Genomic DNA, 57671 nt, shown 5'->3' with positions numbered 1-57671 from the left:
AGACCCACATCAACATTCCCTCCAGTAACATCGTGCATATTTAAGACTACATTTGCCACGGCCAAGGTGCCTGGTTCCAGCGCCAGCCCGTATCAATTGCTTGTTCTGACGGAATTGAATGCAAAGAAAGCGGTCCAAAACGCTTTTCATACACCTTTCTCAGCCTGGATGCTTCCTTAATAGCAAGCCGCCATTGGGTAAGGGCTTCCTGGTCATCAGGGTGCGTATCGGTATAGAGTGTCAGTTCGACTACCACGAAATCGGCTTCCTGCACTTTCTTCAACAGATCTCTTCGTTCAGCTGCTTCCATCAGGAGATCCCCTCCCTTTTTGAATAGCCGTCGACCAATGCAGGCCATAGCGACCCGTGCTGCAGAGCTTCGGCAGGTGAAAATTGCGGAAGTGACGCAGGCTGAAAGTTCATGAACAGCTGAGGCGGCAGGGAGAACGTCTTAACCTTGACAGGCGGACACGGATCCCACGGAGATATATACGGTTTATAACTCCCTCTGAATGTATAATCCATCAGTTATCAACTCCTCTACGCAAGATATGAAACTATTTCACGGCGTATGACTGATTGTGTCCTGTCCACACAACAAACGGTTTCAACGGCGGCTGAAAGTTGTTGTAATAGTATAGCTATAACTAATTATTATATTTCCTAATAACTTGCAATCTAGTACAATGGAAGGAGTGGAGAACGATCTGACTGTAATGATAACAATATTTGCAGATTCAGTAGTTCCCTAGTACGAATACATACATTGAAGGAGACGTTCAAATGAGACGCGGAGATGGAATGAATGGATGATTACTCCATATTTATCGGAAGGCAGCCGATTCTTAGCCGGTCAGGCGATATTTATGCATATGAGCTGCTGTACCGAAACAGCGAGGAAAATTACTTTCCTGATATAAATCCTGAACAGGCCACAATCAGTCTATTAATTAACACATTTCTATCTGTCGGGATTGATCAGGTGACGAGCGGCGCGCGTTCATTCATAAACTTTTCAGGGGAATTGCTGGCTCAGGATGTGTTCATGAGTCTGAATCCCGATCAAGTGGTAATTGAGATTCTGGAAGATGTTGAAATAACGCCCGCTTTGCTGCACCGGCTGAGGATGTTTAAAGAAGCTGGTTTCACGCTGGCGCTGGATGACTTCATTCTGCAGGAACAATATGTAACGTATTCTCAGTTATTTGAACTCGTAGATATTATTAAAGTGGATTTCATGCAGACAAGCATTGTGGAGAAACATCGTATCACGTCATTTTTGAAAAATTATCCTTCAATTATTTTGTTGGCTGAAAAGATTGAGACAGAGGCAGATTACCAGCTTGCATTAAAGAGCGGCTATGATTTGTTTCAAGGCTATTTTTTCGCCAAGCCTGATATCATTAAGAGCGCCGAAATTCCGTCCAATACACTAATCCATATGCAGATTATTGATTATTTCCAAAAGGGTTCCCAGTCTGTTAATCAGCTGTCCGATTTGATCATGCGGGATGTATCGATTTCCTATAAGTTATTGCGCTTTATAAACTCATTAGCATTCGATATACCGCGTCAAATCAGCTCCATTAAACAAGCGATAATGATGATCGGTTTACGGGATACAAAGAAGTGGCTCCAGGTGCTGATGCTGCACGATCTGGGGAAAGATCTTAAAGACGGACGGGTAAAAGCACTCATTGAATTATCGCTCCGGCGTGCAAGAGCCTGTGAACTGCTGGCAAAGTATAAAGGGAAAGCGAATAAGGACGAATACTTCCTGACGGGAATGTTTTCATTAATCGATGCGGTAATGCGCAGAAAGTGGGAAGATATCCTGCCCCTGCTATCACTGTCTGATATCATTATCGATACACTGAACGGCAGAAGAACAGAAATCACACCTTATTTACAGTTGATTAAAGCTGTGGAGAGCTTCGACTGGGAGCAGGTCGAACAATTGTCTGGCGAGTTGGCGATCCCGAAAAAAGAGCTGAGTTCCATCTTTCTTCAGGCAATGCGCTGGTCACAGGGAATTGAAGAAGAAATGGATTGAATATACATCAAAAAGGCATTTTCGCTTGAAGATGCCTTTTTTGATGTGTAATATAAACATTTATAATCTGTTTGGTAACTTTTAGTTCTGTAATACGCAGTGGCAGAAATACGTTATATCCGTTCAAATTAGGGTATGAAGTGTAGTAAGAGAGTTACCAAATGAACACTAGGAGTCGATAGGTGTGGACAAAAAATTCTGGAAAAACCCCGTATTTTCTATTTCTGCCGTATTCATTTTTATCCTTGTTGTATTAGGAGCGGTCATTCCAGGGCCGTTTGGAGTAGTTTCTGAAAGGCTTTATCATTACACAACAGATAATTTTGGCTGGTTTTACTTGCTGGCTGTGTTTGTCGTCGTCATATTCCTGTTCGGATTAGCGATCAGTAAGTTCGGGGCTATACGTCTGGGCGGCGATACGGAACGTCCGGAATATCCATTCTTCACTTGGATTGGCATGCTTTTCTCTGCCGGTTTTGGTGTGGGGCTGGTCTTTTGGGGTGTGGCAGAACCGATGAGCCATTACTTCAAGTCGCCGCTCCAGGGTATTGAAGCGCAGACAGAAGAAGCGGCGCGTGTAGCAATGGGCTATTCATTCTTCCACTGGGGCATTTCTCAGTGGGCGATCTTTGGAATTGTCGGGCTTGTAATTGGATTTCTTCAGTTCCGGAAGAAAAAAGACGGTCTGATTTCAACAGCATTGGAACCGTTAATCGGAAGCAATCGATACGTGAAGACCGGTATTGATTCATTTGCCGTAGTAGCAACGGTAATGGGTATCGCGACTTCTCTCGGGATGGGTGTTCTTCAGATGAGCGGCGGTATGGAATATGTCTTTGATCTAAAAAGCACATTCACTATCCAGCTCGTAATTATAGCAGTTGTATTCGTGGCGTATATGACCTCTGCTACAACAGGCTTGAGTAAGGGAATTGCCTATCTTGGGAACTTTAACTTAGGTATGGCAATCGCATTGCTCGTATTTTTCTTCATAGTAGGACCGAAAGTGTTTATTCTTGAAACCTTTACTTTGGCAATTGGAGATTATATTAATAACTTCATTACGTATAGCTTGCGTCTACAGCCATATCAGGGAGGCACCTGGGTAAAAGACTGGACAATCTTCTACTGGGCGTGGACGATTGCCTGGTCACCGTTCGTCGGTGCATTCGTCGCTCGTGTATCAAAAGGACGGACTATCCGCGAATTCATCATGGGTGTCTTAGTTATTCCGCCGGCATTTTCTTGTATGTGGATAGCGACACTTGGCGGAACGGCACTGTATAGTGATTTGCGCAATGGAACCCAAATTGCACAGGAAGTCGATAAAGATGTCACGTCTGCCATCTTTGCGACGCTCCAGCACTTGCCGATGACGAATGTCGTGTCATTTTTAGCGATTGTGCTGATCTTTACATTTTTGATCACATCTGCGGATTCCGCGACGTATATTTTAGCCAGCATGACCACGCGGGGCAGTTTATTCCCGCCGCTCGTAGTTAAATTCATCTGGGGCTTTCTGATGACTGCAATTGCAGCCGTCTTGCTGTATGCGGGCGGATTGGAGGCATTGCAGTCAGCTTCCCTTGTATCTGCACTGCCGTTTACTTTACTGATGGTATTGCTGATTTTCTCGCTGGCCAAGCTGCTTGTGAGGGAACCAATTACAGTCAGGCCGACTGACATACGTCAATTTGAGCATGTCGAAGGTGAAGTTAAAAAGAGACGCAGACGGAAAGAAAGCGAAAAAGAGAAAAGAGAGCGCAGAGAGAAAGAAAGAGCAAGAAGAGCAAGGGAAAAAAGCAATAGAAAGTATCAAGAGCTGGAAAAGAAAAAGTATCAGGAAGTAGAGAAAGAAAAAGAGAAAAAGAAATAAAAGAGTGCCGGTTCGCTGCGTGTAGCACGAACCGGTTTTTACCGCAGGAGGGAGAATATTTATGGCAGTTGTAAAAGTAGAAGATATACAGTTCAAAAGAGGAGACAATCAGATTCTGCAAGACGTGAATTGGGAAATTGAGCAAGGACAGCAATGGGGGATGCTCGGGTTAAACGGATCCGGCAAAACATCTTTATTGTCTATTATTTCCACTTATGAAATTCCTTCATCAGGTGAAGTGGAGGTTCTCGGAAAGAAGTTTGGCAGTGCGTACTTGCCTGAGCTGCGCAAGAAAATCGGCTATGTCAGCAGTTCTTTAGAGAAGTTCTCGGACTATTTCTGGAACGAAGCTATTGAGCGCATTATTATTAGCGGGAAGTTTGCGAGCTTCGGGATCTACGACAAAATTATGGATGAGGACTGGGCACGTGCAGAATACTTGGTGAAAGAATTCCGTCTCGATCATGTCAAAGGGTATACATTCAAAGTTTTGTCTGAAGGGGAGAAGCGCCGGGTGTTAATAGCACGTGCGCTGATGGGGAAACCGAATCTATTGATTTTAGACGAACCATGCTCAGGTCTCGATGTTTTGGCAAGAGAGCAGTTTCTTGAAGCGCTTGAGATTGCGGCAGAGAATGACACACACCTGGTGTATGTCACCCACCATATTGAAGAGCTGGTACCCGAAATTACACATGTATTATTATTGAAAGAAGGGAAAGTGATTGCGGCGGGGCCGAAAAAGGAAGTGCTTACTGACGAATTACTCTCAGAAACCTACCAAGTTCCCGTGGCAATTGAATGGCGTTCAGACCGCCCGTATCTTTCAGTTAAATAAAGTATACGGGCACAGTTTGCGGAGCGGTTTAAAGGGAATGTTATAGATTATAACGAATCGCGGAAGGAACGGAGCCGATACTAGCATAATTATTTGGTAACGTTCGATAAGGAGGAGAGGGCGGGTGGCGAAACAGAAGCGTAAGATGACCAAAAAGCGTATAGCTTCCTATGTGCTCCTGTTCTTTGCATTGCTTTACGCGGGGGTTATGCTATGGCAGACTTATAAGCCACTGCCGCCTGGAATCTCCTACAAAGGTGAACTTCATCAGGTGGAAGATGTGGAATTTATTTATGATTTGACGTACTCCAAAACGAAATCAAAAGATCACTACCAATCGGAATTGCGTATTTTTAAAGAAGTATTTCGGATGATTGAAGAAGCGAAGGAATTTGTCGTTCTGGACTTCTTTTTAATGGATGATTATTACGACGAAAATGAAGATTTTCCGCAGATAGCTGACCAGCTGACGGAAGTTCTCGTAAAGAAAAAACAGAGGAATCCGGATATGCCGATTGTGTACATAACTGATCCGGTGAACACTGGCTACGGGTCTTATGAATCTGAGTGGTTTAAGGCACTTGAGGCAGCTGGAGTACAAGTGGTCTATACGGATCTTGAGCCGTTGCGGGATTCGACGCCTCTTTATTCAGGAATCTACCGCATATTTCTTCAATGGTTTGATTTTGACGGGAACAATATTTTCCCGAACTTTCTGGCAAGCGATGCACCTGACGTGAAATTCACTTCCTATTTGAAGCTGCTGAATGTGAAAGCGAATCATCGTAAAACGCTTGTAACAGACCAGGCAGCGTTAGTTACATCTTCAAATCCTCATGCAGCAAGCGGGCGACACGGCAACGCAGCATTTAAAGTTAAAGGTCCGATTCAAAATGATATATTGGAGTCAGAAGAAGCGGTTCTTCAATATTCAGCGGGCGGAAAATTGCCCCGTGCAGAAAATACCGCAGAGCAAAAAGGTCCGTACCAGGTTCAGTACTTGACCGAGAGCAAAGTGCTGGACGCGTTGGTAAGTGATATCGGGAAAGCGAAAAAGGGTGACCGCATCCGAATGGGCATGTTTTACCTGTCTGAGCAGGAAGTGATTCAGCCGCTGGAAGACGCCGCCAATAGAGGCGTAAAAGTAGAGATCGTCCTGGATCCAAATGAAAATTCATTTGGCAGTAAAAAATCCGGTCTGCCGAATCGCCCGGTCGTTCAGGAAATCCGGGAAAATACAGACGATCAGATCAAAGTGCGCTGGTATAATACGGTCATCGGTCAGTATCATACGAAGCTGGTGACAGTACAGACTGCTGATCAGACGTTTATTACAAATGGTTCATCCAATATAACGGAACGCACATTGCGTGATTATAATTTGGAAGCGAATTTGCGCATCATTGCCCCGGCTGACAGCGAGCTGACCGAAGAAATTAATGCATACTTTGATCGGATCTGGAATAATGAAGATGCGCTGTATACGCTTGATGTAGAAGAGTATCAAAACAACCTGACGTTCTTCCAGCGAGGCATATACGCATTGCAGCGATGGGCTAAGCTGACAACTTATTGAGTATAGAAAAAGCGCCGTTTATTGCGAACGGCGCTTTTCTTTATATAGGGAGGGAATGAAAAGGGAGGTAAATAAGCCGGCATCTCTTTTTGCACTTCTATTAATCGGCCTCATTATTCTGCTGAATAGGTCATGACGATGTGATAAATGCTTGGAACAATTGCAAAAAACAAATGAATCAAAAGAGTTTGCTGAAACGGTCTGCGTAGAACAACAACAATATCTCATGTAAACTTAATTTATGGAGGGATAACAGATGAAAATTATAATATTTGGAGCGACTGGACGTACAGGAAGTGAGATTGTTCGCCGTGCATTGCAAGACGGACATGAAGTCACTGCATTTGTCCGTTCACCTGAAAAATGTGAGTCGCACGAGCAATTGACGGTACTAGAAGGGAATGTGCGGGATGCAGATTCCGTGAAAAAGGCAGTAGCGGGTGCTGATGCAGTGGTGAGCGCACTGGGTACAGACAAAACAACGACATTGACAGAGGCAGCAGCTGCGATTATAGAAGGCATGAAAGAACATGGGGTATCCAGAATCGTCACAATCGGCACGGCAGGCATACTTCAGAGCAGAACTGAACCATCAAAGCTGCGCTATCAATCAAGCGAGTCACACCGTAAATTAACATTTGCAGCAGAAGAGCATCATAAAGTATTCGAAATGTTGCAGGGCTCAGGACTTGATTGGACGATCGTTTGCCCAACGTATTTGCCTGACGGGGAAGCAACGGGCAATTATCGGGTGGAACGTGATGTACTGCCTGAAGAAGGTGCCCGAATTACCACGGGAGATACCGCGGCGTTTACCTATGATGAATTAAGCAAAAATGAGCATATCGGCTATCGGGTCGGGTTGTCCTATTAATAGTCAGGTTACAAGTAATGAAAACGTACTAGTTAAACGGAATAAATTGAGAAATTCCGTAGTTGTTTCCTTTTCCTGTGATATAATAGGTTAATAGCACCATACGGAAAAGGAGACAGGAAGACAAATGAGATGGTCCTTGAAAAACTTAATTCAAGTCGTAGCATTAGTAGCGATCATTTTAACTTTTCTAACCAGTACTACGGCTGGCTTTCGTGTGAATAAGCAAGCTTTAATAAAGACCACCTTAGAAACGAATTATGCCTATGCAGAGAAATTGTCTTCTACAACTGATATTTTTTTACGCGAAACATTGAGGACGCTTGAAGTCAATGCGGAAGAAGTTCTGCCTCTTCTTGATGATGAAGAAGCACAGCAGAAGTTGAATCAAATTGCCGAACGGATCCGCACACAGACGAGCACATTCAATTCAGTTGCCGTTTCCTCCGAAGACGGTATCGTCCTTGGCGTTTCACCGCCAAGCCTGGAGATACTTGGAGAAAAATTAACATCTATTGGTGCAAGGCAGGCTATCAATGAAATGAAACCGGTCATTTCGCAGCCTTACACTGGAATTACGGGAGAATTACTCATTTTCATCAGTGTTCCCTTAATAAAAGACGGTGAATACAGAGGGTTTTTAGGCGGTGCAATTTATCTGAACAAACCTAATGTACTGGAGAAAATATTAGGCGATCACTTTTATGAAGACGGCTCGTATGTGTATGTGGTGGATTCTGACGGAAAGTTAATCTATCATCAGCAGGAGGAGCGTTTAAAAGACAATGTCGCAGGCAATGAAGCTGTACAAAAAGTAATCAAAGGTGAAACCGGCTCCATGCAGCTCATTAATACAAAAGGGGTGCCGATGCTGGCTGGATACTCTTATTTATCTATTGCGGATTGGGGGATTGTTTCTCAGCGCCAAGTAGATACTTCGGTTGAACCAGCGAAAGAGATGGTTCTGGAAATGGCGTGGAAATCACTCCCTTTGTTAGTTTTGGCATTCCTTCTTGTATATGTTTTATCAAAAAAAATTGCACTGCCGCTTCAAAAGTTGGCTTATTATGCGGAGAACAGTATTAAATCTAATGAACAAGAGAAAATGGTAGAGGTTCCGGATTGGTATTACGAAGCCAGGCAGCTAAAAGGTGCTATGCTGCATAGCTTAGATTATTTCAAGAATGAGATGAATTATTTCATTCATCAATCTACGACAGATCCCTTAACGAAATTAACCAATCGACGTACGATGGATGATTTTATGAAACAATGGGTAGAGAATAAGACGCCATTCTCTATCATCATCCTGGACATAGACAAATTTAAGCGTGTCAATGACCGGTACGGACACGCAACAGGCGATGAAGTACTGATTTATCTGTCGGATTTGATGCAGCGCGCTGTGAGAAAACAGGATATTTGCTGCCGGTATGGCGGCGAGGAGTTTGTTATTCTGTTGCCGAAAGCCGATAAAGTAACTGCCTATCTGACGGCGGAAAGACTTCGAGAAAAAATGGAAGATACCATAAGTCCATGCGGAGAAGTCGTAACGATTTCATTAGGTGTCGCTGCCTTTCCGGAGCATGCCGACCACCCCGCGAGGCTTCTGGAATTGGCGGATCAAAGCCTGTATGAAGCAAAGCGCACAGGCCGTAATAAAACAATCGTTGCATCTGATGAACCTCGGCATGAATAATATGCCGAGGTTCTCCTCGCAGGTGCGGCGCGAAAAGAAAGGGGGCGACGGTATGGAAGAACAAATGATGGATAAACGTTTACATATTAAAACAATAGGTGTCAGGGAGTGGGCACATCAATCCTCCCATTATAATCGCTATGAAGCGACCCCCTATGAAATGCTGGATTATTTATTTGCCCAGCACGATCTTCTGAAAGAGGGCAGCCTGATTGACTTTGGGTGCGGTAAAGGCCGTGTTCCTTTTTATATAAATCATCTTTTTTCGCTCGACACAGTAGGCATCGAAATGAATAGCGTGCTGCATCAAGACGCGATGACCAATTTGATGGACTATGGGCAGGCATTCCCGAAACGGTACGGTTCCATCTCGTTTGAATGCTGTAAGGCAGAGCACTATATCATTCCCTCGGATGCTGTTACTTTCTATTTTTTTAATCCCTTTTCTTTGGAGATTTTTCGTTCGGTCATTCAGCGTATTTTGAAATCTGCGGAGAATACGCCGCGTGCAATGGAAGTAATTTTATATTATCCGACTGATGAATACGTGTATTTTTTACATCATCATCCATTGTTTGAAAAGACCGCGGAGATTCCAATTACCCATCTGCAGGTACACGATAAAGCAGAGCGGTTTTTAGTGTACACATATAAACAGCCCTGATCGGCGCGGATCAGGGCTGAAGTCTATATGCGGGCAGGAGTGCCGAATCGCCGGCCCATCCAAAATATTAACTCCATCAGCAGTGCGGCTAAAATTCCAACGAGTAAACCGCTTGAGAGGAGCGGCTGCACGAGTTCGGGCATTTGAGAAAATACAGCAGCGGGCAATGTCATGATGGATAAACCGAGCAATGAAGGCAATGCGACACGGTAGATCGTTTTAGGCTCAAATGTTAACCCTTCCACATTGCGCAGCGCAGAACGGAATAATTGTAAATAGGCTACGAATAATACGGTATTTCCTACGCTTTGAGGAATAGTAGAGAAAAAGGCACTTAACGGCGGGACGAGCCCGAGAATAATGAATAATAGTGAGCCGATGAAGAACGGTGCTTTATCCTTTATTCCGCTGGACTGCAGAAAACCAATTGACGACGCGTAAGGTGCATAAGGGACGAGACCGAGGGCGCCTGCTCCCACATTTAATCCGCCTGTAATAAAGAAAGAAGTTTTGTATTGTGATTTCGTTGTTTCTTTTTCAAAAATATCTTCTGCGCCTTTAAGCGTGGCAATAGTATTTGTTGTATTCAGCAGTCCTGTAATTACTACGGTAATGACGATACCGATCTCAAGCGTCGGTTCACCCCATGGGAACCACTGAATGAAAGGAGTTGTTTTAATCGTTTCTGCAGCCTCCGCAGGGAAAATTAGCACGGCACTGATCCATCCAACGGTCATGCCAATCAGCAGATTCAGGCTGCTGACGATTCCTTTCCCTTTAACATGCACGAGAATGGTCAATCCCGCCAATGCAAATGAGAACAGCGTTTTCGACGGGCTGATATATTCCCCGTCATTAAGACCAATCATACCTTTTAAGAAAATAGTAATTAACTGATTCGCCAGTAATAACAGAAAGACAAACATGACAGCGGGTGTGAACCACTTCTTCAATATTTCTCCCATGCCGAGCATCCCCAAGAACGCTACAAGTGCGCCTGAAATCATAGCCCCCACTGCGATGCTTCCGCCGACCGCCGTCAAACTTAAGCCCATCGCACTGGCGGTTCCAGCCAAACTGAGAACGACACCCCACCATAAACCAGATTGACCTTCCATCAAGGCCAGCCGATGCCCAAATATACCTTGCAGTAAGCATGCAATCCCTGTGTATATAAATGAGCGCTGTATCGCTGAAACGATTTCAATCTGTTCCAGTTCAAAGGCTGTACCGACTGAAATCGGAATGACTACAGTATTGGCAAACATAAAAAATAGCCATTGAAATCCTGCTAATGCGGTAATAGAGTGGCGCATCTGGTTAGTTCCCATCCATAAATCCCCCTTGAAAAACTCTGTGCTGACGTATGTCGAAAAAGTTCAAATATAGAGAGAACTATAGCACACTATTAATTGAAATAATAATATACTTATAAAATTGTTAAGAAAGATAGAGTTTTCTTCTGCGACAGTTAAAAGGGAGAACAGAAAAATAACCGCTCGCGATGTAAAAATAAACAGGGCTGCAACAGGAAGCCGTTGAATCCCAGCTTCTTGTACAGCCCTGTTTTTATAGCTCTGTTCTTTTTAATAACTCCAGCAACTGCCCGCAAGGCACAGGTCTGGAATATAAGAAGCCTTGCGCTTCATCGCAGGCCAGGGTTTTCAGAAACGCTGCCTGTTCGTCTGTTTCGACTCCCTCTGCGACCACACGCAAATGGAGATTTTTCGCCAAGTCAATAATCGCCTTGACAATTACCGAGTTCTTCGTCAAATCTCTTACGAACGACTGATCAATTTTTAGATGTGTAAGAGGGAATGTGCTTAAATAACTCAGTGAAGAATAGCCGGTTCCGAAGTCATCAATACTGATTTTAATGCCGATGTCCCGCAGCTGCTGCAGTATGTTTTGGCAATAGGTGACGTCGGACGTCATGCTCTCCGTGATTTCTATATTCAAGAACTGCGGCTGCAGCCCCGTTTTATGCAAGGTGTTTTTGACGTCTGCTACAAAGTTTGCGCTTTTAAATTGTCGAAGCGATACGTTGACGCTCATCAGCAAGGAAGTGTATCCCATGTCCTGCCACTCTTTTGCCTTTCTGCAGGCTGTTTCTAACACCCACAAGCCAATAGGCAGAATCATGCCCGTTTCTTCTGCAATCGGTATGAACCGGCCGGGTGAAACTAGGCCGCGCGTCGGATGCTGCCAGCGCACTAGTGCTTCTACACCTATTACTTTTCCTGTTTTAAATTCAAATTGAGGCTGGTAATGAAGGAATAATTCTTCCTTTTTAAGAACTTGTCTTAACTCCATCTCGATTAATGTCCGCTGCATCAGATCGTTATACAGTTCCTCTGTAAAGAATTGATACGTACTCTTACCAGATTGCTTAGCCAGATACATGGCAGAATCGGCATTTCTGATGAGTGTATCATAATGTGCTCCATCTTCAGGAAACATGCTGATGCCTATGCTTGGTGCGATGAATATTTCCAAATGATCGATGAGAAAGGACTTCGAGACTTCATCCACGATGCGCTGAGCAACCATTTTTGCCCCTTGTTTTGTAGTAGAGGAACAGAGTATGAGAAACTCGTCCCCGCTGAGCCGCCCGACTAAATCATTTTGACGGACAAGTGTCTGCAGGCGTGCGCCTACTGCCTTTAGCAATTGGTCCCCTATATAGTGCCCCATAGAATCATTAATATTTTTAAATCTGTCCAAATCCATGTAGAGCAAAGCGAAAGGCTGCTGATTATGCAGGCGGCTCTCAATCAAGTCTTCCACCGTCTGTTTTAATAATCGGCGGTTCGGCAATCCTGTCAGGTGATCGTGAAACGCCATATATTCGACTTGCCGTTCCGCTTCTTTACGATCGGTAATATCGATTGCGGTGCCGACGACTTCCACTACATTTTCCCCGTCAAAAATAGGGGAAAGATAAACTAGAAATGTATGGGACTGATACTGGATTTCAAACTGGGCAACACGGCCAAGCAGTGCGCCCAAGAGTTGACGTTTAATCGTAGACAAATTAAACTGTTTGTCAGCCGTCAATTGATTCAGTATATCTTTGTTGATTCCCAGTCTTTGCACCGCTTTACCTTCCAGCAATGTTATTTTGATTTGAAGATTTTCATCAAACGAATATTTGAAAATAGCATTTTGCAGATTTTTAACAGTCGTTGAAAAGTCATTTTTCACTGCCGTTTCAAGTGACTTTTCTGCGGCTTTGTGTGATGTCACGTCTTGTCTGATTGAAATATATTGAAATGGTTTTCCGTCAGATCCGATAAACGGAACAATCGTTGTATGGACCCAGTAATGGTTGCCGGACTTTGATTTATTCCGGATGACTCCGCGCCATACTTGTCCCGATTGAATCGTCGACCACATATTCTCAAAAAAACTTTTTGGATGTGTCCCTGAATTAACTACCCGATGTGTTTTCCCGATGAGCTCCTCACGCGAATATCCGGATAGTTTACAAAAATGGTCGTTAACATAGCTGATGACGCCTTGGGCATTCGTGATGACTACTACTGCCGCTTCATCAAGAGCATATTTAAAATTATGCAAGTCTGTTCGCGTTTTTGCGAATTCCTTTGAAACCAGTTTAGATCGTGTGACATCAATATCGAGCGATAAGTAATTTGTTAAATGACCTGCGGAGTCATAAATAGGCACGATGGTTATATCCAGCCAGTGCTCTGTATTGTTTTTGGATAAAATCCGCACAGATTCCTGATACACATTATCCCGGATGAAATGTTCTCTGAGCATATGAAGTGTCTTCTCGACGGAGAGCCCTCTGTTCAGCAGTTCCCAAGTGCTTCCTAGCAGCTCTTCTTCCTGGTAGCCTGTTAACTCACAGAAATTCTGATTCACATAGGTGAGATGACCGTTCAAGTCAATTAAGGATATGCAAAATTGTTCATCCAGCAGTTTTGATAGATGCGGATGGATGCTGGGGGCGTGTAACGGCATGATAGCACATCCTTTCTTTTGAGTGATTGTAAAAACAGCAAATTAGTTATATGGGAATTTTCGCATTGATGTTTTATATGAACATAATTAATAAGTCATGAAGCGTTTGAAATATTACTAATTATATCATATATAAGAGAGTTTTGAACTAGATCAAAAAAGAATATTATGTAGGTTTTTGGAAGTACCGTCAGCACATAAGGTTTATAAGAAGTAAAAGATATTGAGAAAGTATAAATTAAGGCTGCAGATGAGTGGAATTGGCGTTTTCACGAATACGCATTATGGTGTGGCCGCATGAGCCTCAGCATTCGATAGGTAGCCGGCAGATATAATTCCTTGTAATACTGAGCAGCAAAAGACCGAAGATCAGTCCCTGGCATTACTGGGCTGTCTTCGGTCCTCATCACAGCAGCTGTATGGAATATCGCTGCCTATCTTATCTTTTCGGCTGATAGTTCAATGTTTGAAACAGTTTTTTGCGTTCGGAATCCGTCAGCTCCCGCCATTCGCCGATCGCCAGGTCACCCAGCTCAATATTCAGGATCCGGACCCGCTGCAGCCGGCGGATATGATAGCCGAGCGCTGCACACATTCTGCGGATTTGGCGGTTTAAGCCCTGGGTCAGTATGATGGAAAATGTTTTAGGTCCGAGCTTCGTAACAGTGCAGGGTTTCGTTACGGTATCAAGAATTTTCACACCCGATTCCATCTGTTCAATGAAAGAAGAAGTGATCGGGCTGTCAACGGTCACGATATATTCCTTCTCGTGCCCATATTCTTCCCTTAGAATTTCATTGACGATATCTCCGTCATTCGTTAACAGCAACAGTCCGTCTGAATCTTTGTCGAGCCTTCCGATATGGAAAATCCGCAGCGGATGATTAACGAAATCCACGACATTTCCTTCGATGTGGCGCTCTGTTGTACTGGTGATTCCGACAGGCTTATTGAGTGCGATATAGACAAGCTGTTCTTCCTGCTCAACCAGTTTTCCGTCTACCTCCACTTGATCACCGGCTTCGACTTTGCTGCCGAGTTCCGCAAGCTCTCCGTTGATTTTGACACGGCCGTCGGCAATCCACTGGTCCGCGCCGCGCCTTGATACAATGCCCGCTCCGCTTAAAAATTTATTAATACGCATAATGACTCTCCTTCCGAACTTGTCACATTACATTAATTATAGCATTTTTGCCGTAAGAATTTGTTGACATTAAAGATTCTGCATATTAAGATAAATGTAATTACTAGACGGACAGAAGATTTCGGGAGCGAAGTCGTCCACGTTAGATGAGCAGAGTCAGCAGAGAAGAGAATAGCGAAAAGATCAGAATAAGAAGAGTAGCGATTGCACGTGCTTGCTAGAGAGTCAGTGGCGGGTGGGAACTGATACACGGCATTCGTGAATGGACTTATGGCAGCTGTTTTGTTTCAAAACAGACGTGTGCCTGCGTTAAGGGCAGTGTGAAAACACATAAAGTGGGAGTGCTCAGGCGCTTCAATTTGAGGTGGCAACGCGGTTATTTAATCGTCCTCTGCAACAGGCTGACTGGCTCTGTTTGCAGAGGACTTTTTTTATTTTCGGTATATGAAAGTCCGTGAAACAGTCCATATAGAAAAGGGGAATGAACATGATGACAGAGCAGAAGAATTTACGGGTGACCACACGAAAGATTGAAGGCGATTCACTGACGCCGATTTTGATTTTCAGGAGGCTGAAAGGAAAGCATAAGTTTCTCCTAGAAAGCTCTTCGCAGGCGGGCGGGTCAGGACGTTATTCATTCATTGGACTAAATCCCCAAAAGGCGTACCGCGGCCGTGATGGCGTTGTGGAAGAAATTGTCTATTCAACGAATAAAACGTATACGCATGAAGGTGACCTTTACACATTATTGAAGCGGCTGATGCCCCGTATTACGGAGGATGCAGGTTTCCCTTTCACGGGCGGAGCAGTCGGTTATGTCGGGTACGGTGCAGCGAGAAACGGTGAAATGCGCAGCGCTGATGACCTGAACATACCTGATGTTTACTTCAATATTTACGATACGATTGTTATTTATGATCATAAACTGCATGACGTCACGTTATTGCACACAGAAATCAATCCGGTATACGAAGCGCCTGACTTGGATGAAATTGAAGACATGATCATCAACGGATCAATCGGCAAAGAAGAAAGTGTTTCTATTTCTGACTACCGCTGTGCGATATCCAAGGAAGAGTTTGAGCGCAGGGTACAGATTGTCATCGATGCAATTAAAGAAGGTCAGGCGGAACAGGTCGTCCTGTCGCGCCGGCTCGAAGCAGATATTACGGGCGATCCATTTGCGTTATACCGTAAACTGCGCCGCCGCAATCCGTCGCCTTACATGTATTACATGGAGTTTGAAGATCATACGGTTATCGGCACATCGCCTGAAAGTCTCGTCAGCGTCACAGGAAACAAAGTATTGACGAATCCGATTGCGGGAACACGCAGAAGAGGCCGTGATGAAGCGGAAGATCAAGCGCTTGAAACGGAATTGCGAAATGATCCGAAAGAACTTTCCGAACACGACATGCTCGTCGAAGTAAGCAAAAAAGAACTGGGACAAATCTGTCGTCCGGAAACCATTGAAGTCGCAAACTATCTTGAGACGGTGCGCTATGAACACGTCATGCACTTGGTATCTGAAGTGGAAGGCGAGCTGGCTCCCGGGCTCCATGCACTGGATGCACTGAAAGCAACAATGCCGGCAGGAACAGTAACTGGATCACCAAAACCCGCAGCCATGGAAATCATTGATGAACTTGAAGATCAGCACCGTGGAATTTATGGAGGCGCAATCGGCTATATCGGACTGAACGGTAATATCGACTTTGCGCTGACAATCCGCACCATGCTTGTAAAAGAAGGGAAAGCCTACGTTCAGGCAGGTGCCGGCATAGTGGAAGCATCTGTTCCTTCATTAGAATATAAAGAAACATCCAATAAAGCGCGTTCCTTACTGGAAGCAACGGAAACAGTCAGCTGACTGTCAAGGAGCGGCTGACCAAAAGAAAACAGAAACGCAGTATGCAGATGAGAAGGGAAGAGACGAGTATGGAGAAATTCCTAAGTATAGTAGAGAAGCAGCGCCATCTCATGTATGAAGAGATGAGAGAAGCAGCTGAATTATTGTTTAATGAAGAAACAGATGAAGAGCTAATCGCACAATTCCTTATTGCCTTGTCAAAAAAAGGAGAAACTTCACATGAAGTAGCCGCACTGGCAGCTGTAATGAAATCTTACGCTAACGACTTGACACCAGCCGCTGCACGTTACTTAGATAACTGCGGAACAGGCGGGGATGGCGTGAACACATTTAACATCAGTACAACAGCAGCCTTCGTACTGGCGGGTGCGGGTGTCCAGGTTGCAAAACACGGAAACCGTAAAATATCCAGCGCAGCCGGCAGCCAAGATGTACTCGATGCACTCGGCATTCATACGGACTTTCAGCTTGCGGATATGCAGGAACTGCTTGAAGAACAAGGTATTGCGTTCTTATTTGCACCGGCTATTCATCCGAAAATGAAACGGATCGGAGCTATTCGAAATAAAATCGGCAAGACAACGATCTTCAACTTGGTCGGACCTCTGACAAATCCTGTATCACTGGAAACCCAGTTCACGGGCATCAACCGTCCGGACTTCATTATGGAATATGCATCTGTTCTGCGGATGCTTGGCCGCGAACGGGCTATCGTAGTAAGCGGAGCGGGCGGTATGGATGAGGCGTCGCTTGCAGGTCAGAATGAGTTTGTATTATTGGACCGGGGTGATCTAATTCCGTTTTCCTTGACCGCAGATGACGTAGGATTGGAATATGCGCCGCTGTCTGCGATTAGAGGCGGAGACGCAGTGGAAAATGCCGCAACGACCCGTTCGATTCTGGCAGGAGAACGCGGGCCGAAGTTTGACACGGTCGTGTTGAATGCGGGCATTGGTTTATTTGCCAACGGCCAAGCGGCAACGATACAAGAAGGCGTCAAGATGGCGACTGAAAGTATTTTGTCAGGGAAAGCTTTAGAAAAATTAGAAGCCGTCGTCGCGTTCAGCGATCGGATTCGGCAAGAGGCGGGTGTCAGATGACCATTTTAGATAAAATTATTGCACAGAAGAAAATAGAGGTAGATCAGTTAGTAAAGAATCATACAACATTTCCGGAAAGAGAAATTATACGGCCGTCACTGTATCGTACACTTCGAAAAGCCAGACAGCTTCAAGTCATTTCCGAAATGAAGCGTGCCTCTCCTTCCAAAGGATTGATTGCGGAAGGAGCAAACCCTGTAAGACAGGCGACTGCATATTATGAGGCGGGTGCTGCATGTATATCTGTACTCACTGACCGTGAATTTTTCAAGGGATCGTTTGAAGACTTGTCAGCTGTTGCAGACGCTGTTCCTATTGCGTTGTTATGTAAAGACTTCATCATTCATCAAATTCAAATTGACCAGGCGAAAAGTGCGGGTGCATCCGTCATTCTGCTGATTGTCGCTGCGCTTGACGACAAAACACTTGGCAGTCTCTACACGTATGCCAACGAACAGGGATTGGACGTACTGGTTGAAGTGCACAACGTGGAAGAACTGCACCGCGCACTGGCGATTGATGCAAAAATCATCGGAGTAAATAACCGGGATCTGCATACATTTGAGGTGGATCTCGCGCAGACGGAACTGGTTGCAGCACACTTCCCGTTTGATGAAGAGCGTGTGTTCATCAGTGAAAGCGGAATCTGGGGACCTGAAGATGCGAAACGTGCTGCAGAAGCAGGTGCCAGTGCAGTTCTGGTGGGAGAATCGCTGATGCGCAGTGATTCGGTAAAAGAAGCGCTGCAGGCGTTGCAAGTAGAGAAGAAAGTGATTCGTCCATGACAATAAAAGTGAAGATATGCGGCCTGACGCAGCCGGAACATGTGCGTGCAGCTGTTGAAGCAGGTGCGGATGCCATCGGTTTTGTATTTGCGCCAAGCCGCAGGGAAGTGACGGTTGAGCAGGCGCAGGAATTGGCGAAGCATATACCAGATTCGGTATGGAAAATTGGTGTGTTTACAGATGCATCAATGGAACAATTGCACAGGACGTTTAAAGAAGTGTCCCTCGATTACATCCAGTATCACGGAGACGAGACGCCGGCTTTCATTCAAGAGGTTGGATTGCCTTCCATTAAAGCGCTGGCTGTTGAAAATGAAGAAGACGCGGCCAGGGCGGCTTCATATGATGTAGATTATTATCTATTCGATACACCGGGCGTTGAGTATAAGGGCGGCAGCGGGAAAACGTTTGACTGGTCATTACTTGAAAATGCAGGTGTTTCAAAAGAACAAATTATTCTGGCTGGCGGCTTGCATGCAAGAAACGTGCAGGAAGCTGTCCGGCAAGTGAATCCATATATGGTGGATGTATCAAGTGGAGTGGAAATAGAAAAACAAAAAGACACAGAACGCATTCGGACATTTATCCATACAGCGAAGGGCAGGAGAAATCAAGATGACAACAGAAACTAAAGGACGTTACGGAAGATTTGGCGGACAATTCGTACCGGAAACGCTGATGACTGCATTGGCCGAATTAGAACAGGCTTATGAAGATGCGCAGCAAGATCCGGAGTTTTCAAAAGAACTGGATTATTATTTAAAAGAATATGTGGGCCGTGAAACGCCGTTATTTTTTGCGGAACGTCTGACGAAGCATGCGGGCGGCGCAAAGATCTATCTGAAGCGGGAAGATTTGAACCACACAGGTGCGCATAAAATTAATAACTCACTCGGTCAGGCACTGTTAGCTGCTCGTATGGGCAAGAAGAAAATTGTAGCGGAAACAGGAGCTGGACAGCATGGTGTCGCTACAGCAACGGCTTGTGCATTGCTCGGTCTGGAATGTGTAGTATTCATGGGGAAGGAAGATGTCCGCCGCCAGGAATTGAATGTTTTCCGTATGGAGCTGCTGGGTACAAAAGTTGTGTCTGTGGATAAAGGTGCGGGTACATTAAAAGATGCGGTCAATGAAGCGTTGCGTTACTGGGTTGCGAACGTGGAAGATACGCATTATATTCTTGGGTCCGCTCTTGGTCCGCATCCGTTTCCGCAAATTGTACGTGATTTTCAGCGTGTAATCGGTGATGAGACACGCCAGCAGATTCTGGCGCACGAAGGCCGTCTGCCGGATGCCGTTATCGCATGTATCGGCGGCGGAAGCAACGCAATCGGTATGTTCCATCCATTCGTTGACGATCAGGATGTAAAATTATATGGAGTAGAAGCGGCGGGAAGCGGCATTTCAACCGGCAAACATGCGGCCGCAATTGCGGGCAAACAAGAAGGCGTGCTGCACGGTGCATATATGTACGTACTGCAGGACGAGGATGGGTTCATTCAAGAAGCGCATTCAATCTCAGCGGGTCTGGATTATCCTGCGGTTGGGCCTGAGCATTGTTATTTACATGATATTAAACGGGTGAAATATGATTCCGTGACAGATCAGCAGGCACTTGAAGGAGTACAGCTGCTGTCCCGTGTGGAAGGAATTATTCCTGCCCTTGAAAGTGCGCATGCCGTGTATTATGCGGTGGAGCTGGCAAAAGAAATGAAAGAAGATGAAGTGCTCGTCATCTGCCTGTCCGGCCGCGGCGACAAGGATATGCAAACGGTGCGTGATGCGTTGGGAGGTCAATCAAAATGACGAAAAAACAAGTGACACAAGCAATTTTACAATGTAATGATCAGGGCGGTAAAGCATTCGTTCCTTACATCATGGCAGGCGACGGCGGATTGCAGACACTGAAAGAGAATATTCTTTTCTTACAGGAGGCGGGTGCAACAGCCATTGAAGTGGGAATTCCGTTTTCTGATCCGGTTGCAGACGGGGAAGTGATCCAGAAGGCTGGAGAGCGCGCTTTGGCAGAAGGCGTCACGCTGCGCAAAGTCATGAAAGAACTTGCTTCATTCAAAGACGAAGTTACTGTGCCTCTCGTTATTATGACGTATTTGAATCCTGTGCTGAGCTACGGTTTACAGGTGATTGCTGCAGACTGCGAAGCAAGCGGCGTTTATGGCCTTATCGTGCCCGATCTGCCGCTTGAAGAAAGCGATTTGCTGAAAGACGCGTTGAAAGACAGTGATGTGGCGTTAATTCAATTGGTTTCGCTAACGAGTCCTGCCGAGCGTATTGAGGCGATTGCCAAAGCGGCAGAGGGCTTCATTTATGCAGTGACTGTGAACGGTATAACAGGCGTTCGTTCTTCATTCACCGAAGGGCTAGAAGGTCACTTGGAGCGTTTGAAAGCAGCAAGTTCCGTTCCGGTTCTCGCAGGGTTCGGGATATCTACGCCGGAACACGTGCGATCTCTCGGTGCACTCGCTGATGGCGTAATCGTCGGGAGTGCCATCGTGCAGGCGCTTCATGAAGGTGACCGCGAAACGGTGCGTCATCTGATTGATGCATCAAAAAATCAAGTGCCAAATAGCTGACGACTGACCGAATAACTGATGAATTTCAGTTGTTCGGTTTTTTTGCGGATAAAACTATCCACAGGTAACGAATTGTGAATAACTTTTTCTGTATTTTGAGTTATTTTATGTGGTATATGCACAATATTTGTGTATTAGTTGTTCATAACGGGGATAACTTGGCGGCTATCCACATTTGATTTTGAGATCCCGTGATGACGATGCGCTTTTGTGAATATGATAAAGTAGGACATAGAAAGGGTGATGACTAGAATGATTCGTCCAGCACGTATTACAGCAGGTGATGTAATAGGAATTGTGGCACCTGCCAGTCCTGTAGAACGGGAAGTATTGGAGCGCTCATTTTCGTTCCTGGAGCAATTAGGGCTCCGCTATAAAATAGGAGAGTCTGTGTATAAGAAACATGGCTATTTGGCAGGAACCGATGAAGAGCGGCTTGCCGATTTGCATGCGATGTTCAAAGACCCTGAAGTAAAAGGGATTATTTGCGCCGGGGGCGGCTACGGCTCTGCTCGTTATGCTGAGCAGCTTGATATGGATGTAATTCACGAAAATCCAAAAGTGTTTTGGGGATTCAGTGATATTACATATCTGCATACCGCTATACGTCAGGGAGCGGGTCTGGTGACATTTCATGGACCGATGCTCGCGTCCTGCGTTGCACAGGATGAATTTCATGAACTGTCCGGAAAGATGTTTGGACAGCTGTTTAACCCTGTAGAAGTTCATTACTCTGAAGCTATTTCGCCGCTTGAAACGCTGGTCGGCGGTGTGGCTGAAGGGGAAGTGGTCGGCGGAAACTTAACACAGCTGGTCAACAGTCTTGGAAGTGAATTTGAGATCCAGACGAATAAACGATTGCTCGTCATTGAAGATGTGGGTGAAGAACCATATAAAGTTGACCGTCTGTTAAATCAGTTGCGTCTTGCCGGAAAACTCCGGGAAGCCGCGGGAGTGGTGATCGGTAATTTTGCGAAAGCGTCACCGGCAAAACCCGGAGTTACACTTACAATGGATGACGTATTTGCGCATTATTTCGGCAACCTCAGTCAGCCTGTCGTAAAAGGCTTCCAAATAGGCCACTGCGAGCCGAATATTGCGATTCCATTAGGGGTGAAGGGACGTTTGGATGCTGATCATAAGACATTGACCATTTTACCGGGAGTGGAATAAATGCAAATATGCACGGTGGAAACATTTGTTGTTTCATCGTCTTTGCGAAAACCATTTAGTACAGCATTGCGGACTGTTCATGACATACAGTCCGTGATTGTAAAAATCACAGCGAACGATGGACGGACTGGCTGGGGTGAAGCCGTGCCGACACATGTCATCACCGGCGATTCACTTGGCGGTATTCGCCATGTGATCACTCATGTATTTACGCCGCTATTAGCCGGACAGGATATAAGCCGGCGGGAACTGCTGTTGGAGAAAGTGCAGCAGTCCATTATCGGTAACACAAGTGCAAAAGCGGCGGTTGACATGGCAATCTATGATTTATTCGCGCAGTTTTGCGGATTGCCGCTAATGAATGCACTTGGCGGCTATCATTGTAACCTGACTACTGATCTGACCGTCAGTGTGGGCTCACCCGCGGAGATGGCAAATGAAGCTGCAGAACACGCAGCCAAGGGGTTCCGAATACTGAAAGTAAAAGTCGGGACAGGAAGTTTGCAGCAAGAAAGAGAACGTATTCAAGCGATTCGTCAGGCGGTAGGGCCGCATATTGCAATTCGCCTGGATGCCAATCAGGGATGGAGCCCAAAAGAAGCCATCCGGCTGATCCGCCAGATGGAAGACGACGGATTTAATTTGGAGTTAATAGAACAGCCCGTTGCCGCATATGATGTAGAAGGCTTGAGAGATGTCACGAGACAGACAAGCACGCCGATTATGGCGGATGAATCATTGTTTTCCGCAATGGACGCAGTCAAGCTGCTGAAGATGCGCGCAGTGGATGTACTAAATATCAAATTGATGAAGTCGGGGGGGATCCGTGAAGCCTTGAAAATCAATGCATTGGCTGAAGCAAATGGAGTCGAGTGTATGATGGGCAGCATGATGGAAACGGCGGTGGGCGTAACTGCAGCTGCTCATGCGGCGGCAAGTCAGCCGAACATTACACGTGTAGATTTGGATGCACCGCTATTACTTAAACAGGAATTTGATGCAGGCGGCGTACGTTATAACAGAGCGCAGCTGGAATTTGACAGTGCACACGGGCTGGGATTTGATCGGAAACGGATGATGCAGTGGGTGAAAAAGCATGCATATGAATGAGCAGTGGATGTGTGCAGTCAGTGTAGCGACAGTGTGGACAGATCCCGACTCTCCACGTGTGGCGGATCTGCCTGCGCTCGATCATCCGGTACAGATGGATAAATGGCTTTCCCAGTTATCTTATGAAGAACGCTTGGCGCTGAGTGATACGGATCAAATTCAGACGCAGCTTTTGTACGGGGAACCGGTAATTGTAGAAGAAGTGATTGGGGACTGGGCTCGGGTCATTGCGAGCGCGCAGCCTACTAAAAAGGATCCGCGCGGTTATCCCGGATGGGTGCCGCTTGTGCAGCTGTCCATGCGTGAACAAGCGAGAACAGAAGAATTTGTTCGAGTCACAGCCCAAAAGGCCAGACTGTTGGATGAGTCGGGTCAGCTTTTCTTGCGTGTATCATTTAACACGGTCTTTCCGGCCGGCGGGCAGCGCGGCAAGAAAATCCGTGTCTGGACACCGCATGGATGGAAACTGCTGAACGCATCTGATACTGTGCGCCTAGGAGAAGAATCCACTGATCGTCCGTTGACTGTAGGACGGCGTTTCCTCGGCTTGCCGTATTTATGGGGCGGCATGTCTGCGTGGGGCTATGACTGCTCAGGATTCATCCATAATATCTGGAAAGCATGCGGTATTGATTTGCCGCGCGATGCAGCTGATCAGGCAGAAGCCGGCAGACCTGTTTCGCTCGATACAAGCGAGTGGGAAAAAGGTGATTTGGTATTTTTCCAAAACGATAATGAATCTATCCATCACGTGGCGCTGTACGCAGGCAACGGCCAGATCTTGCACGCGCCTTCTACGGGAAAACTGATTGAACAAATTCCGTTGAAGGAGTCTGTGTATGCAAACAAAGTGTCAGCCGTCCGCAGAGTTGTCTGATGCAATAAAAGATGCAGCTTGTAAGTATTAGCGCTGTCTCTCTTGTTTTAGGTATACTAAAAGAAGATACTAAAAAGGGAGCTGTCGCAATGTCTGAACGAAAACCAATGGGTGAGTCAAGAACTATCCAAAGTAAGTTGGTTCTGCCGCCCGATACGAACCATATACAATCGATATTTGGAGGAAAGGTCCTCGCTTATATCGATGAGATCGCCGCAATCTGTGCAATGAAGCACGGAGGCACACGGGCAGCGATTACTGCGTCTATTGACTCCGTGGACTTCGTTTCACCGGCTTTGCTCGGTGATATGATTGAACTCGAAGCGATCGTTACGTCAGTAGGCCGTACATCGATGGAAGTCTTTGTGTCCGTCCATTCAAAAAATCTGGTGACAGGTGAAGTGAAGCTGACGACGGAATCATTTTGTACGATGGTGGCGGTGGACGACGCGAATCGGCCAATCCCGGTCGCGGATGTGTATCCTGAAACGGAAGCAGAACGAAGACTGTTTGATTCTGCACCGGCACGGCGTGAATTGCGTCAGCAGCGCCGCATGATGAAACGTTAACTGCAGCGCACGGAAGAAACGGCGTGTTCGTTTCTTTTTTGCGCTTTTTAAAGAATTAATTAACTTATTCATTCCGCTGTCAGCAGTCAAGATTGATCGCCTGAGACAGCGGATGATCTTTCTTTTTCAGAAGTGATAATTGCATAGATAAAAACAGCAGTGAATGAACAGGCCTCGGCCCGCTCATTCACTGCTGTTTGGTTGTATTAGTTATCGCTGCTGAACGTACGGACTAGTCCAAGTACAGTTCCACCAAGAATAAATGCGAACAATGCATACATGATATAGATGAACCACATGAATATCCACTCCTTTGATCAGTATCCTGCCTATCATTGTAACACCTTGACAGGCGCGTTGCAATGGCGTTTACAGGTCAACTGTGTCGGCTCTACGACCAAATAAACGTGGAATTTGTATATTATTGTTCCTTTTTCAATAAATCACGGATTTCAGTCAGCAGTTCCTCTTTCATATCCAGCGGTTTTTCTTCAGGCTCTTCTTCAGCTGGATCTGCCGGCTTCATCTTCAGCTTCATAAGCACCCGCAGGAAGATGAAGATGGAACCTGCGACAATCAAGAAATCAATGATAGATTGAATGAATAGACCGTACTTAATTTCAGCGTCCTCAAATGTATAGCTTAATGATGAAAAATCGAGCCCTCCCAATAAAATACCGATAATCGGCGTCATCACATTTTCTACAAGTGAAGAAACGATCGTACCAAATGCGGCACCGATGACAACACCAATTGCCAAGTCAAAGATATTTCCTTTAAACGCAAATTCCTTAAAATCCTTCCACATACACAACGGCTCCTCTTTAATGATTCCGTAACTTTTTATACCTTTGCTGCATTCGCCTGTTTTTGTCGCTGAAATCGCTGATACATAGCAATTGATGCAATCAGCCACAGCGCACTGGCAAGTACACCCCCGACAATATCACTTGGGAAATGTACACCTAAATAGATTCTGCTGACTGCAATCATCACAATCATGACGCCCGCCGCCAATGGAATGACAACACGAGTCCATGAGTGCATGAGATTCCGCCATACGATATAGGCAAGTATCGTGTACAAACTAAACGCCATCATCGTATGACCGCTTGGAAAACTGTACCCGCCAATTTCGATCAGGCGGTTAAAATCAGGCCGCTGCCGTTTGAAGATAAATTTCAGCACCTGATTGAGGATGCCTGTCCCAGCAATCACTGCAATGAACAGCATGGCTTGTGCGCGGTGTTTCTTCCATAAAAGAAGTCCAAGCGCCATCAGGCTGATGAATGCGACCGCTGAAGTGGAGCCGATGGTTGTGAACATTTTCATAACCGACGTCAGCCATGGAGCCTCTGCTCCTTGAACAAAATCAATGATAGGTTCATCGAAACTGTTGATCGTATGTAAATGAATTGCCCTTGCAATAAAAGCGAACAGTCCGGTGAATATGGTGCAAATAATCCAAACGGATAATAAACGAAGCGATAATTCGCGTATGATAAACACCCCTTTCTACTTTTATATATTTTGAACGTTTTTTTAGAAATGTCCAATGATATATCACGTTGCGCAAGCTAAATCACAATCCCATACGAGTGAAGATACGGTAAGCGATAATCCCGCCGGCAAGCTGCATGCGGAGTTGGGTGTTTCATACTGAAAAAGCCTATCCTGTTCAGGTATACAGATCTTGTTCTGGTCTTCTGCATCATATCTGGATTACACCAGTTGCTGTCATTGCGAGAGAAGAAGGGGAACAGCTTTGAACTCACTGCGGCGCTGGCGGATGGCTACGCAATGAGCCAGACAGGAAGATCGCCTGTCAGTCTCATCACTTCGCCGACCGCTTGTAAGGCGCCTTCGTTTAGTAAGGAGGGAAGCGGAGGATGACACGTCTTTTGCCAAAGCACACGCCAGTCGTCTACCAGTCACTGCACTTCTTCCCTTTTAAAAAAATAACCTGAATTGGCTCCACTCAGCAGCGCAGGCACAACTGCGGGGTCGGCCGAAGTCATGAGACAACTGGCACGCACTATCGCCAGCTGGCTCATGACGAAAGGCAATCCCCCACGTGCCTGCGCGGGTCCTAAAGGTTGACACTTGCTGACTTCAATCCCTGATAACCGATCGAGCAACGACCACAAAACCAGAGACAAAACGATATTGAAGTCACTGCGGCGCTGGCGGATGGCTACGCAATGAGCCAGACAGGAAGATCGCCTGTCAGTCTCATCACTTCGCCGACCGCTTGTAAGGCGCCTCCGTTTAGTGAGCGGGGAGCAGAATATGACACGTCTTTTGCCGAAGCACACGCCAGTCGTCTACCCGTCACTGAACTTCATCTATTTTAAAAGAGTACATGCATAGCTTCCACTCAGCAGCGCAGGCACAACTGCGGGGTCGGCCGAAGTCATGAGACAACTGGCGGGCTCTATCGCCAGCTGGCTCATGACGAAAGGCAATCCCCCACGTGCCTGCGCGGGTCTTAAGAGCGGACACTCGCTAACTCCAATCCCCGACAAAAAGTCGAGCAACGACCCTAAAACCAGAGCAAAAACGGCATTGAACTCACTGCAGCGCTGGCGGATGGCTAAGACCCAATCCCTTTTGCACAAAGCACAATCCAATCCCATTGACTATACCCAAAGCAGACATGTCCCAAAACATATGACATTTGTCATCTCAAAGTCATGACATCTATGCCTACCCCTCCCGCCGCATAAAAGTTATCCTTAATGTATTAGCAACCCCACTAGGAGGGAAATTCAAACATGAGTAAAGAGAAAACGAAACAACTGCACAAAGATGTCGCGCCTTTCGCGAAATCTGATCTGAAAAAAAGTATTATTCAGTTGATCAACACGATTCCGCCAGTATTCATCTTATGGTTCCTGGCATACCAAAGCTTAAGCGTATCAGTGACACTGACGGTGGCATTAGCAATCGTTGCGGCGTTCTTTGTAGTCCGCACATTCATCATTTTCCATGACTGCACGCACGGTTCTTTCTTCCGCAATAAGAAAGCGAACACTATTGTTGGAACAATTACTGGCGTCCTGACATTATTCCCTTATGAAAAATGGAAAAGAGAGCACTCCATCCACCACGCATCCAGCTCCAATCTGGATAAACGCGGTGTAGGTGATATCTGGGTCATGACAGTTGAAGAATATCAAAATGCTTCAAAGTTTGAGCGTCTGGGATATCGTATGTACCGTAATCCTCTGGTTCTGTTTGGATTGGGGCCTTTATATTTGGTACTGATCGCAGGCCGTTTCAATCGCAAAGATGCGCGTAAGAAAGAGCGCTTGAATACGTATTTGATTAACATGATCTTAGTGGCTGTATATGCGGTATTGATCGTGGCGATCGGCTGGAAGGCTTTCTTGCTGATTCAGGGCACGATGATGTTTACAGCGGCTGCACTTGGGATTTGGCTGTTTTACATTCAGCACACGTTTGAAGATTCTTACTTTGAAGAGGAATCTGACTGGGATTATGTAAAAGCAGCTGTTGAAGGAAGCTCTTACTATCAACTGCCGCGTGTTCTGCAATGGGCAACAGGTAATATTGGTTTCCACCACGTGCATCACTTGGCGCCGCGTGTACCGAACTACAACTTGGAAATGGCGCATGAATTGACGCCGCCATTGCAAAAAGCAACAACTATCACAATCAAGACCAGCCTGGAATCATTGCGCTACCGCTTGTATGATCCGGCAAATAAGAAATTCATTACATTTAAAGAAGCAAAACAACATGCAGTAAGAGAAAAACTTTCAATCGATTTAAAACCGAAACGTACACGTTTACAATAAAATGGCGTGAGAAGGACTATCCTTCTCCGCCTTTTTATTTTGCATAACTATCTCTGCGGAGTCAGTTGTGTAAATATTTGTTACAATAGAATAAAAAGGACGGTGATAAAAGCTGATGTACAGTTGGTATAGTATTTTTCCGAAAAGTCCATGGCTCAGCATTTATGCCTGGGTTGTGTTTTGTATATTACCTTTCTTTTTTATATTGCGAAGTGCGTCTCCGCTAAATTTAATGATTGGTGTGGGACTGCTGGTACTCTTTTTCCTTTCTTATTATTTCTCTGCTAAATCAAAAAGCGGTCTCATGTATATGTGGATCAGCTTTGAAATCGTCATTTCCGTAGTGATGACACTGATGTTCGGCTATGTTTATCTGTCGCTGTTTATTGCATTCTTTATTGGAAATATACGGAACCCGGTAGGTTTTTTCATAATTTATGGCTTACATATTGCGATATTAATTGGGGCAATAGTTGCAGGATTCTTCGTTGAAATTGATTTATTTTTACCGCAAATACATTTTATAATTATCTCGGTTATCGGAGTGGTTCTGCTGCCTTTCAACCTGTATAACCGGCAAAAACGGGATCTGTTGCAAGATCAGCTGGAAGTTGCCAGACAGCGGATCTCGGAGCTCACAATTATCCAAGAACGCGAGCGGATTGCACGTGACCTGCATGATACGCTGGGACAGAAATTATCAATGATTGGCTTAAAAAGTGATTTGGCTACACGATTAATGGACCGCGATATGGAGTCGGCAAAAGCAGAAATTCAGGATATCCGGCAAATTTCCAGCACAGCATTAAAAGAAGTGCGTGTTCTTGTCAGCGGGATGCGCCGTGTGAAGCTGAAAGATGAGCTGGTGCGCGTCCAAGAATTACTGAATGCGGCTGAAATCGAATACGAACTAAAAGGGGATCCAAACTTTCCTGATATGTCTCCTATTGTAGAAAATGTGTTAGTCATGTGTTTGAAAGAGGCGATTAATAATGTCGTAAAACACAGCTACGCCAAATATTGCTGTATTCTTTTTGAACGAACGGATAAAGAGTTTGTAATCAAAGTGAAAGACAACGGAATCGGCATCGCAAAAAATGGTGTAAACCTTCCGGGCAACGGGCTTGACGGTATGGGAGAGCGGCTGGAGTTCGTGAATGGAAAACTTTCGATTACGAGTGATCAGGGAACACAAGTTAAAATAACGGTTCCTGCAGTTTTGAAACAAATAAAGGAGGGATGACGTATGATCCGCATTGTAATAGCAGAAGATCAAGGGATGATGCTCGGTGCACTCGGGTCGTTATTGAATTTGGAAGAAGACATGGAAGTAGTGGGAATGGCTAAAAACGGTCAAGAAGCAGTGGACTTGGTCAAGAGCCTTGAGCCTGACATCTGTATTATGGATATTGAAATGCCAATCAAAACCGGTTTGGACGCAGCGGAAGAGCTGCAGCATATGGATTGTCAAATTATTATTTTAACGACATTTGCAAGGGCAGGCTATTTTGAACGGGCGCGCAATGCAGGAGTCCGCGGATATTTATTAAAAGATAATCCCATTGAAGAGCTTGTTAAATCGATTCATTCGATCATTAAGGGACGCCGGATTTATGCACCCGAATTGATTGATCTGGCATTTGATTTGAAAGAAGAAGAAAAGAATCCGCTGACTGAGAGGGAAGTGCAAGTGCTCAAGCTGATATCGGAGGGAAAGACTACAAAACAGATTGCCGCAGAACTGTTTTTATCGCCGGGCACTGTCCGTAACTACGTTTCCACAATATTGGATAAACTGGGTGTGCGTAACCGGATTGAGGCTATCACGTTATTTAATGAAAAAGGCTGGTTCCAATGAAATTTGCACAGGCATACATTCATAACAGGGGAGTGATTGGTGAATGAATAAGAATACGCAAAGTGAGTGGCTTGTAAAATTGCCCTTGTTACAGAGTGTAATAGATAAGAAGGAAGTGCTGTGGTGCAATCCTTCTGCCGAATCCGCAGTGGCGGGTCTGTTGAAAACGCGCTTATCTGAAGAGGATGTGGCAGATGCGGCTGATCGGCTGAAAAGGTTCGCTCCTTATTTGGCGAACGTCTTTCCTGAAACCGATGAAGGGATCATTGAATCCCCCTTGACTCCGATTCCGAAGATGAAGCATGTTCTTGAAACCGCCTATGCTGTCAATATCCCAGGCAAGCTTTTATTGAAGCAAGATAATGCTTTGCCGATCTCAGGCTCCATCAAGGCACGCGGAGGTATTTATGAAGTCCTGAAGCATGCAGAAGCACTTGCGATGAATCATCAGCTGCTGGATGACACAAAGGACTACAGCCAGTTTAATGCGCCGGCTTTCCGCGAGTTATTTGCAAAGCATAAAATCGCTGTAGGCTCGACGGGTAATCTGGGACTGAGCATCGGCATCATGAGTGCAAAGCTCGGCTTCGATGTGACAGTGCATATGTCCGCGGATGCCAAGCAGTGGAAAAAAGATTTACTGCGTTCAAAAGGCGTCCGGGTGGTAGAGTATACGGACGATTACAGCAAGGCGGTAGAAGAAGGGCGCCGTCAGGCAGAGGCGGATCCGTCCTGTCACTTTGTGGATGATGAAAACTCCACGGACTTGTTTATGGGATATGCGGTCGCAGGGGAGCGTGTTGCCGCGCAGCTGAAAGAGCAAAATATTACCGTCGATGAAGCGCATCCGTTATTCGTCTATTTACCATGCGGTGTAGGGGGCGGACCGGGTGGCGTAGCATTTGGGTTGAAACTGGCATTCGGCGATCATGTACATTGCTTCTTCGCGGAGCCGACGCACTCACCTTGCATGATGATTGGCATGATGACAGGAATGCATGACCAAGTATCAGTAGCAGACTTTGGTCTGGATAATAAAACCGCAGCTGATGGTTTGGCAGTGGGTACAGCTTCTGCATTTGTCGGAAAAACGATGGAGCCTTTCCTCACAGGTTGCTATACGGTAGAAGATCAGACATTATTCACGCTGCTGAAAGAACTGGCAGACTGTGAAGATATCTGGCTGGAACCTTCCGCACTTGCGGGTATGACAGGTCCTGTGCATGCGATCAAGTCGAAACTGCCGTCAGCCGGCTCCGAAAACACGACACATCTTGTATGGGGAACAGGCGGAAATATGGTGCCTGAAGACGAAATGAAGAGGTATTACAATTATACGGGGAAATAAAACACGTCATTTCCCGGGAAATCGACAAAAGATGGGGCTGTCCAGAAAGTCAGTGAAAAAAACTGGTTTTCTATGACAGCCCTTTTTTCATAGAAAGGAGATAAAATTCCTCTGTTCACCGTTCCTTTCCGTTCCAGGCCGATGCGTTTGAACTTCTTTAGTGCAGATCTTTAAACAGCTTCAATTTCAAAAGCCTTGGAGCAAGCAACAGACCGATAATTGTTCCGCTCACTGTCGACACGAGAAACGGAGGCAGGAAGAAGAATGCGGTGACGGTTGTGCCCATCAAAATTTTTGCATAAGGCACCGCAAACAAAGGAGCGATCAAGCCGGTGCCGATAACTTCCCCGACACCTGCACTCCAATTCCTATTGAAACGCTGATACAATATACCGGCAAAAAAAGCGCCAATCATCCCGCCTGGAAATGCGAGCAGTGAACCTGTTCCCGTCAGCACGCGTACGAGTCCCGTCACAAACGCTACAGTGACTGCGGCACCCGGTCCCATTACAATTGCCACAATGACATTCACTGCGTGCTGTATGGGATATGCTCTGGCGATACCGGCAGGGAACGAAACGAATGCAGAGCCGGCAACTGCGATCGCGACAAACATCGTCATGAAAACCATTTTACGTGTATTCATAGGAACCTCATTCATTTCAAATTGGATTGAATCGTATTCAGTAAGTTTCTTGCTGCATGCTGCGGATCTTTAGCCGATGCAATAGCAGAAACAACGGCTACCCCGTCAGCTCCAGCCTGGATAATGGAGCCAGTGTCAGCTGGTGTAATGCCGCCTATGGCAACCATCGGCATATCAGGGAATGAAGTATGAATTTCTTCCACCAAAGGGATACCTACAACAGCTGATGCGTCAGGCTTGGTGGACGTCGGAAAGATTGGGCCAAGTCCTACATAATCGGCGCCAATGGATTGTGCGAGCTGTACTTCACGTGCATTATGAGTCGAAACACCGAGCCATTTGTCCGGACCAATCCGTTCGCGCACTCTGTCCGCCTGTTCATCATCCTGTCCGACATGAACTCCGTCTGCATTAATCGCCAGCGCCAGATCAACATCGTCATTGACGATGAAAGGAACGCGGTACAATCGGCAAAGCGCCTGACACTTTTTGGCGAACCCCAGCAAAGCCTCGCCTTCAAGTGCATTCAATCCCTTTTCCCGCAGCTGAAAACATGTGACGCCACCGCGAAGAGCCGCTTCTACTATTGCTAATGGCTCCTTATTTCCTGCGTTTGGCGTGCCCATAACGAAATATACGCCTAATGCTTTCCTTACTTCCTCTGCTCGCATCAGTGCATCTCCTTTTTCCGCTCACTGTACGCCCAGTGATTCGTCGGCCCGTGACCTGAACCGATCTGCAGGCCGTCTTCAATGGCAGCCTGTATGAATTGCTTCGCTTCAGCGACTGCATCCGGCATCGAACAGCCTTTTGCGAGGAAACTGGTCAAAGCAGCCGCAAATGTGCAGCCAGTTCCATGTGTGTCTTTCGTTTGGATCCAAGGTGTTGTCACAGTGAATGACTGGCCTTCATTATCTGCGTAGTAATCTTTTGCATCCAGCATGTCGCAGCGGTGCCCGCCTTTCATAACGACGGCCTTCGCTCCCATTTCGATAAAAGCAGCCGCAGCCCGCTGAACATCTTCGTCTGTCAGTATACGCATCCCAGTCAGCACCTCTGCTTCAGGAATATTCGGCGTCACAATCGTTGCCATCGGCAGTAAATGTTCTTTCAGCGCCTGAATCGCCTGCTGCTGCAATAAGGATTGTCCGCCTTTGGCGATCATGACCGGGTCAATGACTAAAGGAATCGGGGGATATTCTTTTAATAGATCAGCTACAGCTGTAATGATTTCTGCCGAAAACAGCATACCAGTTTTACATGCTTTTACGTCAAAATCATCCAGCACAGCACGGATTTGTGCTGTTACTCCATCTGTCTGAATTGGATACACACCGTGAACGCCGTGTGTATTCTGCGCAGTCACAGCAGTTATGGCAGAAGTGCCAAAGACGCCAAGCTCCTGAAATGTCTTCAGGTCAGCCTGAATTCCTGCGCCTCCTCCGCTATCCGAACCAGCAATGGTCAATGCTACTTGTACTGTCAATTGAAAAACCTCCTGTCAATTATACTAAAAATGTTTTTGTTTCCCGATCCAATGTATGTAAAGTATTTAGGAAGTTCACGGCAAAGTCTCCGGGACCGCGGGAAATTTCTGCTGTCAGTTCGCCGGCCCGCTTATAAAATGAAAGTGCATCTGCCACGGCTGCTAACGGACGGTCCATTCCTACTGCCAGAAAGGCGCCTGTGACAGAACTGAGTAAGCATCCCGTTCCGGTAATCGCAGTCATCATCGGGTGGCCGCCTGTAATGGACAATGTGGAATAGCCGTCTGTCACGATGTCGACTTCGCCTGAGACCGCCACCAGACAGTTATACTTGCGGGCTGTTTGTTTCGCTGTACTTTCGATGTCCGCCGAGCCTTCTCCCGCATCGACCCCCTTTGCGTTCCAGGGTACATCTGCGATCGCAGCCAGTTCACCTGCATTACAGCGAATCAATGTGATATCTACTTCGTCCAGTACTTTCAGGACGCTCGCTTTACGAAAAGGTGTCGCACCTGCTCCGACTGGATCCAATACGACAGGTTTTCCTGCTGCGCGGGCGCTGTTTCCCGCCAAAATCATTGAATCCACCGTCTGTTGCTTTAACGTGCCAATATTTAAAATGCTGCAAGCGGCAATTTTTGCGATATCTTCCGCTTCTTCCGCCGCATCAGCCATTACGGGGGAGGCGCCTATTGCGAGTAACCCATTCGCCTGGAAATTTGCCACGACGACATTTGTGATGCAGTGAACGAGTGGTTGTGTTTGCCGAAGCTGTTGAATAAGCCGCATGTTTCTCTTCCTTCCTGTAAAGGTATATATACAAAAAGCCCATGCATGGATGGGCGCTTGGGTATGAAAACTACCCACTTCCCTCCGCTAGTACAGACTAGATCAGGTTCAAAGGGTTTGCTTAATTGCATCTCAGCCAAAGTGGAGGCACCCCCAGTGGTGACTATGTATCAGACAGGCTAATTATATCATACAGATGGAAAAGGTAGAAATAATACTGGAAGTACCGGTTTAGAGCCGATGAAAATGTGTGTTTGCGCATAGAAAACCAAGTATAACTATATGCCGAATGTTGCATAACTATCTGAAGGCGTATAACTGTTTCAGATTAAATAGACAAAAAGGAGCAGATCGCATATGGAGAAATTATTCGAAGTTCAACAGATGGAACATACACTGGAGGATATATCATTTACATGGAGTGATACAGGCGGCTATTACCGTGTGTATAAAAACGAACGGCAGGTATATGAAGGGACAGCTCCGAAATTTACGGATGGGGAGCTGGATCCGTCTCATCCTTTTCACTATACAATTGAACGGGTGGAGGAGGGGCGCGTTAAAGATGTAATTGTAATCCAAACATCTGCCCTGACAAAAGTAGAGGAAGATGAACACCCTTTGGCACGGTTAGTAATTACAACAATTGTTGCTTCCTCTCAAGTCGCTCTGTCGTGGGAGTGGATTAAGGACGTGGAAAAATTTGATATTTACCGTAACGGGCACTACATCGAAACCGTCACAGACAATCGATTTATTGATCGCAGAGAAGAACTCTCTGAGCCGGCAGTGTACAGTGTCTCTGCAACGCGTCCGCTGATAGACAGCAACCAGAAAATGAATGTCAGTAAATCCATTGCATCCAAAGTGTATGAAGTGATAATGCCGCCAGATCCTGACAATAAACCGACGGAAGAAACCTATACTTTTTCTGTACGGATAAAGCAGCGGGATCAATTACTGAAACCGGTGGCGGACAGGAAAAAATCAAAAGAAGCAGAGAAATGGAAATTTCGCTATGCGACATTTTTAAAGGAAGACATTATAAAAAACCCAAATCTCTTTTCGCCGATTCCGTACTTTACAGGAGATGACCGCGATTTCAGCCCCGAAGGAAAAAGCTTCCGTACCCGTGTGGATATAGAAGTAGAGTTTATCGGCGGGGACAGTACGCTGCAATTTACAAAAGCGACCGGGCCGTCTATCGGCTTGAATTACATGAAGCGGTATAAGCGTCATGACCACGCTTCTGTAGACGGTATAGACATCAGACGATTAGAAGGCAAATCGTCAGAAGTGCATTTTGCAATTAACCATGATGTAGGAAATCCATTAACAGCTTCACCGCCTATTCATTATGAAGTGAAAGCACATTTGGATCAGCAAGGAAACGTGGATCTCATTGGTTATCATAACGATGCACCCCATCATGAAGTTTATTTGTCCCTTGACGATGAAGACTGGCGCGCTGTGCATCGCACGGAAAGTGAAGGATTGGCGTATTTATCAGGTGTGCTCGGGGATAATTATTGGCGTTATATGACATGTAATTAATGCGGTTAAAAATGCGCGAAATAGTGTAACGAAGAGCGCTTGATAACAGCGGCATCCCTGATCCCTATTCTATTGGTCCGCAAGTATAAATCTATCTGTTTTTGTCAAAGCTGAATGATATAAAAACGTTAGAGGGTTTCTATATGACAAAAACAGGTTCAATAAGTGTCTTACATGTTATTTTCCTGTCCATGACTATGATTGGCTTGAAAAACCATGTGACCATTATTCCATCGCTTGTAAAAGGGGCTGGCAGGGACGGGTGGATATCTATTCTGGTGGCTGTTGTCGCAATCTTTCCTTGGCTTCTTCTGGTGCTTTACATTCACAAAAAGTCCAATCGGCAGCCAATGACAGAGTGGCTGGAAGAAACTATCGGAAAAGTTGCTGCAGCTGTCATCCGGTACGTAACAGCCTTCTTCCTTCTTGTTCTGGCGGCATTTACAATGGGAGAGACTTTATTATGGATCGTATCGACTTTTTTACCTAAAACGCCTGTGCTGCCGCTGATCATCATTTATACCGTTTTGTGTATTCTGTTTGCAACCGCAAACTTACAAACAATTGCAATGGTGAATGTCATTATTCTATTTTGGATCACTATTTTGGGATTTTTTATTGCGTTCACTAATATGCAAGTGAAAAATTATGAGCTGCTTCAGCCGTTTTTTGAGCATGGATTTCAGCCTGTTCTTGCCACAGCGGTATTTCCTGCATCCGGATTTGTCGAGATTCTGTTATTCCTTTTCATACAGCAGCAAGTAAAAGATCAATTTCGATGGTATCACTTTGCGGTTATGCTGTTCATTTTAATGGGGTTGACTATGGGTCCCACCATTGGAGCCATCACAGAGTTCGGCCCAGCTGAAGTGGTGAAACAAAGATTTCCGGCTTATGAAGAATGGGGAATTGGTTCGGTAGGGCGGTTTATTGAGCATTTTGATTTTGCTTCGATTTATCAATGGCTGTCAGGCGCATTTATCAGAGTGAGTCTTCTTTTATTTATAGCAGCGGATTTATTAAAAATGAGAGGAGACAAACAGCGTATTTGGAAAATACTCGCTCCTGCTTTTTTCTTTATGACATTGTCGTTGTCTCTTTTGGGTGATCGTCTTTTCCATATCATTAAGGGAGATTATTTATTGATCATCACTTTTTTCTTCATGCTTTTCTTGTCTCTCTTTTTAGTCATTATTGCCTTGATTTCAGGAAAATCACCTAAGAAGATCAAAACATAAAATCTATACAGAAAATGGTGAACAGCCATGCAGCCGGATGAAACAGAAATAAATTTACATTCCTTGAAACAAATATTTCTAAAGTCCGCAGATGTTAAGTTTCAATCGTACACGTTCGAACAACGTCAAGTAGTATTCATCACCTGCGATGACATGGTGAATCAGCAACTGCTGAATGGAGTCATTGTTCAGCGTGTTCAGCACATGATGAGCAATTTGAAGGACGGAACGATAGAAGACGCAGTAGCGGAACAGCTGCACATTCCGGATTTGAAAAAAGTAGAAAACATACAGGAAATCGGGACGCTTATATACACCGGCAACTTACTTCTATATTTCGAGGATGAAGGTCTTCTTTTTTCAAGTAATATTGCAGAAAAGCCGAACCGAAGCCCTGAAGAAACAAAATTAGAAGTGCCAGTTAAAGGTCCGAGAGATAATTTTATTGAAGACGTTTCAGTGAATATAGCAATTATCCGGAAGCGGTTGCCGACGAATTCATTATGTGTGGAAAAATTTGAATTGGGGAAACGGACCAAAACGACGGTAGCTCTTTTATATTTTGACGATATCGCCAGTAAAGAAACGTTATACGGTATAAAAAGACAAATGAAAAAAGTCGATACGGATATTATTTTCAGCGGCGATTTACTGTTGGAAAGTATGGGGATTACTGGGGCAATCTTCCCGAGGACCGCTTATACAGGACGTCCGGATAATGCGGTTCAATCATTGGCAAGAGGACGTTTTTTAATTTTTGTTGACGGGGTAGCCTATGGCGTCATTTTGCCGGTGAATTTGTTTTTACTGCTAAAAACAAGTGATGACAATGAAAATCCTTCTGTGTTTGGTTCGATGGAACGGCTATTGCGGATTATGGGTATGTCGATAGGTATAACTTTGCCGGCATTTTGGCTTGCTTTAACGACGTATCACCAAGATCAACTGCCCCTTCTGTTATTAGCTACCGTCGTACAAGCGAATACGGGTCTGCCATTGCCTTCGTCGGTAGAAATGCTGCTTATGCTGCTCATGTTTGAATTATTCCGTGAAGCGGGCTTGCGTCTTCCTACTGCGCTTGGAGGGACGATTGGCGTAGTGGGCGGGCTAATTATTGGTGATGCCGCCATTCGGGCAGGAATCACCAGCCCCGCGATGATTGTCGTGATCGCTGCTTCGACGATTTCGACCTTTACTTTGGTTAACCAGTCACTCGTGGGCTCGGTAAGCATACTGCGCGTCTTTTTCATTATCTTAACAGCCTTTTTTGGCCTTTTTGGATTTCTTATGTCACTGTATTTTACCGTCCAGTACTTAGCGGGCATTCGTACGTTCGGAGTGCCATACATGAATCTTGCGGCGGATTTAAGCTGGAAGACAATCGCCAAGACGCTTTTGCGCTTAAACCCCAGACAATATAAAGAGCGCCCGAATGCGTTAAATCCTAAGGATCAAACACGGAGCAAAGAAGGTGAACAATGACTACACGCATACTTGTGCTGCTATTGGCAATTCTTTCAGCAGTCCTTTCAGGGTGTATGGACTCTAATGAGCCGGAGAGGATGCTGTATATCAATGGAGTCGGAGTAGACTATAAGGATGGAAAATACGAGTTATATGCGCAGTTCATCAGTTTTGCCAATACGGCAAAAAGCGACCAGCCTGTTGATCCAGGAGCCACACAAGCAGAAGTTGGACATGCCAAGGGCAAAACTTTGGATGAAGCGCTTTTTGAATTATATCATTCCGTAGATCAAAAAGTGTATTGGGGGCATTTTAATTATATTGTCGCATCAGAAGACGTAATGGTTAGCGGCAAGTTGAGTCCGGTGATCGACATTTTTATCCGCTATCATGAAACACGGTATCAAGTTTGGCTGTATACTACGAAAGATCCCGTGCAAGATGTTTTGTTAGTCAGGCCGGTTCTTAATAAATCCATGACATTGTCCAAGCTCGGTGATCCCAGAAACTCTTACGAACAAGAATCTTTCGTTCAGCCGCTCAATATTCGGCAGCTGCTAATCGGATTGGATGAACCAAGCCACGAAGCGATGATTCCATTAATTTCAGTGGAGGAAAACTGGCAATCCGATAAAGGTCCCTTTAAAGCTCCGGTACTGTCAGGGGTAGGTGTAATTACCCCGACAAGCTTTAAAGGATTCATCTCAGGGGACAAAGCGCGAGGGATACAGTGGATGTCGAATAATACGAAACGAGGATTAGTCGCTTTTGACCTGGATAGCGGAAATCGTTCTACAGTGACTATTGATAAAGTGAAAGTCAAGATCAAGCCGGTTATCGGCAAGACAGAAGTAAAGTTTGATATTGACGTCGAATTGTGGGCAACTATCAGTAGCGTTGAACAAGATGTATCGACAGACCGAATACGAAAAGAGATAATAAAAGTGGTGGAAAAAGAAATTAAGGAAACATATGAGGAAGCTTTGGAAAAGAACGTTGATATTTATCATCTTTCAGAAAAGCTATACAGGAAGAACGTTAAAGAATGGAAAAAGTATCATAAAGACGGAAAATTAGAATTGACTGAGGATTCTATCCGAAACTTGAAAGTACGTGTTACAAAGCTGGCTTCAGACAGAAAATCATATAAAGAGACGATTGAATAGTAAACTGGCTGCGGCTGATCTTTGTATTTCCCTCATGGTATCCATACTTCCGGTAATGAAAATTTTAAACCCTGAATTTCTCCTTGTATAGGCGAAGTCAGGGTTTTAATCTGTCGAATATGCAGCGTAAAGATCATGAACATGGAATGTCTTTTAACGTGCAGCCTGGCAGTGATTTAAATCTCCTTATGCAAATGATGACGCTTCCCCCGATTATTTGCATTTAAAAGCTATTAGTTGATAAAACGGTAATATTCCGATAGAATTAAAGGTAATCTATGTAAGCGCATTCAATTTGCATAAAGCCGGTTAGAGATTCGTATAGTATCTCTGTGTGCAAAAACGATTGCACTGAAATAGAAGAAAAAATGAGAGAACAGGGAGTGTGACGCAGTATGGTACAAGCTTCAGAAAGTCAGGTTTATGCAAACCCAAATACAGAAGGTTCAAAGGTTCAGTTCAAAGAGCGCTATGAAAACTTTATCGGCGGTAAGTGGACGGCGCCTGTAAAAGGCCAGTATTTTGATAATTCAACGCCAGTTACAGGTAAGGTATTTACCCAGGTTGCTAGATCGACAGAAGAAGATATTGAACTGGCTTTGGATGCAGCCCACGCAGCAAAAGATGCATGGGGAAAGACATCAGTCACTGAACGTTCGAATATTTTGCTGAAGATCGCGGATCGCATGGAAGAGAATCTTGAAATGCTTGCCGTAGCTGAAACATGGGATAACGGAAAAGCTGTACGTGAAACGTTAAATGCGGATCTTCCGCTTGCAATAGATCATTTTAGATACTTTGCTTCGGCTATCCGTGCGCAAGAAGGCGGAGTCAGTCAAATCGATAATGACACTGTAGCCTACCATTTCCATGAGCCGCTGGGAGTCGTGGGGCAGATTATCCCTTGGAACTTCCCGATTCTGATGGCAGTATGGAAGCTTGCTCCGGCGCTGGCGGCAGGCAACTGTATCGTATTAAAACCGGCTGAACAAACGCCTGCATCTATTTTGGTGCTGGTGGAGTTAATTGAAGACTTACTGCCGGCAGGTGTTCTGAATGTTGTCAACGGTTTTGGACTAGAAGCAGGAAAGCCGCTGGCGTCCAATCCGCGCATCAATAAAGTTGCCTTCACAGGGGAGACAACAACAGGCCGTCTGATCATGCAATACGCTTCTCAAAACTTAATTCCGGTTACATTGGAGCTCGGCGGGAAATCCCCGAATATTTTCTTTGAAGACGTGATGGCGGAAGATGATGCATTCCTCGATAAAGCAGTTGAAGGTTTTGTTATGTTTGCCTTGAACCAGGGGGAAGTCTGTACATGTCCGTCGCGAGCACTGATTCAGGAATCCATTTACGATAAGTTCATGGAACGTGCACTTGAGCGTGTTAAAGCAATCAAGACAGGAAATCCACTGGATCCAACGGTCATGATGGGTGCGCAGGCGTCTACTGAACAATTGGAGAAAATTCTTTCCTACTTAGATATCGGAAAACAAGAAGGCGCAGAATGTCTGACGGGCGGAGAGCAGAACAAACTGGAAGGCGATCTCGCAGACGGTTACTACGTGAAGCCGACGGTATTTAAAGGACATAATAAAATGCGTATCTTCCAGGAGGAGATCTTTGGTCCTGTGGTGGCAGTTACGACATTCAAAGATAAAGAAGAAGCGCTGGAAATCGCGAACGACACATTATATGGACTGGGTTCAGGTGTATGGACGCGTGATATGAATACGGCGTACCGCTTCGGGCGCGGCATCCAGGCAGGGCGCGTATGGACAAACTGCTATCATGCATATCCTGCGCATGCTGCATTCGGAGGCTACAAAGCTTCAGGCATCGGCCGTGAAAACCACTTGCAGATGCTTGCACATTACCAGCAGACGAAAAACATGCTGGTAAGTTATGATGAAAGCAAACAAGGATTCTTTTAATCGAATCTGTCTGGAAGATCCGAAGTGAATGGAGGAATTCATATGCCGGATCGCGTAATCGCAACAAAAGAAGCATTGGATTTAATAGAACTGTTGAAGGAAAAGCACGGTCCTTTGATGTTTCATCAGTCTGGCGGCTGCTGTGACGGTTCATCCCCGATGTGTTACGAAGACGGGGATTTGATCGTAGGCAATCAGGATATACTGCTCGGTCATATTGGCGGCATGCCGTTCTATATGATGAAAAATCAGTTTGAATACTGGAAACATACACAGCTGATTATTGACGTAGTCGACGGACGCGGCGGGATGTTTTCGCTCGAGGGTGTGGAAGGAAAACGATTCCTAACCAGATCCCGTGCATTTACGGATGAGGAATACAAAGAATTATCTTCATAAAAAAAGCCTTCCCGGGTTTGGGAAGGCTCAAACTGAAAACGGCCCGGAGAAAATGCGGGTGCGTTTTCAGTTTTTTTATGCTATAAAACGTTGACGTTCTTCGGGTGTCGGCAGCATACATGATAACTCTTTTTTACCGAACCATTTATAACGGTTTGCTGCAACAAAGTCATATACCCGGTCCCGGATGGCCGGCGGGATGATGATAAATAAAAAGGCAAGATGCCATAATCCGTCCAGTTTTTTTGCAATTCGTAAAGCGGCGCCGGATTTCGTATAGGCTTTGCCGTTTTCAATCAGCACTAAACTATCCACATCATCCGCAATTTGATATTTTTGCCGAAGTTCTTTTCCCACATCATCCTGTAAGGACGCGAATGAAAAATGCCTGTAAGGGTCGCGCTTAATGATAAACTGTACGCTCGCATCGCAAAAATTACATTCGCCGTCAAATAATATGATTCTATTTCGTTTCATTCAAATTCGCTCCTTCGGAAATATTGGTATATCGTACTATACCCAATTGTCGGCGGTTTCACTCGCGTATAATAAACTGAATAATTTGAATAATCGGCGAGCTAGTGTATAATAGAAGGTGAATAGGCGTGTTTGGTCTTGTGTATCATATCTGATAGAAGGGGTGAGAAAGATGGAACGTACGTTTATTGATCCAGCGGAGTTGGAGCTGCGCAAAGATCCAGACTTTTTACGCTCTCTGAATATGGTAGGCGAAGGTGCACCGGTCCGCAATGCATTAAACGAGTGTGAAATTGTAGTGAAAAAGCTTGAGGAAATTGAGAACAGTCATGGATATGAAAAGCCTGGAAAACCCAGAAGCTGTGAGTTGTGAATCTTATATTATAAATATAGCAGTGACTCTTATCTGTTGCGGATAAGAGGCGCTGCTTTTTTATTTTTGATTGTACTGTGGCGCAAGCCCGTAACAACTTAGCCGGCTTGCATGTAATAGGGTATAAGGAGGTGGAGAAATGAATCAAGGACATTGTGGAATGTATGGACATCAGCACGGATGGCATGGCCAACCTGGTATGCCTGGTCAGCCGGGAATGCCGGGCGGACAGCAGCATCCGGGTTTTCAACCGGTTGTTTGTCCGACGCAGTATCGTTTTAATGACTGCTATACTAAACAAGAAATGCCTTTTATTCACCCAATCGTGAACGTAAATCGTCATCACGTTGTGGGGGTACCACAGCACTACTATACAGAGACAACTGAAGATGTAATGGGCTCTACTATTATGCCGGGCAGAGGACCGGGATTCGGAGGCATGGGACCAGGTTTTGGGCCAGGCTTTCGACCGGGTCAAGGAGGCATGTGGGGCGGCGGAGGTTGTCACCGTCGCAGAAGATGCCGCTAATCAGTTTGTAGAATAAAAACTCCGCTATCTCCGGTTTGTCAGAGATAGCGGAGTTCTTTATGTGTCCGGACTCTCGGGACGTTTCAGACCTGTCAAAAAGGCAAAGAGCGCCTTTCTGTCAGTTCTTCCAACGCCTGTCGAGTCTGCCCGGCGTTTTCCGCTTTTGTTCTCATCCAGCTTCAAACGCCAGACTCTCGGGACGTTTCAGACCTGCCAAAAAGGCAAAGAGCGCCTTTCTGTCAGTTCTTCCAACGCCTGTCGAGTCTGCCCGGCGTTTTCCGCTTTTGTTCTCATCCAGCTTCAAACGCCAGACTCTCGGGACGTTTCAGACCTGTCAAAAAGGCAAAGAGCGCCTTTCTGTCAGTTCTTCCAACGCCTGTCGAGTCTATCCGGCGTTTTCCGCTTTTGTTATTCCACGTTGAAGTATCGTGCGTCGGGGTGTGCGAAGACGATGGCGGATACGGATGCTTCCGGTTCCATCATGAATTCCTCGGTCAGGATGACGCCGTGATCTTCTGGTTTGATGAGTTTGAAGAGTTTCGCCTGGTCTTCCAGATTCGGACAAGCCGGATAGCCGAAAGAGAATCGCTGCCCCTGGTATTTGGCTGCGAAACGTTCGCGCATGGTGAAGTCTGTCGGGTCAGGGAAACCCCACTGATCTCGAATTTCCTGGTGAATCCGTTCGGCAAATCCTTCAGCCAGTTCTAAAGCAGTCGCCTGGAATGCATGGCTTTCAAGGAATTTCCCTTCTTCCTTCAGTTTATTTGCGTAATCACGAACTCCCTTGCCGGCAGTTACTTGCATGAAAGCAACGTAATCCATCTCGCCGCTGTCCACCGTTTTCAAGTAATCAGCCAAGCAAAGGAATGGCTCTTTGTCCTGGCGCGGGAACGTGAATCGCTCGATTTCCGTTTTGGAATCTTCAGGGTCGTAAATGATCACGTCATCGCCGTCTGCCTGGGCAGGGAAGAACTGATAAATACCGGAAGCGGTCATTTTATCTGATTGCAGGAACTCTGTGACCATTTCATGAAGTTGCACAGCCCGCTCATCTTTATTTTCAAGCATCTTGGCGACATTTCCCCGTAATCCGAGGTGATGGCCAATCAATGTGCGCATATTAACATAAGGGTGTAAATGGGCAACGGAATAATCTTTTACTACACGCCGGCGCAAATCTGTCGGCGTGAACACTGGAACGTCAGAACGTACAGTTTTCACAGGACGCGGCTTGACTGCGACTGCAGTAGCGCCGCGGCTTGCTTTAATCGCGTCATTAGTTTCCCGCTTTTCAATGCTTTCAGCAAGCTCTACAAGTAATGCTTCTTTGCCTTCACTTTGCAGCCGGTTTGCCAAATCAAGGCCCTGCATCGCATCTTTCGCAAAAATAACGGGACCGTCATATTCAGGAGCAATTTTAGTTTCAGTAAAACGTCTTGTCAGTGCCGCTCCGCCGACCATTACAGGTGTATCGATGCCAGCCGCTTTGAAGTCCTGTGCGGTCAAGACCATTTGCTGCGCGGACTTAACGAGCAGGCCGGATAAACCGACAATGTCGGGCTTTTCTTCCCGAATTACTTCGATTAAAGCGGCAGGTGTCACTTTGATTCCGATATCGATTACTTTGAATCCATTATTACTTAAAATAATTTCCACCAGGTTTTTCCCGATATCATGCACATCGCCTTTTACCGTGGCCAGTACGATCTTGCCTTTTCCGCTGTCGTCTTCTTTCTTATCCATAAACTGCTCCAGATATGAAACAGACGCTTTCATAACTTCTGCGCTTTGCAGAACTTCCGCTACGATGAGCTGGTTGTCGTTAAACAGCCTTCCGACTTCCGCCATTCCTTTCATTAAAGGTCCATTAATAATATCAAGCGGTGCATCGTACGTTTGTAAAGCGGCATCCAAGTCAGGAATCAGACCTTCTTTCGTGCCTTCCACTACATAGTAAGCCAAGCGTTCAGATACGGTTTTTGGTATGTCATTTTCCGTCTTTTCTTTTTTCTTTCCTCTGTAGAAAGCTGTGAAATCCGCAAGCGTCTCATCAGTTGTTGTAAACAGCAAGTCGTTCGCCAGCTTGATTTCATCCTCTGGAATGGAGGCGTAACGCTCCAGCTTCTCTGTATTAACAATCGCATAATCCAAGCCTGCTTGTGTACAGTGATATAAATATACTGCGTTCAGCACTTCACGGCCAACCGGCGGCAATCCGAATGACACGTTACTGACGCCCAGGGTCGTAAGAGTGCGTGGAAGTTTTTCTTTGATCATGCGAATTCCTTCAATTGTTTCTACAGCCGAGCCAATATACTGCTCATCTCCTGTGCCGACAGGGAAGACCAGCGGATCGAAAATAATATCCTCGGGGCGGATCCCCCATTTATTGACTAACAGGTCATAGGATCGCAGCGCGACTTCCAATTTACGCTCTCTTGTGACCGCCATTCCAGTTTCATCGATTGTCCCGACGACAACTGCGGCTCCATATTTCTTCACCAATGGAAGAACCGCGTCGAAGCGCTCTTCACCGTCTTCCAGGTTAATAGAGTTAATGATTGCTTTACCTTGAGAAAATTTCAATGCTTCTGCAATAACATTTTCATCTGTAGAGTCGATGACGAGCGGAACTTTGACTTTTTTCACGACTTCCTTCATAAAGCGTGTCATGTCGAGTAACTCATCACGATCTGGATTTGCAAGACAGATATCAAGAACATGGGCTCCGCGCTTCACTTGTGCGCGTGCGATTTCAGAAGCTTCCTCAAACTTTTCTTCCACAATTAATTGTTTAAACTTACGGGAGCCAATCACGTTTGTGCGTTCGCCGATCAGCAGCGGTCGCAATGTATCATCGTATAGCAGGGGCTCAATACCTGAAACTGCGTGTCCTTGAGGAGACTCGGGCATTTGACGGGGAGCTTTATCTTTCACTGCTTCCCGTATTGCGCGAATATGGTCAGGTGTTGTGCCGCAGCATCCGCCGACCATATTCAGCCAGCCTTTCTCAGCGAAGCCTTCCAGCTTTTTCGATAATGACTCGGGCGATTCATGATAATGACCTTCCTCGTCGGGCAATCCGGCGTTTGGGTAGCACGTGACATAGCTCGTTGCCAATTCAGATAATGAACGCAAGTGATCCGTCATGAATTCAGGGCCTGTTGCGCAGTTCAGGCCGACGGAAAGAGGGCTGGTATGTTCAATTGAAATATAGAATGCTTCGATACTTTGTCCCGCAAGCGTTGTACCCATCGGCTCGATTGTACCTGAAATCATAATGGGTATTTCACGTCCAAGTTCTTCAAATGCTTTTTTAATTCCGATGGTGCCGGCTTTGACGTTTAGCATATCCTGGCTCGTTTCCATCAGGATCAGGTCGCTTCCTGCCTCCACAAGGGCTTTTGCCTGTACGTAGAAATCATTGGACAGCTCATCAAACGTAATGCCGCCGGTGACAGAAAGTGTCTTAGTCGTAGGTCCGATTGCGCCTGCGACGAAGCGCGGCCATTCCGGCGTTGAGTATTTTGCCGCACTTTTTTTCGCGATTTCTACCGACTTTGCATTGATTTCATCTGCACGGTGCCCCAGTGAGAACTCGTTTAATACAAGCGGGGTGCCGCCGAAAGTATTGGTGCAAATGATATCTGCGCCCGCTTCCAAGTACTCGTCATGGATTCTTTCTAAAATGTCGGGCCGCAGCACACTGAGGTATTCGTTGCATCCATCGTATTCTTCTCCGCCGAAGTCTTCCGTCGAGAGGTCTTCCGCTTGCAGCATGGTTCCCATCGCGCCATCAATGATAAGGATTCGTTTCTCTAGTTGTTCTTCAATAGGATGTCTCTGCATGTGTTAATTCCCTCTCCTTCTGCTCATCTATTTCTTTAATATATTCATACAGCTCTAAGGTCATGTCGTAACGCAGGAATGGGGTGATGAGGTACAGGCCGTTAAAATACTTTGCCGCAGTGTCAATAAGTTCCTTGGCAATTTCAATGCCTGTTTCAGTTGCTTTTTTCCGGTCATCACCGCACTCGCGCATTCTTTCCAATACTTCGTCAGACAGCTTAATTCCAGGTACTTCATGATGCAGGAATTCCGCATTCCGTATATTCGTCAATGGCATAATTCCAATGAATATTGGTGTATCCAAATGTTTAGTTGCCTCGTATACTTCGATGATTTTCTCTTTTGTGTAAACTGGCTGCGTAATGAAGTAGTCGGCACCGGCTTCAATCTTCTTCTCCAGCCGCTGCACGGCCCGTTCAACGACGCGCACGTTCGGATTGAAGGCCGCTGAAATAGAGAAATTCGCTTTTTTCCGCAATGGTTTACCGGAGAATGAAATTCCTTCATTCAGTTTCTTGATCAGCTGCAGCAATTCCATGCTTGATACATCGTAGACGCTTGTTGCGCCCGGGAAGTCGCCAACTTTTGTCGGGTCACCTGTAACGGCCAGGATATCGTGTATGCCCAGAGCATCAAGTCCCATTAAATGTGACTGCAGGCCGATTAAGTTATGGTCACGGCAAGTTAAGTGTACAAGGGGACGGACATTATGCTGCATTTTTATAATAGAGCCCATCGCCATATTGCTGATCCGCGGGGAAGCCAGTGAATTATCCGCCATCGTAATTGCATCTACGCCTGCATCATACAGCAGGTTCGCCCCTTTAATGTAATCTTCAGTCTCCAGGTGGCGCGGTGTATCCAGTTCCACAATCACTGTCCGTTCTGTTTTAGCCTTTTCATGGAGCGGCTGATGCTTTACAGGGCCGGCTTCCTGAATCACAATCGGTTTTGATGGCTGTACAACTTTTTTAGTAACAGGTGACAGCCCTTCTAATCGTGTTTTGGCAGCTTTAATATGTTTAGGCGTTGTACCGCAGCATCCGCCGATCAGCCGAACTCCCTGGTCACGCAGCAGCACGGCGGCGCGGCCGAAATACTCTGCTTCTGATTCATACACAATTCGCCCGTCTTCAACATCCAGCAGGCTGGCGTTTGGATAAGCGGATAAAAATGCTTTTTCCGGCAAGGTGACGTTTTCGAATGCCTGAATTGTATGATACGGACCGAGGCGGCAGTTGACTCCTACGATTTCAGCGCCGAGTGAATCGAGCTGATGCAGTGCATCATTCAAGGAAAGTCCGTTTTGTAAAACGCCGGGATCATGCATGGATACTTGGGCAATCAATGGAACATCTGTAATCTCGCGCAACGTGGTTACAACTGAAGACAGTTCCTCGAAATCATAGTACGTCTCCAACAGCAGACCGTCCGGATCACCGGTCAATAATGCATCTGCCTGTTCAAGAACGACTTTCTTAATTTCGTCCAACGTCGCATCGCTTTTGCGAATTCCGCGCAGACCGCCGATCGTCCCTAAAACAAACTGTCCGCCTGGTGCAGCTGCGCGCTTGGCAATTTGAATGGCTGCTTTATTGTAATCTGTTACGCGGTTCTCCAGCCCGTAACGTGCCAGCTTAATAGCGTTCGCACTGTACGTATTCGTTTGAATGATATCTGCTCCTGCCTCAATATAATCCTGGTGAATCTTTTCTATAATTTCGGGCTTTTCTATATTCAGTTCTTCATAACAATAATCAATTCCATAAGAATATAAAATGGTTCCCATCGCCCCATCTGCAGTGAGGACATTTGTTTGAAGTTTCTCCAGCAATGACATAATCCCGTCTCCCCTTTACCGTTATAATTAAAAAAAGCCTTCAAGTATATTAGAAGGCTTTGTAATCTCAATGACTAGTTCCCTCTCATCTTTTCAGTATGACACCATCCCATACTGCTGGAAGTAGCACCTTGCCTAAATAGCTGGTTGCTGAAGCGTCGACGGGCCAGTCCCTCAGCTTCTCTTGATAAGATACGATCTTATTAAATTATTTCGATAATTCTAACCATATCATAGCGGCTTTGTCGGTCATCGTCAAGTGAACGATTAGTGAAGTTCATAAAGATGGTTCGTTTCATAGAGAAACTGCTGCAGATATGATAAAATTGAAAGAATAACTTGAAAAGGTGAGGTATTATGCGGTTTTTTAAATACTCTTTTCCGATCGCTGTTCTTGTAGGCACACTTGCCTGGATTATGCTCGGCAACAGTTACGAAGAAGTTGCTTATGATATGCGGGTGTACATTACGATCGGAGCTGCTATATTCAGCGGTCTGCTTTCCTCCATTTTATTCCGCAAAGAAAAAGAAGAACAGATTGACGAAAAAAAGTAAGGCTGACAGCGCTGTGCTGGCGGTCTTTTTTTTTTGCTTTGTTTTATGTCAACCTATAAAAATATGTTATTGACACAAATTGAGTTAACCATTATCATTTTACTAGTAACTAAAAGAAAAAAGAGGTGTCATAATGACAACAGCAACAGAAAGACGTCCCGTGAGCAAATTCAGTGCACTGACGATTGTATACAGCGGGATGTTTGCAGCTTTGATGATGATTGGAGCGAACATCACTTCATTCGTACCGTTTTTGGTGGTCGGAGGCGTCCCCATCACTTTGCAGACGTTTTTTGCCATCCTGTCAGGTTTATTACTAGGCAGCCTTCTTGGCGCTCTGTCCATGACAGTGTATATGTTAATCGGGCTGGCAGGCGCACCGGTTTTCGCTAAATTTTCGGGCGGCTTTGGCCAAATTTTGAGTCCTACATTTGGTTTTATCGTAACGTTCATTTTAATAGCCTATGTAGCCGGAAAAATCGTAGAGAAAAATCATTCACTGCCTGCATTTATTATTGCAGCATACGTCGCAACAGCAATCAATTACATACTGGGCACGAACTGGATGTATTTGGCCTATAAAATGTGGGCTGCTGCGCCGGAAGTATTCACCTACAAAATAGCCTGGCTGTGGATGGTTCCGCCGTTACCGAAAGATCTTCTTCTGGCAGCGCTGGCAGGTATCTTTGCATTCAGGATTTCAAAACATTTGAAAGTGAGGCGTACATTATAATGGATTATCAACAATTGGCTAATAAAGTTCTTGAGGGGCACGTGCTGAATGATGAGGAAGCGCTCGCAATATTAAACAGCCCTGACGAAGATCTGCTATTATTACTGCACGCGACTTACTCACTTCGATCACATTATTTTGGGAACAAAGTAAAGTTAAACATGATCATTAATACGAAATCAGGTCTTTGTCCAGAGAACTGCGGCTACTGCGCGCAGTCCATAGTTTCTAAGGCGCCGGTCGAGAAATACGCCATGATGAAATCGGAAGAAATTCTTGAAGGTGCAGAACGTGCCGCGGCCAATAAAGCGGGCACCTATTGTATCGTGGCAAGCGGGCGCGGACCGAGGGAAAAAGAACTTGATATTGTCATTGATTCCGTCAGACAGATCAAGGAAAAACACAAAGGGATGACAGTTTGTGCTTGTCTCGGTATTTTAAAACCTGAACAGGCGGTCCGTCTGAAAGAAGCGGGAGTTGACCGCTATAACCACAACTTAAACACGTCCGCGGAACATCATGAGAATATCACGACATCACATACATATGATGATCGCGTAAATACTGTCGGACATGCCAAAGAAGCAGGAATTTCTCCGTGTTCGGGCGTAATTATCGGTATGCGTGAAACAAAACAGGATGTGATATCCATGGCGCACAGCCTTCGCGCGCTCGATGCCGATTCGATACCTGTAAACTTTCTGCACGCGGTGGATGGGACACCGCTGGAAGGAACATCTGAATTGGATCCGCGCTATTGCCTGAAAGTCCTTTGCTTATTCCGCTTTATCAATCCTAGCAAAGAAATCCGCATATCTGGAGGACGTGAAGTAAACCTGCGGAGTCTCCAGCCGCTCGGCCTCTACGCCGCCAACTCTATCTTCATCGGTGACTACCTGACAACAGCAGGCCAGGAAAACGATCAGGATCGAAAAATGCTCGAAGACATGGGCTTTGAAGTAGACTTGGAACCATTACGGCAAGAACCGGTAACTATATAGCACGAAAAGAACTGTCCCGGAATCAGCTTCCGGCGACAGTTTTTTTGACTGAAGGGAGGAGCGGGTACTCGATTCCCTGCGGCAGCTGCTGTTGACTGGAATATCTGTCAGCGGCGTTGCGGTACTCTTCTTGCATTTTGTCTAGAGTGAAATTGAATAATCAGCAGCCGACAGTGACAACCTAGCATCAGATTAACTTTTAACTTCTTGAGGTATACATACAAACAAATCAATTGCATCCAGCCGGTTTCCTGCGATACAATCAAGTCAAAGATAGTCAAAGTCAACTGGAAGATTGAGCGAAACGAGGTGACGAGATGCGGAATATTTCTGACATTATTGAAGGGTATTTGAAGTCCATTATCGAAAAGGAAGATAGTGCTTCTATAGAAATTAAACGAAATGAAATAGCTGAAAAGTTCCAATGCGTACCTTCGCAGATTAACTACGTAATCAAAACCCGCTTTACAGTCGAAAGAGGTTATGCGGTGGAATCGAAGCGCGGAGGCGGCGGCTATATCCGGATATACCGCGTACAGACTAACTCCCGTAAAGAATTGCTTGAACAGGCATTGGAAGTCCTGGAGACGGAAGCCTCCTCCACCATGGCTGAAGACGTCATCATCCGTTTAATAGAAGAAGAAGTGATTACAGAGCGTGAAGCCAAGCTGATGCTCGCAGCTGTCGGCCGTTCCACATTGCGTTATATGCTGCCTGAACGCGATGCACTGCGTTCGCGTATCCTTCGCGCTATGTTAATCACATTAATTTATGAAGAGATAGAATGAGGTGAATCACCATGCTTTGTGAAAATTGTAAAGAACGGCCTGCGACTGTCGTGTTTAAGCAAGAGACGCCAACCGGCATAACAGAGCGGCATTTATGTGATAAATGCGCATTTTATTCGCAAACATTTTCTTTCAGCCCCGGCCAGGAACCTTTATCGATTCAACAGTTTTTAGCACATTGGCTTGGCGGATCAGAGCTGTTTTCAGAACAGAAGGCAGATGAAAAATTACCGGATGGCCCTAAATGTCCGAATTGCGGCCTGACCTTCCATCGTTTTCTCGATGTAGGGAAGTTCGGCTGTGCGACATGCTACGATGCTTTCCGTCAGCAGCTGCCGAGAGTGTTTGCCAAGCTGCATAATGGACATACACAACATGGGGGAAAGATCCCTGTATCGCTGAATGAGCGTTTTGCTTTAAAGAGAAAACTCGAAGATATCCGTACGAAAATGCGAGAAGCCGTGGAAGAAGAGCGTTTTGAAGAAGCGGCGGCATTGCGGGATGAAGCAAACCTGGTGAAGCGGCAATTGGACGACGGGGGTGACGATGAGCATGTCATTTGAGAAATTCATCAATCAGGAATTGACGGGGTGGATGGTAGCCGAAGGAGAACATGCAGATATTGTTCTGTCTACGAGAATCAGGCTGGCACGCAATCTTCAGGATCATCTGTTCCCTGTCTGCGCATCACAAGAAGATGCCGCCGCAGTGGATGAAGCGGTACATCAGGCGGTCAGTAAAATGCGGGATCAGCACTTTACGGGCACAGCAATGGTGGATTTGACTCCGCTGCAGAGGCAAATACTGGTCGAGAAACACTTGGTCAGCCCGCAGTTGATTGATCCCGAAAAGCATGGTTCTGTTCTTCTTTCCGAAGATGAAACGATCAGCATAATGGTTAATGAAGAAGATCATATCCGCATTCAATGCATTTACCCGGGCTTTCAAATTGATGAGGCGTACGAACTTGCCGACCGAGTCGACAGCGAGATGGAAAAAAACATCGATTATGCATTCGATGAGACATTTGGTTATTTGACAAGCTGTCCGTCTAATACCGGAACAGGAATGCGTGCTTCGGTCATGATGCATTTGCCTGCACTGACAATCACGAAACAGATTGAGCGGATTATCCCTGCCATCTCGCGTCTTGGAATGGTTGTGCGCGGGAGTTACGGGGAAGGCAGTGAGGCTCTCGGGAATATTTATCAGATTTCCAATCAAATAACGCTTGGTAAATCCGAAGAGGAGATCCTGAAAGATTTGAAGAGCATTTCGGCGCGCCTGATTGCCCACGAGAGGAAATCGCGTGAACTATTACTCGCCAAATCAGAAGTTCACTTGGAGAACAGATTATTCCGGTCATTGGGGACGCTGACCCATGCGCGCATCCTTCCATCGGCAGAAGCGGCAAAATGTTTGTCTGACGTCCGTTTGGGTATTGATTTAAATATCATAGAAAATATAGACATGAGTGTTTTGAATGAATTGATGATTTTCATGCAGCCCGGCTATCTGCAGCAATATGCAGGTACAGAATTAACATCGGATGAACGTGATATTCTCCGCGCGCAATTATTCCGTGACCGGCTGAAGATCGAACGGTCGGCTGAACCGGACGGGGATCAAGAACTTTCGTGAGCAAAGGTTTTGCAAGAGGTGCGGAAAACATTTATAATTAATCAAAGATAGTCAAAGTCAATATGCCAATCAGGTTGTATCGTAATCTGACATGAATATATATAGTGATATGAAACAAGGCAATGATGCGTTACCTGGCATAACATAGAATATATCTACTGATAAAGGAAAGAGGGGAATGAATATGATGTTTAATCGATTTACACAACGTGCACAAAAAGTTTTACAGCTTGCTCAAGAAGAGGCCATTCGTCTGAAGCACGAATCTATCGGTACTGAACACATTCTGCTGGGCTTGATTCGAGAAGGCGGAGGCATTGCAGCAAAAGCTTTAGAAGCGATTAATGTGAGTGCGGATACCATCGAACGTGAAGTGGAAATTTTGGTGGGTGTAGGCTCTAAAGATGTCGGTCCGATCGTTCATTATACACCTCGGGCCAAACGTGTCATCGAACTGTCTGTCGATGAGTCACGTAAGCTGGGCCATTCTTATATCGGCACAGAGCATATTTTACTGGCACTGATCCGTGAAGGAGAAGGCGTGGCAGCGCGCGTTCTTAATAACGCCGGAGTCAGTTTGAACAAAGCCCGCCAGCAAGTACTTCAATTGCTTGGCAATGACGAAAGCTCTGCCGGAAATCCGGCGAACTCGGCATCCGCAGCGACACCGACACTTGACAGCCTGGCGCGTGATTTAACTGAAATCGCACGTGAAGGAACACTGGATCCAGTAATTGGACGAAGCAAAGAAATTACGCGGGTGATTGAAGTGCTGGCACGCCGTACAAAGAATAATCCGGTGCTGATTGGTGAGCCGGGTGTCGGTAAAACGGCAATCGCAGAAGGCTTGGCACAGCAAGTTGTCAATAATGAAGTGCCAGAAATTCTGCGCGATAAGCGTGTAATGACACTGGATATGGGTACGGTTGTAGCGGGGACGAAATACCGCGGAGAATTTGAAGACCGTATGAAAAAAGTGATGGAAGAGATTCGTCAGGCGGGGAATATCATCTTGTTCATCGATGAACTGCACACATTAATCGGGGCTGGCGGAGCGGAAGGTGCAATTGATGCATCGAACATCTTAAAGCCGTCCTTGGCTCGCGGTGAACTGCAATGTATCGGCGCTACAACGCTTGATGAGTACCGTAAATATATTGAAAAAGACGCAGCGCTTGAACGCCGTTTTCAGCCGATTCAGGTAGATGAGCCGTCTGTAGAAGAAACCATTCAGATTATCAAAGGACTTCGTGATCGTTATGAAGCGCACCATCGCGTGAAAATTACGGATGAGGCTGTCGAGGCGGCTGCGAAATTGTCCGACCGCTATATTTCAGACCGTTTCTTACCGGATAAAGCGATAGACTTAATTGATGAAGCGGGATCAAAAGTTCGCTTGCGCTCTTACACAACTCCTCCAAATCTGAAGGAGCTTGAAGTGAAGCTTGAAGCAATCCGCTCGGAGAAAAATGCAGCCGTTCAAAGTCAGGAATTCGAAAAAGCTGCTTCCTACCGGGATAAAGAGCAGAAAATGAAAGATGAACTGGAAAAAACGAAAGCGGCATGGAAAGAAAAACAAGGAAAAACAGAGTCAGAAGTAACGGTCAATGACATTGCGTCCGTGGTAGCGATGTGGACGGGAGTTCCTGTTGACAAGATTGCAGAAACAGAATCCGTTAAACTGCTGAACATGGAAGAAATACTGCATGAGCGTGTCATTGGGCAAAATGAAGCGGTCAATGCGATCTCTAAAGCGATACGCCGTGCGCGTGCCGGATTAAAAGATCCGAAACGTCCGATTGGCTCATTCATCTTCCTTGGTCCTACAGGTGTAGGTAAAACGGAGCTGGCCCGTGCATTGGCGGAAGTAATGTTTGGCGATGAAGACGCGATGATCCGTATCGACATGTCAGAGTATATGGAGAAACATGCGACATCCCGTTTAGTCGGATCACCTCCAGGCTATGTAGGCTACGATGAGGGCGGCCAGTTAACAGAGAAAGTTCGCCGTAAGCCTTACTCTGTTGTATTGCTTGATGAGATTGAAAAAGCGCATCCGGATGTATTTAATATACTGCTGCAAGTATTGGAAGACGGACGTTTAACAGATTCAAAAGGCCGTACAGTTGATTTCCGTAACACAGTAGTTATCATGACTTCCAACGTCGGAGCAACTGAATTGAAGAAAAACCGATATGTCGGCTTTAATATCCAGGATGGCGAGTCTGATTACGACGACATGAAGGAAAAAATGCTTGCAGAATTGAAAAAAGCATTCCGTCCTGAGTTCTTGAACCGTGTGGACGATATGATTGTTTTCCATTCATTGGAGAAAGAGCACTTGCGTGAAATTGTCAGCTTGATGAGTGAAGATCTTGCGAAGCGTCTTGCTGAGCAGGACATCGAGTTAGTATTAACAGAAGCTGCTAAAGATAAGATCACAGATCAAGGATACGATCCGGAATACGGAGCCCGTCCGCTGCGCCGTGCATTACAGAAACACGTGGAAGATCGTTTATCTGAAGAATTGCTGGAAGGTAAAGTTCTTATGGGTGAAAAAGTAATTATTGACGTAGAAGATGAAAAGTTCATAGTGCGTACGGAGAAGCAGACGGTTTTAGCAGAAAAATAATTAAATGAATGTCAGGATAGCTCGCTCGCTTAGGTTTTTAAAAAGCGCAGCGGGCTGTCCTTTTCGTATTTCATACAGGGAGAGAGTATATGGCTAAGCGTAAATCAAAGTTCATGTGCCGTTCTTGCGGATATGAGTCACCTAAATGGATGGGGCGCTGTCCGGGATGCGGTGAATGGAACACGATGGATGAAGAAGTGGAAATTGTACAAAAGGGCCCCCGTGCTGCATTTCAGCACGGTGATAAAGTAAAGCAAAAAGCGTTGCCGATCAGTGCAGTTGAAATGGTTGAAGAGCCGCGTGTGAAAACGGAACTGGAAGAATTAAACCGTGTGCTTGGCGGCGGGATTGTGCCCGGTTCGCTCATTCTGATTGGCGGAGATCCGGGGATCGGGAAATCCACATTGCTGCTGCAAGTATCGTCATTGCTTGCGAATCAGCAGCAGCGTGTACTGTATATATCAGGGGAAGAATCAATCAGGCAAACAAAATTACGGGCGGAACGATTAGGCGTAAAATCAGACGAGCTATATATCTATGCAGAAACCGATCTTGGCATGATCCACGAAACGGTAGACGACGTAAAACCGAAGTTTGTCATCGTTGACTCTATTCAAACTGTGCATCATCCCGAAGTATCGTCGGCACCGGGAAGTGTGTCCCAGGTCCGGGAATGTACTGCGGAATTAATGCGCATTGCGAAGACGCAAAACATCGCAATATTCATCGTTGGTCATGTAACTAAAGAAGGTCAGAT

Annotated in this window: 53 protein-coding genes, 2 riboswitches and 1 other annotated feature (2 of these 56 cut by a window edge); of the genes, 37 read left to right on the top strand and 16 right to left on the bottom strand. The window is 45.7% G+C overall.

Features of this window, described 5'->3' with window-relative positions; all coding sequences use genetic code 11:
* The 3 genes in view from SporoP37_RS08720 to SporoP37_RS08710 are tightly spaced (at most 36 nt apart) and all read right to left on the bottom strand, a layout consistent with a single transcriptional unit that may run on beyond the window.
* Positions 1-10, bottom strand: partial view of a manganese catalase family protein gene (locus SporoP37_RS08720; protein WP_081243280.1) — the 5' portion only. Its footprint begins 560 nt before the window's first position; only the first 10 of its 570 coding nucleotides appear in the window; it begins with the start codon at positions 8-10; its stop codon lies beyond the left edge, outside the window.
* A 36-nt stretch (positions 11-46) separates the two neighbouring features.
* Positions 47-310 (bottom strand): spore coat protein CotJB, encoded by a 264-nt coding sequence (locus SporoP37_RS08715; RefSeq protein WP_081243279.1) that lies wholly within the window; start codon positions 308-310, stop codon positions 47-49.
* Positions 310-525, bottom strand: a complete 216-nt coding sequence (locus SporoP37_RS08710) for a spore coat associated protein CotJA (RefSeq protein WP_081243278.1) — start codon at positions 523-525, stop codon at positions 310-312. Before SporoP37_RS08710 ends, SporoP37_RS08715 begins: the two co-directional genes overlap by 1 nt.
* A 280-nt stretch (positions 526-805) precedes the next feature.
* Here SporoP37_RS08710 and SporoP37_RS08705 point away from each other — a divergent pair, with 280 nt between their 5' ends.
* The 7 genes from SporoP37_RS08705 to SporoP37_RS08675 all read left to right on the top strand — a co-directional run bounded on the left by SporoP37_RS08705 (position 806) and on the right by SporoP37_RS08675 (position 9580).
* Complete coding sequence (locus SporoP37_RS08705; RefSeq protein ID WP_085430745.1) at positions 806-2053, top strand: EAL and HDOD domain-containing protein; 1248 nt, start codon at positions 806-808, stop codon at positions 2051-2053.
* 184 nt (positions 2054-2237) lie between these two features.
* The gene (locus SporoP37_RS08700; RefSeq protein ID WP_081243276.1) at positions 2238-3929 is read left to right on the top strand and encodes a BCCT family transporter; all 1692 of its coding nucleotides are present in this window, start codon (positions 2238-2240) and stop codon (positions 3927-3929) included.
* Positions 3930-3990: 61 nt separating this feature from the next.
* A complete protein-coding gene (locus tag SporoP37_RS08695) occupies positions 3991-4767 on the top strand; it encodes an ABC transporter ATP-binding protein (RefSeq protein WP_085430744.1) in 777 nt (258 codons plus the stop codon).
* A 124-nt stretch (positions 4768-4891) separates the two neighbouring features.
* Entirely contained in the window at positions 4892-6343 is a 1452-nt protein-coding gene (locus SporoP37_RS08690; RefSeq protein ID WP_099662696.1) for a phospholipase D family protein, read from the top strand.
* 256 nt (positions 6344-6599) lie between these two features.
* Entirely contained in the window at positions 6600-7217 is a 618-nt protein-coding gene (locus SporoP37_RS08685) for an NAD(P)-dependent oxidoreductase (RefSeq protein ID WP_085430743.1), read from the top strand.
* Between the two features lie 127 nt (positions 7218-7344).
* Positions 7345-8916, top strand: a complete 1572-nt coding sequence (locus SporoP37_RS08680; protein WP_085430742.1) for a sensor domain-containing diguanylate cyclase — start codon at positions 7345-7347, stop codon at positions 8914-8916.
* A 52-nt stretch (positions 8917-8968) separates the two neighbouring features.
* A complete protein-coding gene (locus SporoP37_RS08675) occupies positions 8969-9580 on the top strand; it encodes a hypothetical protein (RefSeq protein ID WP_081243272.1) in 612 nt (203 codons plus the stop codon).
* A gap of 23 nt (positions 9581-9603) precedes the next feature.
* Here the strand turns inward: SporoP37_RS08675 and SporoP37_RS08670 are convergent, their stop codons facing one another.
* The 3 genes from SporoP37_RS08670 to SporoP37_RS08660 all read right to left on the bottom strand — a co-directional run bounded on the left by SporoP37_RS08670 (position 9604) and on the right by SporoP37_RS08660 (position 14711).
* On the bottom strand, positions 9604-10911 hold the full coding sequence (locus SporoP37_RS08670) for a uracil/xanthine transporter (RefSeq protein ID WP_232329737.1): 1308 nt from the start codon (positions 10909-10911) through the stop codon (positions 9604-9606).
* Positions 10912-11149: 238 nt separating this feature from the next.
* Positions 11150-13567: a sensor domain-containing protein gene (locus SporoP37_RS08665; RefSeq protein ID WP_085430741.1), complete on the bottom strand. Its 2418-nt coding sequence runs from the start codon at positions 13565-13567 to the stop codon at positions 11150-11152.
* A gap of 439 nt (positions 13568-14006) precedes the next feature.
* Positions 14007-14711 carry a pseudouridine synthase gene (locus SporoP37_RS08660; RefSeq protein ID WP_081243270.1) on the bottom strand — a complete coding sequence of 235 codons (705 nt, stop codon included), beginning with the start codon at positions 14709-14711 and terminating at the stop codon, positions 14007-14009.
* Positions 14712-14886: 175 nt separating this feature from the next.
* Positions 14887-15106, top strand: a binding site (T-box leader).
* A 95-nt stretch (positions 15107-15201) separates the two neighbouring features.
* On the opposite strand from SporoP37_RS08660, the gene SporoP37_RS08655 reads away from it, so the two are divergent.
* From SporoP37_RS08655 to SporoP37_RS08610, 10 genes are all read left to right on the top strand, one after another.
* On the top strand, positions 15202-16581 hold the full coding sequence (locus SporoP37_RS08655) for an anthranilate synthase component I family protein (RefSeq protein WP_232329736.1): 1380 nt from the start codon (positions 15202-15204) through the stop codon (positions 16579-16581).
* Between the two features lie 68 nt (positions 16582-16649).
* Positions 16650-17681, top strand: coding sequence for an anthranilate phosphoribosyltransferase (trpD, locus tag SporoP37_RS08650; RefSeq protein ID WP_081243268.1), 1032 nt, complete (start codon positions 16650-16652; stop codon positions 17679-17681).
* Complete coding sequence (trpC, locus tag SporoP37_RS08645; protein WP_085430739.1) at positions 17678-18466, top strand: indole-3-glycerol phosphate synthase TrpC; 789 nt, start codon at positions 17678-17680, stop codon at positions 18464-18466. Before trpD ends, trpC begins: the two co-directional genes overlap by 4 nt.
* Positions 18463-19098, top strand: a complete 636-nt coding sequence (locus SporoP37_RS08640; protein ID WP_085430738.1) for a phosphoribosylanthranilate isomerase — start codon at positions 18463-18465, stop codon at positions 19096-19098. The genes trpC and SporoP37_RS08640 overlap by 4 nt, the downstream gene beginning before the upstream one ends.
* Positions 19082-20272 carry a tryptophan synthase subunit beta gene (gene trpB, locus SporoP37_RS08635; RefSeq protein WP_081243265.1) on the top strand — a complete coding sequence of 397 codons (1191 nt, stop codon included), beginning with the start codon at positions 19082-19084 and terminating at the stop codon, positions 20270-20272. The genes SporoP37_RS08640 and trpB overlap by 17 nt, the downstream gene beginning before the upstream one ends.
* On the top strand, positions 20269-21060 hold the full coding sequence (gene trpA / locus SporoP37_RS08630; protein WP_081243264.1) for a tryptophan synthase subunit alpha: 792 nt from the start codon (positions 20269-20271) through the stop codon (positions 21058-21060). Before trpB ends, trpA begins: the two co-directional genes overlap by 4 nt.
* 243 nt (positions 21061-21303) lie before the next feature.
* Positions 21304-22233 carry a S66 peptidase family protein gene (locus tag SporoP37_RS08625; protein ID WP_081244804.1) on the top strand — a complete coding sequence of 310 codons (930 nt, stop codon included), beginning with the start codon at positions 21304-21306 and terminating at the stop codon, positions 22231-22233.
* A complete protein-coding gene (locus tag SporoP37_RS08620) occupies positions 22234-23343 on the top strand; it encodes a dipeptide epimerase (RefSeq protein ID WP_085430737.1) in 1110 nt (369 codons plus the stop codon).
* Positions 23336-24220 (top strand): C40 family peptidase, encoded by an 885-nt coding sequence (locus SporoP37_RS08615; RefSeq protein ID WP_158233557.1) that lies wholly within the window; start codon positions 23336-23338, stop codon positions 24218-24220. The genes SporoP37_RS08620 and SporoP37_RS08615 overlap by 8 nt, the downstream gene beginning before the upstream one ends.
* A gap of 89 nt (positions 24221-24309) precedes the next feature.
* On the top strand, positions 24310-24789 hold the full coding sequence (locus SporoP37_RS08610; RefSeq protein ID WP_081243262.1) for an acyl-CoA thioesterase: 480 nt from the start codon (positions 24310-24312) through the stop codon (positions 24787-24789).
* A gap of 421 nt (positions 24790-25210) precedes the next feature.
* On the opposite strand, the gene mscL is transcribed toward SporoP37_RS08610, so the two are convergent.
* The 3 genes from mscL to SporoP37_RS16925 all read right to left on the bottom strand — a co-directional run bounded on the left by mscL (position 25211) and on the right by SporoP37_RS16925 (position 27124).
* Positions 25211-25597, bottom strand: coding sequence for a large conductance mechanosensitive channel protein MscL (gene mscL / locus SporoP37_RS08605; RefSeq protein ID WP_081243261.1), 387 nt, complete (start codon positions 25595-25597; stop codon positions 25211-25213).
* Between the two features lie 35 nt (positions 25598-25632).
* Positions 25633-26298, bottom strand: coding sequence for a phosphatase PAP2 family protein (locus tag SporoP37_RS08600; protein WP_081243260.1), 666 nt, complete (start codon positions 26296-26298; stop codon positions 25633-25635).
* Between the two features lie 685 nt (positions 26299-26983).
* Positions 26984-27124 (bottom strand): hypothetical protein, encoded by a 141-nt coding sequence (locus SporoP37_RS16925; RefSeq protein WP_157118625.1) that lies wholly within the window; start codon positions 27122-27124, stop codon positions 26984-26986.
* 439 nt (positions 27125-27563) lie between these two features.
* Between SporoP37_RS16925 and SporoP37_RS08595 the strand changes: the two genes are divergently transcribed.
* The 4 genes from SporoP37_RS08595 to SporoP37_RS08580 all read left to right on the top strand — a co-directional run bounded on the left by SporoP37_RS08595 (position 27564) and on the right by SporoP37_RS08580 (position 31816).
* A complete protein-coding gene (locus SporoP37_RS08595; RefSeq protein ID WP_085430735.1) occupies positions 27564-28610 on the top strand; it encodes a Delta(5) desaturase DesA in 1047 nt (348 codons plus the stop codon).
* 115 nt (positions 28611-28725) lie between these two features.
* The gene (locus tag SporoP37_RS08590) at positions 28726-29853 is read left to right on the top strand and encodes a sensor histidine kinase (RefSeq protein ID WP_081243258.1); all 1128 of its coding nucleotides are present in this window, start codon (positions 28726-28728) and stop codon (positions 29851-29853) included.
* 3 nt (positions 29854-29856) lie between these two features.
* Complete coding sequence (locus SporoP37_RS08585; protein WP_081243257.1) at positions 29857-30468, top strand: response regulator transcription factor; 612 nt, start codon at positions 29857-29859, stop codon at positions 30466-30468.
* A 43-nt stretch (positions 30469-30511) separates the two neighbouring features.
* Complete coding sequence (locus SporoP37_RS08580) at positions 30512-31816, top strand: D-serine ammonia-lyase (protein ID WP_085430734.1); 1305 nt, start codon at positions 30512-30514, stop codon at positions 31814-31816.
* Between the two features lie 157 nt (positions 31817-31973).
* On the opposite strand, the gene thiW is transcribed toward SporoP37_RS08580, so the two are convergent.
* The 4 genes from thiW to thiM are packed head-to-tail and all read right to left on the bottom strand — an operon-like array spanning position 31974 to position 34738.
* Positions 31974-32462 (bottom strand): energy coupling factor transporter S component ThiW, encoded by a 489-nt coding sequence (thiW, locus tag SporoP37_RS08575; protein ID WP_085430733.1) that lies wholly within the window; start codon positions 32460-32462, stop codon positions 31974-31976.
* 11 nt (positions 32463-32473) lie between these two features.
* Positions 32474-33133 (bottom strand): thiamine phosphate synthase, encoded by a 660-nt coding sequence (gene thiE / locus SporoP37_RS08570; RefSeq protein ID WP_081243254.1) that lies wholly within the window; start codon positions 33131-33133, stop codon positions 32474-32476.
* The gene (gene thiD / locus SporoP37_RS08565) at positions 33133-33948 is read right to left on the bottom strand and encodes a bifunctional hydroxymethylpyrimidine kinase/phosphomethylpyrimidine kinase (protein WP_085430732.1); all 816 of its coding nucleotides are present in this window, start codon (positions 33946-33948) and stop codon (positions 33133-33135) included. The genes thiE and thiD overlap by 1 nt, the downstream gene beginning before the upstream one ends.
* Before the next feature lie 19 nt (positions 33949-33967).
* Positions 33968-34738, bottom strand: coding sequence for a hydroxyethylthiazole kinase (gene thiM / locus SporoP37_RS08560; protein WP_085430731.1), 771 nt, complete (start codon positions 34736-34738; stop codon positions 33968-33970).
* Positions 34739-34800: 62 nt separating this feature from the next.
* A riboswitch (TPP riboswitch) is annotated at positions 34801-34903 on the bottom strand.
* A gap of 192 nt (positions 34904-35095) precedes the next feature.
* On the opposite strand from thiM, the gene SporoP37_RS08555 reads away from it, so the two are divergent.
* The 6 genes from SporoP37_RS08555 (at position 35096) to SporoP37_RS08530 (ending at position 42496) form a co-directional block, all read left to right on the top strand.
* The gene (locus SporoP37_RS08555) at positions 35096-36292 is read left to right on the top strand and encodes a DUF3238 domain-containing protein (RefSeq protein WP_085430730.1); all 1197 of its coding nucleotides are present in this window, start codon (positions 35096-35098) and stop codon (positions 36290-36292) included.
* A 143-nt stretch (positions 36293-36435) separates the two neighbouring features.
* On the top strand, positions 36436-37530 hold the full coding sequence (locus SporoP37_RS08550) for an endospore germination permease (RefSeq protein WP_085430729.1): 1095 nt from the start codon (positions 36436-36438) through the stop codon (positions 37528-37530).
* A gap of 27 nt (positions 37531-37557) precedes the next feature.
* Positions 37558-39012 (top strand): spore germination protein, encoded by a 1455-nt coding sequence (locus SporoP37_RS08545; RefSeq protein ID WP_081243249.1) that lies wholly within the window; start codon positions 37558-37560, stop codon positions 39010-39012.
* On the top strand, positions 39009-40160 hold the full coding sequence (locus tag SporoP37_RS08540; RefSeq protein WP_085430728.1) for a Ger(x)C family spore germination protein: 1152 nt from the start codon (positions 39009-39011) through the stop codon (positions 40158-40160). The genes SporoP37_RS08545 and SporoP37_RS08540 overlap by 4 nt, the downstream gene beginning before the upstream one ends.
* A 395-nt stretch (positions 40161-40555) precedes the next feature.
* Complete coding sequence (adh, locus tag SporoP37_RS08535; RefSeq protein ID WP_081243247.1) at positions 40556-42097, top strand: aldehyde dehydrogenase; 1542 nt, start codon at positions 40556-40558, stop codon at positions 42095-42097.
* 42 nt (positions 42098-42139) lie between these two features.
* Positions 42140-42496 carry a DUF779 domain-containing protein gene (locus SporoP37_RS08530; protein ID WP_085430727.1) on the top strand — a complete coding sequence of 119 codons (357 nt, stop codon included), beginning with the start codon at positions 42140-42142 and terminating at the stop codon, positions 42494-42496.
* A gap of 75 nt (positions 42497-42571) precedes the next feature.
* On the opposite strand, the gene SporoP37_RS08525 is transcribed toward SporoP37_RS08530, so the two are convergent.
* Positions 42572-42973, bottom strand: coding sequence for a thiol-disulfide oxidoreductase DCC family protein (locus SporoP37_RS08525; protein WP_085430726.1), 402 nt, complete (start codon positions 42971-42973; stop codon positions 42572-42574).
* 172 nt (positions 42974-43145) lie between these two features.
* Between SporoP37_RS08525 and SporoP37_RS08520 the strand changes: the two genes are divergently transcribed.
* Both SporoP37_RS08520 and SporoP37_RS08515 read left to right on the top strand, forming a co-directional pair.
* A complete protein-coding gene (locus SporoP37_RS08520; RefSeq protein WP_081243244.1) occupies positions 43146-43346 on the top strand; it encodes a hypothetical protein in 201 nt (66 codons plus the stop codon).
* Positions 43347-43485: 139 nt separating this feature from the next.
* The gene (locus SporoP37_RS08515) at positions 43486-43875 is read left to right on the top strand and encodes a hypothetical protein (RefSeq protein ID WP_085430725.1); all 390 of its coding nucleotides are present in this window, start codon (positions 43486-43488) and stop codon (positions 43873-43875) included.
* Positions 43876-44283: 408 nt separating this feature from the next.
* Here the strand turns inward: SporoP37_RS08515 and metH are convergent, their stop codons facing one another.
* Positions 44284-47724, bottom strand: coding sequence for a methionine synthase (gene metH / locus SporoP37_RS08510; RefSeq protein ID WP_081243242.1), 3441 nt, complete (start codon positions 47722-47724; stop codon positions 44284-44286).
* Positions 47705-49564, bottom strand: a complete 1860-nt coding sequence (locus SporoP37_RS08505) for a bifunctional homocysteine S-methyltransferase/methylenetetrahydrofolate reductase (RefSeq protein WP_085430724.1) — start codon at positions 49562-49564, stop codon at positions 47705-47707. Before SporoP37_RS08505 ends, metH begins: the two co-directional genes overlap by 20 nt.
* A gap of 82 nt (positions 49565-49646) precedes the next feature.
* Positions 49647-49758: riboswitch (SAM riboswitch) on the bottom strand.
* A 163-nt stretch (positions 49759-49921) separates the two neighbouring features.
* Between SporoP37_RS08505 and SporoP37_RS08500 the strand changes: the two genes are divergently transcribed.
* From SporoP37_RS08500 to radA, 8 genes are all read left to right on the top strand, one after another.
* A complete protein-coding gene (locus SporoP37_RS08500) occupies positions 49922-50119 on the top strand; it encodes a hypothetical protein (protein WP_081243240.1) in 198 nt (65 codons plus the stop codon).
* A 133-nt stretch (positions 50120-50252) separates the two neighbouring features.
* Complete coding sequence (locus SporoP37_RS08495; RefSeq protein ID WP_085430723.1) at positions 50253-50852, top strand: biotin transporter BioY; 600 nt, start codon at positions 50253-50255, stop codon at positions 50850-50852.
* On the top strand, positions 50852-51853 hold the full coding sequence (bioB, locus tag SporoP37_RS08490) for a biotin synthase BioB (protein WP_369922125.1): 1002 nt from the start codon (positions 50852-50854) through the stop codon (positions 51851-51853). The genes SporoP37_RS08495 and bioB overlap by 1 nt, the downstream gene beginning before the upstream one ends.
* A 317-nt stretch (positions 51854-52170) precedes the next feature.
* Complete coding sequence (locus SporoP37_RS08485) at positions 52171-52641, top strand: CtsR family transcriptional regulator (protein ID WP_081243238.1); 471 nt, start codon at positions 52171-52173, stop codon at positions 52639-52641.
* An 11-nt stretch (positions 52642-52652) separates the two neighbouring features.
* A complete protein-coding gene (locus SporoP37_RS08480) occupies positions 52653-53204 on the top strand; it encodes a UvrB/UvrC motif-containing protein (protein WP_085430722.1) in 552 nt (183 codons plus the stop codon).
* Complete coding sequence (locus SporoP37_RS08475) at positions 53194-54282, top strand: protein-arginine kinase McsB (RefSeq protein ID WP_081243236.1); 1089 nt, start codon at positions 53194-53196, stop codon at positions 54280-54282. The genes SporoP37_RS08480 and SporoP37_RS08475 overlap by 11 nt, the downstream gene beginning before the upstream one ends.
* Before the next feature lie 184 nt (positions 54283-54466).
* Complete coding sequence (locus SporoP37_RS08470) at positions 54467-56914, top strand: ATP-dependent Clp protease ATP-binding subunit (protein ID WP_085430721.1); 2448 nt, start codon at positions 54467-54469, stop codon at positions 56912-56914.
* A gap of 89 nt (positions 56915-57003) precedes the next feature.
* Positions 57004-57671: the 5' end (the start) of a DNA repair protein RadA gene (gene radA, locus SporoP37_RS08465; RefSeq protein ID WP_081243234.1), read on the top strand. The gene runs 703 nt beyond the window's last position; the window shows 668 of its 1371 coding nt (coding positions 1-668); the start codon lies at positions 57004-57006; its stop codon lies off the right edge, out of view.

The sequence above is a fragment of the Sporosarcina sp. P37 genome (assembly GCF_002109365.1).
Classification (GTDB): Bacteria; Bacillota; Bacilli; order Bacillales_A; family Planococcaceae; genus Sporosarcina.
This window is presented reverse-complemented; position numbering and strand designations above follow the sequence as displayed.

Excerpts from the sequence above, each read along its gene's own strand:
- trpD (WP_081243268.1), top strand. The coding sequence starts at position 16,650 with ATGGAGAAATTCCTAAGTATAGTAGAGAAGCAGCGCCATCTCATGTAT.
- SporoP37_RS08485 (WP_081243238.1), top strand. The coding sequence starts at position 52,171 with ATGCGGAATATTTCTGACATTATTGAAGGGTATTTGAAGTCCATTATC.
- SporoP37_RS08495 (WP_085430723.1), top strand. The coding sequence starts at position 50,253 with ATGACAACAGCAACAGAAAGACGTCCCGTGAGCAAATTCAGTGCACTG.
- thiE (WP_081243254.1), bottom strand. The coding sequence starts at position 33,133 with ATGCGAGCAGAGGAAGTAAGGAAAGCATTAGGCGTATATTTCGTTATG.
- SporoP37_RS08515 (WP_085430725.1), top strand. The coding sequence starts at position 43,486 with ATGAATCAAGGACATTGTGGAATGTATGGACATCAGCACGGATGGCAT.
- SporoP37_RS08585 (WP_081243257.1), top strand. The coding sequence starts at position 29,857 with ATGATCCGCATTGTAATAGCAGAAGATCAAGGGATGATGCTCGGTGCA.
- SporoP37_RS08555 (WP_085430730.1), top strand. The coding sequence starts at position 35,096 with ATGGAGAAATTATTCGAAGTTCAACAGATGGAACATACACTGGAGGAT.
- SporoP37_RS08500 (WP_081243240.1), top strand. The coding sequence starts at position 49,922 with ATGCGGTTTTTTAAATACTCTTTTCCGATCGCTGTTCTTGTAGGCACA.
- adh (WP_081243247.1), top strand. The coding sequence starts at position 40,556 with ATGGTACAAGCTTCAGAAAGTCAGGTTTATGCAAACCCAAATACAGAA.
- SporoP37_RS08675 (WP_081243272.1), top strand. The coding sequence starts at position 8,969 with ATGGAAGAACAAATGATGGATAAACGTTTACATATTAAAACAATAGGT.
- SporoP37_RS08545 (WP_081243249.1), top strand. The coding sequence starts at position 37,558 with ATGCAGCCGGATGAAACAGAAATAAATTTACATTCCTTGAAACAAATA.
- SporoP37_RS08620 (WP_085430737.1), top strand. The coding sequence starts at position 22,234 with ATGCAAATATGCACGGTGGAAACATTTGTTGTTTCATCGTCTTTGCGA.
- SporoP37_RS08540 (WP_085430728.1), top strand. The coding sequence starts at position 39,009 with ATGACTACACGCATACTTGTGCTGCTATTGGCAATTCTTTCAGCAGTC.
- SporoP37_RS08595 (WP_085430735.1), top strand. The coding sequence starts at position 27,564 with ATGAGTAAAGAGAAAACGAAACAACTGCACAAAGATGTCGCGCCTTTC.
- SporoP37_RS08670 (WP_232329737.1), bottom strand. The coding sequence starts at position 10,911 with ATGGGAACTAACCAGATGCGCCACTCTATTACCGCATTAGCAGGATTT.
- thiW (WP_085430733.1), bottom strand. The coding sequence starts at position 32,462 with ATGAATACACGTAAAATGGTTTTCATGACGATGTTTGTCGCGATCGCA.
- SporoP37_RS08550 (WP_085430729.1), top strand. The coding sequence starts at position 36,436 with ATGACAAAAACAGGTTCAATAAGTGTCTTACATGTTATTTTCCTGTCC.
- SporoP37_RS08520 (WP_081243244.1), top strand. The coding sequence starts at position 43,146 with ATGGAACGTACGTTTATTGATCCAGCGGAGTTGGAGCTGCGCAAAGAT.
- metH (WP_081243242.1), bottom strand. The coding sequence starts at position 47,724 with ATGCAGAGACATCCTATTGAAGAACAACTAGAGAAACGAATCCTTATC.
- SporoP37_RS08660 (WP_081243270.1), bottom strand. The coding sequence starts at position 14,711 with ATGCGTATTAATAAATTTTTAAGCGGAGCGGGCATTGTATCAAGGCGC.
- SporoP37_RS08610 (WP_081243262.1), top strand. The coding sequence starts at position 24,310 with ATGTCTGAACGAAAACCAATGGGTGAGTCAAGAACTATCCAAAGTAAG.
- SporoP37_RS08710 (WP_081243278.1), bottom strand. The coding sequence starts at position 525 with ATGGATTATACATTCAGAGGGAGTTATAAACCGTATATATCTCCGTGG.
- trpB (WP_081243265.1), top strand. The coding sequence starts at position 19,082 with ATGACAACAGAAACTAAAGGACGTTACGGAAGATTTGGCGGACAATTC.
- thiM (WP_085430731.1), bottom strand. The coding sequence starts at position 34,738 with ATGCGGCTTATTCAACAGCTTCGGCAAACACAACCACTCGTTCACTGC.
- trpA (WP_081243264.1), top strand. The coding sequence starts at position 20,269 with ATGACGAAAAAACAAGTGACACAAGCAATTTTACAATGTAATGATCAG.
- SporoP37_RS08525 (WP_085430726.1), bottom strand. The coding sequence starts at position 42,973 with ATGAAACGAAATAGAATCATATTATTTGACGGCGAATGTAATTTTTGC.
- SporoP37_RS08580 (WP_085430734.1), top strand. The coding sequence starts at position 30,512 with ATGAATAAGAATACGCAAAGTGAGTGGCTTGTAAAATTGCCCTTGTTA.
- SporoP37_RS08705 (WP_085430745.1), top strand. The coding sequence starts at position 806 with ATGGATGATTACTCCATATTTATCGGAAGGCAGCCGATTCTTAGCCGG.
- SporoP37_RS08625 (WP_081244804.1), top strand. The coding sequence starts at position 21,304 with ATGACTAGAATGATTCGTCCAGCACGTATTACAGCAGGTGATGTAATA.
- SporoP37_RS08715 (WP_081243279.1), bottom strand. The coding sequence starts at position 310 with ATGGAAGCAGCTGAACGAAGAGATCTGTTGAAGAAAGTGCAGGAAGCC.
- trpC (WP_085430739.1), top strand. The coding sequence starts at position 17,678 with ATGACCATTTTAGATAAAATTATTGCACAGAAGAAAATAGAGGTAGAT.
- SporoP37_RS08615 (WP_158233557.1), top strand. The coding sequence starts at position 23,336 with ATGAATGAGCAGTGGATGTGTGCAGTCAGTGTAGCGACAGTGTGGACA.
- SporoP37_RS08505 (WP_085430724.1), bottom strand. The coding sequence starts at position 49,564 with ATGTCATTGCTGGAGAAACTTCAAACAAATGTCCTCACTGCAGATGGG.
- SporoP37_RS08640 (WP_085430738.1), top strand. The coding sequence starts at position 18,463 with ATGACAATAAAAGTGAAGATATGCGGCCTGACGCAGCCGGAACATGTG.
- SporoP37_RS08680 (WP_085430742.1), top strand. The coding sequence starts at position 7,345 with ATGAGATGGTCCTTGAAAAACTTAATTCAAGTCGTAGCATTAGTAGCG.
- SporoP37_RS08590 (WP_081243258.1), top strand. The coding sequence starts at position 28,726 with ATGTACAGTTGGTATAGTATTTTTCCGAAAAGTCCATGGCTCAGCATT.
- SporoP37_RS08530 (WP_085430727.1), top strand. The coding sequence starts at position 42,140 with ATGCCGGATCGCGTAATCGCAACAAAAGAAGCATTGGATTTAATAGAA.
- SporoP37_RS08685 (WP_085430743.1), top strand. The coding sequence starts at position 6,600 with ATGAAAATTATAATATTTGGAGCGACTGGACGTACAGGAAGTGAGATT.
- bioB (WP_369922125.1), top strand. The coding sequence starts at position 50,852 with ATGGATTATCAACAATTGGCTAATAAAGTTCTTGAGGGGCACGTGCTG.
- SporoP37_RS08470 (WP_085430721.1), top strand. The coding sequence starts at position 54,467 with ATGATGTTTAATCGATTTACACAACGTGCACAAAAAGTTTTACAGCTT.
- mscL (WP_081243261.1), bottom strand. The coding sequence starts at position 25,597 with ATGTGGAAGGATTTTAAGGAATTTGCGTTTAAAGGAAATATCTTTGAC.
- SporoP37_RS08665 (WP_085430741.1), bottom strand. The coding sequence starts at position 13,567 with ATGCCGTTACACGCCCCCAGCATCCATCCGCATCTATCAAAACTGCTG.
- SporoP37_RS08655 (WP_232329736.1), top strand. The coding sequence starts at position 15,202 with ATGACAGAGCAGAAGAATTTACGGGTGACCACACGAAAGATTGAAGGC.
- SporoP37_RS08475 (WP_081243236.1), top strand. The coding sequence starts at position 53,194 with ATGTCATTTGAGAAATTCATCAATCAGGAATTGACGGGGTGGATGGTA.
- SporoP37_RS08480 (WP_085430722.1), top strand. The coding sequence starts at position 52,653 with ATGCTTTGTGAAAATTGTAAAGAACGGCCTGCGACTGTCGTGTTTAAG.
- SporoP37_RS08695 (WP_085430744.1), top strand. The coding sequence starts at position 3,991 with ATGGCAGTTGTAAAAGTAGAAGATATACAGTTCAAAAGAGGAGACAAT.